Raw genomic sequence first — 57671 nt, 5'->3', positions numbered from 1 at the left:
GCCTCCACTACCGCCAAATGGTCCATCATCTTCTACATCATACAAGATTGTACCCATTGAATCTGAAAGACCCCAACGAGTTACATAATTACGTGCTATATCAGTAGCTACCTGAATATCGTTAGATGCACCCGTAGTTACATAATCATAACCAAAAATTAGCTCTTCTGCTATTCTACCACCAAATATACTACATAAGCGACCATGAAGTACTAACCTACTTTGACTTACAGTATCACCCTCAGGCATATACATTGTCACACCTAGAGCTCTACCTCTTGGTATAATACTTACTTTGTAAACAGGATCATGTTCAGGCATTAATCGGCCAATGATAGCATGACCAGCTTCATGGTAAGCTGTAAGTTTCTTCTCTTTTTCAGTCATAGCCATAGTTCTTCTTTCAGAGCCCATCAAGATTTTATCTTTAGCTTGCTCAAAATCTGCCATTGTAACTTTTTCTTTAGATGCTCTTGCAGCAAATAATGCTGCTTCATTAACAAGGTTTGCTAACTCTGCACCTGAGAAGCCAGGAGTTCCTCTAGCTATCCAGTCAGCTCTAACATCTTCACCAAGAGCAACTTTTTTCATATGAACTTTTAGTATAGACTCGCGTCCTTTTACAGTTGGCAAGCTAACATTGACTTGTCTATCAAATCTACCAGGTCTTAATAATGCTTTATCTAAAACATCAGGTCTGTTTGTTGCAGCAATTACGATAACACCTTCATTATCAGCAAAACCATCCATCTCTACAAGCATCTGGTTAAGAGTCTGTTCTCTCTCATCATTGCCACCGCCCATACCAGAACCACGATGTCTTCCAACCGCATCGATCTCATCAATAAACACCAAACAAGGTGCTTTTTTCTTAGCTTGATCGAACATATCACGTACACGAGATGCCCCAACACCGACAAACATCTCAACAAAATCAGAACCTGAGATCGAGAAGAACGGTACCTTCGCTTCACCAGCAATAGCTCTCGCTAACAGTGTCTTACCAGTTCCTGGAGGACCAACCATTAATACACCTTTAGGGATCTTACCACCAATTTTTTCATATTTTTTTGGCTCACGTAAGAAATCAACGATCTCAGCAACTTCTTCTTTTGCCTCATCAACACCAGCAACATCTTCTAGAGTTACTTTTATCTCATCTTCCCCAAGTAATTTTGCTTTACTCTTACCAACTGAGAAAGGGCCACCTTTACTTCCACCACCAGCTTTTACCATCATATATATGAAAAAGCCGAATATAAGTAACATAGGCAACCAGTTTAGTAAAAATGCTAAAAATAAATTTGGCTTTTCTGGTGCTTTAGCTTTAATTGTTGCTTTACTATCTTCAAGCTTATTAACTAAGCCACCATCTAGAAGTGGTGCGTAAGTCACGAAGCTCTCACCTGAAGTAGTTTTACCTTTGATAGTTCTACCATCAACATCAACTGAACTTATTTGGTTATCTTTCAATTTTGATACAAAAGATGAATAATTTAAGTTATTAGATGATGAGTTTGTATCATTAATACCATTGAAAAGTAGCAACATTCCACCAATGATCAAAACCCAAAAAATAATATTTTTTATCATATTATTTTTATTATCATTATTTTGTGCCATATAATTATTTTTATCCTATTTTTCTTTGAATTTTTAAAACCTAATTTTTGACTAGTATACTATATTAAAAAAATTGCCCATTAGCTAGTCGTTTTATTAAATAATTGCATAATAGCCCTACCATATATAGTCAATCCGATTGTATTGTGTACTTTTATGCGGTCATCCTGAACTTGGTTCAGGATCTCTTCACTTTGGCTAGGAGATTCCGGATCAAGTCCGGAATGACAGGTTTTATTTTACATAAGTCATTCGGATTAACTATATGTAATTAAAGCTAAAATATCCTTGATATAATTGTAAACCTAAATTGCTTGCTACTCAACAGATTAGCAAATACAAAATGGTTACTCCAACAACTTAGATTAAATAATAAAGCACAACTTTTAGAGTAAAACCTTATAACAGAAGCTAAATTAGATCTTTTAGATACTTACCTGTATATGATTCCTTACATTCAACAATATTCTCAGGAGTTCCTTCAAATATAATCTGACCACCCTTATTACCACCTTCAGGACCTAAATCAATAATCCAGTCTGCCATTTTAATAACATCTAGATTATGCTCAATAATTACTACAGTGTTGCCTTTATCACGTAGATCCATGATTACTTTTAGAAGCTGGTGTATATCATAAAAGTGTAAACCTGTTGTAGGCTCATCAAGTATATATAAAGTTTTACCTGTAGAACGCTTAGAAAGCTCTTTGGCTAGTTTTACACGTTGAGCTTCTCCTCCAGATAATGTTGTAGCACTCTGACCTAATTTAATATATGATAAGCCGACATTTACTAAAGCTTGAAGCTTAGTTTTAATACTTGGAACGGCATCATAAAATTCAAGAGCATCTTCAACGGTCATCTCTAACACTTCGTAGATATTTTTACCTTTGTACTGTACTGATAATGTTTCACGGTTATAGCGCTTACCTTCACAAACATCACATGCAACATACACATCTGCTAAGAAATGCATCTCTACCTTAATAACTCCATCGCCTTGGCATGCTTCACATCTTCCACCTCGAACATTGAAGCTAAATCTACCTGCAGTATACCCTCGAGATCTTGATTCTGCTGTAGCTGCAAATAATTCTCGAATCGGTGTAAATACACCAGTATATGTTGCTGGATTTGAACGTGGGGTTCTGCCAATTGGTGATTGGTCAATATCAATAACCTTATCTAAGTGATTAAAGCCTTTATGTGATTGATATTCCATTGGAACTAAGGTACTTCTATTTAGCAACCTTGCTGCTAATGGGTATAATGTCCTATTTATAAGTGTTGACTTACCTGATCCAGAAACTCCTGTTACGCAAGTAAGAACTCCTATTGGAATTTTCAGATCATCACCTTGAAGATTATTGCCAGAAGCTCCTTTAACTTGTAAATATCTATTTTTACTTGCTTTTAAACGTTTTTGTGGCACTTCTATTTTTTTACGCCCACTTAGGTAATCTGCTGTAAGAGATTTTTTATTACTAACGATAGTTTTATAGCTTCCCGCAGCTACAACCTCACCACCATGAACACCTGCCATTGGACCCATATCAATTATATAGTCAGCCTGACGAATAGCATCTTCATCATGCTCTACTACAATCACAGTATTCCCAAGATTCTTAAGATTATGTAACGCATCGAGTAAACGTTGATTATCTCTTTGATGAAGTCCTATGGATGGCTCATCTAATATATACATTACCCCAACAAGACCTGCACCTATTTGACTGGCAAGACGGATACGCTGAGCTTCACCACCAGAGAGAGTATCTGCCTGTCTAGCAAGATTTAAATACTCTAAACCAACATTTTCTAGAAATTGCACTCTTAGTTTAATTTCTTTAAGTAAATTTTCTGCTATAACTTGCTGCTGGCCAACAAACTCTAAACCATCTAACCAACTTAATAAATCTTCTATCGATAAAGCACAAACATCTGCAATATTCTTATCTGCTATAAAAATATTACGCGCATATTCATTAACTCTAGCGCCATTGCATGATTTACACTTAAGGTTGCTCATTAACTCATAAAGATCTTTTTTTACTATATCTGAGTCAGACTCATAATATCTACGTTCAAAGTGTGGAACAACACCTTCAAAAGTCTTATTTCTAACTTGTCTACCACCTCTTATAGAGTCAACAGTCATCTTAATTGTCTCATTACCTGAACCATACAAAATTATATCTTGTATTTTTTTCGGTAACTTTTCAAAAGGCTCTTCTAAAGAGAAATCATAATGAGTAGCTATAGATTCTAGCTGTGAATAATAATATTGGTTTGCTTTATTCCATTTAACGATAGCACCTCTTTTCAATGATAAACTAGGATCTATAATAATTTTCTTCTCATCAAAAAACTCTTTGACCCCTAAACCATCACAACTGCTACATGCTCCTAGCGGACTATTAAATGAAAATATCCTTGGAGATAATTCTTTTAGAGCAAAATTACATAACGGACAAGCATGCTTTGATGAAAACAAAATATCCTGAACATTTTCATCACTCATATTTACCAGTCTAACAATACCTTCGCCTAGATCTAAAGCTGTTTCTATTGATTCTGCAATTCGCTGTTGATTATCTTTTTTAGGTTTGAATCTATCAACTACAACATCAATGTTATGTTTCTTATAACGATCCAACTCTGGATGATCTTCATCAAGGTTATAAAATTCATCATTAATTCGTACTCTAATATAACCTTGAGCTAATATCTTATCTAATAATGTATGATGGGTACCTTTTTTCTCTGAAACTACTGGTGCTAATATCATTAATCTAGAATTATCATCAAACTCTAAAATTTTATCAACCATTTGGCTTATGGTTTGAGCCTTTAATTCTATCTGGTGCGTTGGACATCTAGGTGTACCAGCTCGAGCAAAAAAAACTCTCAAATAATCATAAATTTCAGTAACCGTTCCAACTGTTGATCGTGGATTATGAGAAGTTGTCTTTTGATCAATTGAAATAGCGGGAGAAAGTCCTTCAATATGCTCAACTTCTGGCTTATCCATCATTGATAAAAATTGTCTTGCATATGACGATAAAGACTCGACATATCTTCTTTGACCTTCTGCATATAAAGTATCAAAAGCCAAGGATGATTTACCAGAACCACTAAGCCCTGTAATAACAGTTAGCTTATCTCTTGGTATTTCAACATCGATATTTTTTAGATTATGGGTTTTTGCACCCTTAATGATAATTTTTTTCATAGAAAATTTTATAAGAAACCACCAATTATACTAAATATAAGTATTTAAGAATAAAAATAAATTTAATTCTAGCTACTTAACTTAATAGTTTTCAAAGACTTTATTTTAATATTTAAATTCGTAAAAAGCACATTAATTATAAGCAACCTAAGATAAAAGTTCTTATATATATTCTACTTCTACTATTTCGTAAGTTACTTTACCTTTTGGTGTATCTAAAACAACTTCATCACCTTCTTCTTTCTTTATTAAAGCACGAGCAAGAGGTGCTGCTACAGATATTTTATGATTATCTATATTTGCTTCATCTTCACCAACAATTTTATAAGTTGTTTCTTCTTCCGTATCCACGTTCATAACTGTAACAGTTGAACCAAAAATAACCATGCCATTAGCAGAAATTTTTGTCACATCAATAACTTGAGCATTAGATAGCTTTGATTCGATATCTTTAATTCTACCCTCTATAATACCCTGTTTCTCTCTTGCAGCATGATACTCAGCATTTTCTTTTAAATCACCATGATCACGTGCTTCAGCAATAGCTTCAATAATATTAGGTCTTTCAACTTTTTTAAGTTGATCTAACTCTGCTCTTAAAGCCTGCTCTCCTACTGGAGTCATAGGTATTCTACCATTAGTCATTATTGTATTCTCCTTTAATCAGTAAACAAAAAGCTATTCACAAGTATACAGTCCGCCACCTTCTTTAGTTTGACTATCTGTATAAACAACTCTACCTACTAAGTTAATAATTAGAGCTGCTTGATACTTGTTTGATTTATCACAATATGTAATATTTCCATTTCCTGTTGCCATAAATCCATTCGGACTTATTTTCACATAACTTGGACTACCTGATAAGTTTAAAAAAAGATGTCCCCTATGTCCTTGAGGCAAATTTGCTATTATCTTATCGTTAGTTGCATTATAAATTTCTGTACCATCTTCACTTTCAAATGCAATTATAGGTTCATCATTCCATGATGTTGAGTTAGCACAACTAAAACTATTCTCATCTAACTTACCACTTGAATCAAAGCTATCCGGTGTTGCAGCACATACAATAACAGTTTTACTATCAGTACGCGCTTTTATAACAGCAAATTCAACCATTTTTTGTAAGTTTGTAAGGCGTGTCTCAGCAAATGTTTTATAGTAAAAAGTAAAGGAGCTAATAGCAGCCATCATAAGTATTGTCATAATAGCAATAACTACCATAACCTCAACTAATGAAAAACCTTTCTTTTTACTAATACTCATTATCTAACTTTTCACCTTTGCTATTAACTGCTTAGTTGACTCATCTAAGTGCTTATACTCATCAGATGAACCATCATCCATAGCTTTTAAAATATTTTTTCCCAACTTCTTACCAAGCTCAACACCCCATTGATCATAGCTATTAATGTCCCATAAAACGCCTTGAACAAATATTTTATGTTCATACAACGCTATCAACTCTCCTAAAGAGTATGGGCATAGCTCTTCCAATAAAATAGTAGTGCTTGGTCTATTACCTGGTATTACTTTATGAGGAGCTAATTTCTTAGCTTCAGACTCACTTAACCCAGAATTTAAGAGCTCATTATAAACCATCTCATACGATTGTCCAGACATTAGTGCTTGAGACTGTGCAAAACAGTTAGCAAGTAAGGCTTGTTGATGATTTTGGTAATTATGATGACTGTTTGCAATAGCGACAAAATCTACTGGAATAAAAACATTACCTTGATGTAGTAATTGATGAAAAGCATGTTGTCCATTTGTACCAACACCACCCCACAGAACTACTCCTGTTTGATAGTCAACAGTTTGTCCAAGTAAATCTACAGATTTACCATTGCTTTCCATATCAGCCTGCTGAAGATAGTCTACAAAGTAACATAATCTTTCATCATAAGGTAATAACGCCTGAGATTGACTATTATAAGCACATGAGTAATAACTACCTAACAATCCCATTATAACTGGAATATTTTTACTAAAATCAACTTCTTTAAAATGCTTATCAACTGAATACGCTCCAGCTAGTAATTCCTCAAAATTATCATAGCCTATAGCAAAAGCTATCGACATTCCTATAGATGACCATAGCGAATAGCGGCCACCAACCCAGTCCCACATTTTATAACAATGTTCTAGGTCTATACCAAATTCTTCAACCTTATCTAATTTACTTGATATAGCAACAAAATGATTAGCCACAGCTTTAGAATCTTCATAGTGATCAAGTAACCATTCTCTAGCTGACATAGAATTTAAAAGAGTTTCCTCAGTAGAGAAGGATTTTGAAGCTACTATAAATAAAGTAGTCTCAGGATCAACAACATGCAGGGCCTGTAATAAAGAATCAGCATCCACATTTGAGACAAAATGCACATTAAGACCTGTACAATGATAAGGCTGTAAGGCTCTAACCACCATCTTGGGCCCTAAATCAGAACCGCCAATACCAATATTTACAACATCTGTAATCTTCTTACCAGAGAAACCTTTCCAACTTCCAGATGTAACTTTTTCAACAAGCTCTTTTACTCGCTGTTTTTCTTGTTTGACTTCTTGGCGAATATCTTGACCATCGACAATCAAAGGAGAGTCTGAAAAATCACGTAATGCAGTATGTAGTACAGCTCTATTTTCGGTAGAGTTAATTTTTTCACCTACAAACATCTGTGAAATTTTTTCTTTGAGTTTTGAGTTTTCAGCAGACTTTAATAAATCTGTCAAAATCGAATCATTAATAAGATTCTTTGAAAAATCAAAATATATACCATCATGAGTCAACGATAGCTTATTAACTCGATCATTATCTTTTTCAAATTCTTTTTTTAAATTAACGTCTTGTTGCTTTAGCTGCTTCTTAGCATCATTACAAAATAGCATTTAATCTATCCTTATATTTTGCATGCGATATAAACAATAAAATATCCCCAGAAGTATATGAGATTTCGACTCTATCTTCTGTAGCATAATTTCTTGCGCCTGTAGTTGTATCTATACTTAAGCTTTCTCCGCTTAAAGGATACCTTAAACCATTATAATATATATCTTCTGCAGATCCAAAAGGCATCACTGAAAACATCTTGCCTATAACACCTGTTATAGAGAAGTTCTTTGGTATAAAAAAATATCTAGAATATCTATCAACAAACTCTATATTAATTTTTCTCATATAACTTTTAGCTATGGAGATATTACATAAAAAATGATCCATCTCGCCTTCAGAAGCTCCAAATACAAATACTTTTGAAGCTCCTTGAGAACTTATATAGTTAAGGGATTTTTCAAAATCAGTAGAATATTGATCTTTATCAACTAAAAATAATTCACTGTTTATCTTCTCAAATGAATCAAAGTCGCCAATTACTTTTTTAATTTTCGAGTTTAATTGATTAGATTTATTTATTTTTCCATATGCACCATCAGCACAATAAATTGGTAAATTATTAAGATTACTTTTTATATATTGTTCACAAAATTCTAGATCAACTTTACCATTAAGAAAAAGTATAGCTTGAGACATAAAACTCTCACCTTTCAATTAGTAACTAAAACATCTAACTAACTACACATAATAATGTCATATTAAATACCGAATTAAATTCAGGATCACAGAACATAACTACTCTTATGCATATTAGAAATATAGCCATAGTTATTTTATTCTTACAAGAGTTTACACTACTAGGTCGTTGTAATACAGTTTAGATGTAAGTTTTTATATGGTTATGGTTTTTTGAAAACTTTTGATTTTGTAAAAAATACCCCAACTATAACAGTTATAACAATTTAATTATCAATTATGTATATTTTTCATTTATAAAGTAAAAAGATTAAGCTACAAAGTATTAAGATTAGATTTAATTTAAAGTTTATAAAACATAAATTAATTGCTATTCCTAGAAATTTAAAATAAGCGGAAAAGCTTTTATAACAAGAAAAATATCTAATTGTCTTAAATATAATACAAAGCTAATATATAATCTAAGTAATATATTTTATTAGAAACTATGATTAATGTCTGAACAAGATAATATACCTGAAACTCCTAAAGAAGAAACTAAGTCACTAGTATCAAAAAAGAAAAAAATTATTAGGATTCTAATTGGGGTAGCAGTCGTAGGTGTTTGCGCTATAGGGGTTAATAGCTATATGGACTATAGTCATCAAGCATTTTTACAACAGCACTCAAAAGCTATTGCTGATATTAACAATAAAAACGTAAAGGGCTATGAAGCAGCTTTTGAAATACTAAAAGATCTGGCAGATGACGATGAGGCGACTGCCTCGGATTATTATTATCTTGGATATTTATATCAATATGGTTTTGGAACACAGAAAAATTATTCATATGCTTATAAATATTATAAAAAAGCTAATACTGCTCAAGCTTTTTATCAAATAGCTATATTATACAAATATGGCCAAGGCGTAAATAAAGATAATAAAAAAGCTCTAGAGTATTTCAAAAAAGCATATAAAGCAGGTAATAAAAAAGCTATTGCTGGTTTAGCAGTTTTTCTCGAAGCTAATCCTAATCTAATATCAACAACTGATCCAGAGCTTATATACCAAATATATTTAGAGTATAAATCTAATAAAATAACTGAAAAGAAACCTGGTGATAAAGATAAATACCTTTCAATTGCGGCATCTAGAGGTTATGAACCTGCGATTATAGAACAAGCAAGAATCTTTGAGAAAAACAAGAATTATCACAGAGCATTAATGCTTTGGCAAACTCTGCTTTATAGCTCTAACCCAAAAGTAGCAGACCTTGCTGAAAAAGAAATTGCTAAATCTGAAACTTTGGTAAGAAAACAACGCCAAAAAGAATTAGAGGAACAAACAGCTAAACAAGAGAAAATGCAAAAAAAACCTCTAGATCAAGATAAAAATAAAGATGAGAATAAGGATAAAAAGTTACAAGAAAAAATTAAAATTAATAGAAAAATTGGCCTAACTATACCTAAGCGGGAGCTTAAGAACTTAGATGGGTTAGTATATATTAATCTTTTTAATACTGATAGAGAGAAGCTACAAAACTTTTATAGAAATATATCTGGTATAGAAATTGAGAAAGACTGGATAATAAACTCAAAAGATAGCAACTCTAGTTATATTAACAACCTAATCGATCTTTCAAATTTTAAGCATAATAAATCATCATTGAGATTTGACTTTGGTGACAACAATAATACCAACAAATATGAAGGTCTAATATATTATTTCTATAATAATGAAAATGAATTTATTCAAAATATAGTTAATAATATAATTCAAAATAAACCTAAGCAATCATCTCTAACTCCAAAAACAAATGATGACAGGCTATCCGCAGATGAGTCTTCAGACAAAGATATTAAAGAAAACTCAAAAGCAAAACAAGAAGATATTCTGAATCAGATGAAAAAAGCAGAGGCTTTAAAACAACAGCAACAAAATCAGCAGCAGTCACGTACAGATCAGAATAAACAACAGAAGAAAGAGGCACAACAGCTAACATATAAAGAAAAAATTCAAAGAATGCAGGTTTTTGCTCAAAAGGGAGACTACAAAGAGTTATATAAACTTGAACATGCCGCTAGCAATGGTGATGTTTATGCAATCTACTATACTGGAATTTATTACTATAATCTTAAAGATTATAAAAAAGCCATGGGATATTTTGAAGAAGCTGCTAGTAAGAATTATGGTCCTGCATATTATGAGTTAGGCAACATGTACTACGATGAGCAAGAAAATGGCATATCTTATGACAAGCAAAAAGCAAAGATGTATTATAAAAAAGCTGCTAATTTAGGTGTTAAAAATGCTGAGCATATTTTAATGCTTATGGATTAATTTTTATTTACTCGTAAACTCCATGTTTCCAATGCTTACGACATACTGAAACATATTTAGTATCTGTCTCTTTTAAGGAGTCATCATCAACAACTATAGGATCACCCTCTTTTATAGCTTGGCCATTTTGCACCATCATATTAAAACTGGCTTTCTTACCACAGTGACAAATTGTTTTAACCTCTTCTAGTGTATCAGCTATAGCTAATAATAAAGCTGCTGTCTCAAAAGGTTGGCCTAGATAATTAGTCCGTAAACCATAACAAATTACCGGAATATTTAGATCATCAACAACTTCTGCTAGCTGCCAGACTTGATCAGGCTTAAAGAAATGTATCTCATCGATTAACACACAATCTACAGACTCTTGCTGATTATACTTTTGTACAAAGTTATAGATATTATCTTGATCTGTTAGAGAGTAAGCATCTTGATCAATACCTATACGTGATTTGACTTTATTTAACCCTGCTCTTTTATCCACTGCAGAAGTTAAAATTAGTGATTTTCTGCCACGATCTTCATAGTTATAAGCAACCTTTAAAAGATCTAAGGTCTTACCTGCATCCATTGATGAATATCTAAAATATAATTTTGCCACAATTATTCCCTTATTTACTGCCAGCTACCATACATTGGATTTGGCATAATAAAATATTTAGAACCAAACTTCTTAAATGCTTTGGAATCAGCTTTTTGCATACTTTGTTGCTTCATATTAGGAAAATCTTGAATATTATCACCAAAATAAGCTATAACTTTATGAGCTGGTAATTTATTAGTAAATATTAAATTTTTATTATACTCTCCTGTTTGCACAGCCTTAAATCTTGGATTTTTATTAAACTGCTCTTTACCATCATTTTTATTTGAAAAAAGAACTTGGTCAAAATAAATATGTTGCTGTTTTAAGTTTTTAACAGTAGCATCAAATTCTTTTTTATCATTACCACCTCTATTAGTAACAAAACTTACATAACCACCTAATTTATGTATTAAATGAGTAAATTTTGCAGCCCCAGGAGTAGCTACAGCATTTCCTTTTTTAAGCATATCTTCATTAAATCGATAGTTCTTATAGTTACCATATTCATTTGCAGAGTTATCTAATACAGTTTCATCGATATCTAGTATAACGCCCCATGAGTCTTTCTTAAGTTTATCTTTTTTAACTTCATGCTTTATTTTTTGACTCGCAACATTATAAGCTTGATGATATAGAGCTTTTTTCTCAGCTGAAACATGATACCACTTAACACCATCAACATTAGGATTACAACCAACTGCAAATACAGAACTTGAAGCTCCTGCAACTAAAAATAATGCTAAATTTACTTTTTTCAATATCATAATTTCTCCTAAATCTAAACTTTTCTAATAATATTAATACCATGACGGATTGGTAAAACTAATGTCTCTAAATCATTTCTTTGATTTACATACTTATTAAACTCATCAAGAGCTTTAGCGCGCTTATCCTGAGGATCTAAAACTTCTGCTCGCCATAAAATATCATCTACTATGATTATACCGTTATCGGATATTTTATTTATCAAAATATCAAAGTAGCTTTGTGTTTGTTTTTTATCAGCATCAATAAATGCTATATCTATATTATCAGGTAGATTTGGCAATATATCTATTGCGTTTCCCTCAAGATATTTTATATTTGGATATTTTGAAATAAATTCTTTTGCAACTCTTTCACCTGATTGATTAGACCTATCAATAGTATACACCTCAATATTCGCTGAAATCTCAGCCATAGCTATAGCTGACATTCCTGTAAATGTACCAACATCGACACAGACTTTAGCTTTATTTGCAAATACAAAGAACTGAAGTAATTTAGTAACTATTTTTTCAGATAGCATTTGAGCGCCATGAACTTGTTCTTTTGTTTGTAAACTTAATTGATTAAGGTCTGTAGACAGATCACTAGTATGATCAAGACAATATTGCCAAATATCATCCTGAGTAAATTGATTTTGCTTCATCATGAAGATACTTTTTATAAAAAACTTTTAGTATTTTGCATTAATGCAAATAATTAGTCTAGCCTCAAAAAGTGCTTTTATTTTATTTTTATGATAGAATTTGTGCGCATTTTACTATAATAACTCTCTCGTATCAAAACGAGAAATATAACTAAAAAATTAAAGGTTTTAATAAATGAAAGAACAAAAAAAGGTTTTTATAAAAACTTTAGGCTGTCAAATGAATGAGTATGACTCGGCTAGAATGCATGAGGTTCTAGATGAAAACTTTCATACCGTAAAGACAGATGATTATAAAGATGCTGATATCATTCTAATCAATACATGTTCTATTAGAGAAAAGGCTCAAGAGAAAGTATTTCATGAGCTAGGAAGATGGAAAAATCTTAAAAAAACTAAAGAAGACCTAGTTATAGGTGTTGGTGGTTGTGTTGCATCTCAAGAAGGTGAAAATATCATTAAAAGAGCCCCATTTGTTGATTTAGTTTTTGGTCCACAGACTATTCATAGACTTCCAGAAATGATCAAACAGAAAAAACAAACTCAACAATCTCAAGTTGATATATCATTCCCAGAGGTTGAGAAATTTGACTATTTGCCTGAACCAAAGGCTGAAGGTGCTAAAGCATTTGTTTCTATCATGGAAGGATGTGATAAATATTGTTCATACTGCGTAGTTCCTTATACTAGAGGACCTGAAGTAAACAGACCTTTTGAAGATGTGTTAGCTGAGTGTGCTATATTAGCAGAGCAAGGTGTTAAAGAAATCACTCTATTAGGACAAAACGTAAATCATTACTTAGGTCCAATGGAAAACGGTCAAATAGCTGATCTTGCATTATTGATACATTTTATTGCTGAGATAGATGGTGTTGAGAGAATTAGATTTACAACATCTCACCCTGTTGAGTTTTCACAAAACCTAATTGATGCTTATGGTAGTGTTCCAGAATTGGCAAACCACCTACATCTACCAGTACAGCATGGTTCTGATAGAATTCTTACAAATATGAAGAGAAACCATACTATCCTAGAATTCAAACAGAAGATCAGAAAGTTAAGAGCTATTCGTCCAGATATTACAATTTCATCTGACTTTATCGTTGGTTTCCCTGGTGAGACAGAAGAAGACTTTCAAAAGCTTCTTGATCTAGTAAAAGATGTCAACTTTGACCAATCATTTAGCTTTATCTATAGTAAGCGTCCAGGTACTCCAGCTTCTGATCTACCTGATGATACTCCTATGGAAGTAAAAAAAGATAGACTAAAAAGATTGCAAGACTTACTAAATAGCAATTCTCAGATAATCTCTAGACAAATGGTTGGTACAAAACAACGTATTCTTGTTGAAGGTACATCTAAGAAAGATGATGATGTTTTAGCTGGTAGAACTGAAAATAATAGAATTGTTAACTTTAAAGGCGATAAATCTTTGATTGGTCAGTTTACTACGGTTACAATAACAGAAAGCCTACCAAATTCTCTAAGAGGAGAGCTTGTTTAATCTATGAATAGAACTCAATTTGTTTTAGAACCATATAATTATGATTCCATGATGCAACTTTGTGGTAATCTTGATGAGAATATTCGTGCTATCGAAAATTATTTTAACGTTGAAATAAAACATCGTGCTGATGAGTTTGAAATATCAAGTGATTCAAGTGCTAATAATACTCAGGCAAAGAGATTTATCAAATCTTGCTACGCTGAGATCTTAGCAGGAAATACAGAATTAGATTTAGAGCAAATTACAACTATTCTAAATGCAACAGCAAAAGAAAAAACCCCTCAAGCAAAATCTAAAAAGAAGATTGAAGAAGCCGAAGTACAGCTTAGAAGCAAAAAGCTTAAAGCTCGTACACACAATCAAGCAATATACCTTGATAATATCAAAAATAATTTTGTAACTTTTGGTGTTGGACCAGCTGGTACTGGTAAAACATATATGGCTATAGCTTGTGCGGTATCGGCTTATGAGAAAGGTGAAGTTCGAAGAATTGTACTTGTGCGCCCTGCTGTTGAAGCTGGTGAAAAACTTGGATTTTTACCTGGCGATCTTACACAAAAGATTGATCCATATTTACGCCCTATGTATGATGCTCTTTTTGACTTCATGGGTGTTGAAAAAGTTACAAAACTAATCGAGAAGCAAGCTATAGAGATTGCTCCATTAGCATATATGCGTGGTAGAACAATTAATGACTCTTTTATCGTACTTGATGAAAGTCAAAACACTACAAAAGAGCAAATGAAGATGTTTCTAACAAGGATTGGTTTTAATACTACAGCTGTTATAACTGGTGATATTACTCAAGTTGATTTACCTAAAAATGTAACTTCTGGTTTAAGACATGCTTTATCGATTCTTGATAATATTGATGGTGTTGCTATTAGCTATCTAAAATCAGTAGATATTGTGCGCCATCAAATAGTTCAAAAAATTGTTAATGCTTATGATAAGTATGAGAATAAGGATTAAATAAAATACTTTTTTAAATAACATTACATTGCAATAATTCCCAATAATATAGGTAATAATGAATCTATACTAACCATCTGTTCCACCAGCCCAAGCTGCTGACCTATAAGGGGAAAATATTAGTCTGGTTCCTGTTAAACGTAGTTTACATTCTACGAACTTCTCACAAAAGGCAACTAATATAAATCACTAAGAAATAAGATACGAGTATAAATAATGTTAAATCAAATATTTGATTAGGTAATCCTGATATTTTTACTCCAATAAATGATAAGTCACTACTTACATTGAGCTTAAAAAACTTGAATATATAACTAAAATCATATAAAGATAGTACATCATTCCGTCAGGCTTGACCACGGAATCTAGCAAATAGCTATTTGATCAAGTACTACTTTTAAACATAATGGACTATAGTTGCTATAAAGCTAAAAGTTTAGTTCTAATTTTATTATCTTTTTCATTATATGGCATTCAAAAAGAACTCCGAGAATAGTTTCTACTTCTTTTAAATTATCTTCTTTAGTACCTGTCATATCTATATCCTATTAATATTTCATATAGATTCTAACACTTTGTTAATATAGTTGAGATTAGATTATTTTAAATGACTATATTTATTACTTAAAAGTAAAACATTAATATTTTTGATGTTATTTGAATTAAATAAATTAAAAATTGCTTAAGAAAGATAGTTGTTCTTATATACCATAAAGACTTTTCATCTCATAAATTCTTTCTTGCTGCTTCTCGGCTTTCTCTTGTTGTTCTATTTTGACTACTTCACCTAAATGATTATACATTTTGTTTTTATTTACCTTCTCTAAGATAAAACAAACTAATGCAGGTGAAAGACTTAAAAACATTAAAAATATTCCTTTACTATCAAACTTATATGCATACTCATAATAAGTATATTGACCAAAGTACGAATATATCTTAGCTGTAAATGAATTATAATCTTGCTCATAAACAGCATTATGTCCAATTAAAACTATCAATGAATTTAATAGAAATAATGAGAACACAATCAAAAATAACATTCGTAACATCTTACAAACCACAAAGTATAGTTTATATTTCTTAGCTGCTTTTCTATAGTTGTTTATATTTTCTAACATTGTTAAACCATAATTTTTACTATCTGGTAATTTCATTATAAATTAATTTTTCTTAATTTAAATATAATCTTTAAATAATTCCAATTAAAATAAGATATCAAGTATTCTTTATTTTTCAAAAATTTAACTTAAAGATATACATAATTATTAGTAAATTAGTACTTATTAGCTTAACTATTAAAGCACCTCAAAACCTATAATCCGACTATTACTTTCTATCTATATTAATATGTCAATCTATAGGATATTATTATTGTTTATGATATTCTAAGCATCAAAGTATTTTTGTTTATCTAAAAAATAATATAAAGTACAAAAATTATAAGTATAACGAGACTATTAAGAATGGATAATTTAAGTTTAAATATCATCAATGATGATGAACACCCCATAGTGGGTAAAAATTTATTAATCAAATGCTTCGAACTTGTTGCAGACAAACATAATATTACCCAAGCTGAAGTAAATGTAAATATTGTCTCAAATGATGAAATCCAACACATAAACAAGCAATTCCGCAACAAAGACAAGCCAACAAACATTATATCTTTTGAATTTGATAAACCAGAAGGTTTGCCAGATGATATAGTAGATGATTTCTTAGGTGATATTGTCATTGCTCCCAAAGTGCTAGAACAAGAGGCAAAAGAGCAAAACAAAACTTTAGAGAATCATTGGCAACATATATTTATACATGGCTTACTGCATCTGTTAGGGTATGATCACCTAGATGAGCAAGAAGCCGAAGAAATGGAAAACTTAGAAGTAGAGTTGCTAGCTAAACTAGGAATCAATAATCCATATTTCATACAAGAGAATTAATTAATGTCAGATAACAACCCTTTCATAAAAAAAATTACATCAAGTATTTTTAATATTAAGAGTGAAGATGCTCTTATAGATGCTATCAATAGAGCTGCCGATAATGAAGTAATTGATAAAACATCTCAAAACATGCTTATTGGAGCAATGGAAATATCATCTTTAGATGTTGGTGATATTATGATCTCTCATACTAAAATAGTTGCTGTAGATATGGCTATGTCTGTTAAAGAGATTCTAACAAAAACCATAAACTCTAGTCATACACGTTTACCTGTATATTGTGAAGATAAATCTGAAGTCCTAGGAATACTACATTCAAAAGATTTATTAAAACTAATATTTGAAAAAGAGATTGAGTCAAATACAGATGATGAGTTAAAAGCTAAAGATATTAAAAATATCCTTCGCCCTGCTATTTTTATACCAGAAACAAAAAAGCTAAACTCTATGTTAAAAGATTTTAAAAATAGTCAAAATCATATAGCAATCGTAGTTGATGAGTATGGAGCTATCTCAGGCTTAATAACAATAGAAGATGTTTTAGAAGAAATCGTTGGTGATATCGAAGATGAGTTTGATACAACAAGTGAGAATATTGTAAAAATAGCTAATAATAAATTTATAATTGATGCTACAACTTCGATAGAAGATTTCAATGAGTATTTTCATACCTCAATAGATGATGATAATGACTATGACACTATAGCTGGGATGATTATTCAAACTCTAGAATGCTTACCTCAAAAAGGCGATAGTATTATTTCTGATGATTTGAAATTCACAATTCAAGAAGCTGATAATCGTAAAATTATTAAAGTTTTAATAGAAAAATTAAAGAATGATGAAGAACAGTTTATTTAAAGCAATAATCACAATTTTAAGTGGGGCTCTGCTAACTTTAGCTTTTGCCCCCTTTCGTATAGATATATTAGCAATACTATCTCTAGTAATTTTTTTCCATATATTAAATAAATCTAAGAGAATTCGTAGTGCTTTTTTCACTTCAGTTTTATTTGGGCTAGGATTCTTCGGGACTAGTATATCTTGGGTTTACATCAGTATTCATCTATTTACTCAATCAGTAGCTGCAGGTTCAGCTGCAGCTATTGCTCTAGTTATTTTATTGAGCTTTTTACATATTATTCCTTTTGGAACTTTTAGCTATATACTCACTAGAAAAGCAAATAATCTAGCTAAAATCTTAATATATCCAGCACTGTGGACTCTTTTTGAAATAGTTAAAGCAAATTTGTTATGGGGAGGATTTCCTTGGGTCTCACTAGGTTACTCTCAAACAGAATCTCCTTTAATATGGTTTGCTAATATTGGTGGAGTATATCTAGTTAGCTATATTGTTGCTTTTATTGCTTGTTTGATAGCTTTCTATATATGTAACAAAAGTAGTGATATTAAAAAGATTATTTCTTGTGTAGGTATTATCTGTGCTTTATATATCTGTGGGTTTATTATTGAGCATAATCAACCTCCTGTAAAAACACATCAGTCTCAGAAAGTTAATTTAGTCCAAGGTGACTTCATTCAAGGATTTAAGTGGGATCAAGATAACTTCGTAAAAATGGAAAAATATTATGAGAATGTTGCAAAAGAACATAAAAATGCTTTAATAATATTCTCAGAAAATGCTATCCCAAGCTACAGACAATATTTAAGCCCTTATTTTACTAAACTTGCCAAAATAGCAAATAAAAATAATAGTGCTTTACTAATTGGCTCATTGAGTATAGAAAAATCGAAAAACTCTTCTAAAATATATAATAGCTCTATTATAATTGGTAAAGGTAATGGAGTTTATAATAAACACCATCTTGTTCCTTTTGGTGAGTATTTCCCAATTAAGTTTTTCGGCTATGTTGATAGTGCTGGTCTTAGCAATTTTAATGCTGGGCAAGAAATTCAACCGATAATGAATGCTTTTGGATATCCTTTAGCTAATTTTATATGCTATGAAGTAGGTTATCCTGAACAAGTGAGAGATCAACTGCAAGGAGCAAAACTAATATCTGTAATTAGTGATGATTCATGGTTTGGCGATTCTATAGCCCGTGAACAGCAACTACAAATATCTCAAGTAAGAGCTATTGAAAACTCTAAATTTGTTTTAACGACAACGAGTAATGGTATAACATCAGTTATAAACTCAAAAGGAAAAATAGAAAAAGAACTACCTAAAGATACTCGTGATACACTTGAGCAAACTATATACCTTAATGATTATCAAACAATTTGGATGATTACTGGAATGACGGGGCTTTGGTTAATAATTATAATGAGTTTAATAGTCGGGTTGATTATAAAAGAAAAATACAAACAAGTATAAATTCAAGGATAGTAGAACATGAGTTTACAGAAAGCTAATACTGATAAAAACACCTATCTAACAATTTTTGGCACTCTTAATATGTTGTTCATAGTAGCAATTATAATGGCAGATCTCTTAACATATAAGCTAGTGGATTTCATCGGCTTCACAGCAACGCTTGGTATTATAATCTATCCACTAAGCTACACTGTGAGTGATATTATTACAGAGTGCTTTGGCAAATCAATCGCTATTCGCGTAATGATTGTTGGCTTAATAATAGAGGTTTTGCTTGATTATTTTCTAACAATTGCAAGCCATATACCAAATGTATTAAACCCTGATTATGCAGATGCTTTTTTGAAAAGTATGGGAGGTATGGGGACTATTGCTACAGGATCATTAGTTGCTGCATTATTTGGCTATTTTACAAATATTCTTATAATGAGTGGTTTAAAGAAGCGAAACATTATTAAGTCTTTTTTTAAAAGATCAGTTATTTCTTCAATATGCGGAGAAACCATATTCATATGTGTTGGATATACTATTTGGTTTTATGGAACAGGCTTATCTATGAAAACAATATTTGGACTAATGATGGTATCACTTGTTTCTAAAGTTATTTTTTCTCTAATGTATAGCTTTTTAGGCAAATATATAGTTACTCATATAAACAATCTAATTAAAAAATAAGATTCATTATTTTTTATTCACCGCAGCATTTGTCAGATATACGCCCAAAAAGACTACCCCCCCAAATATTAATGCTAATGTTGAAATAGTTTCCCCATACAATATAAACCCTATAATAATAACTAAAAATGGTAACATATTTTGAAACACTGCTGTTCTATATACCCCAAGCTCTTCAAGTGAGTTCAAGAACCATACATAAGCGATAACTGTACCAAAGATAGCTATATATAGCATACATGCCCAAAATTTAAAATCCGTATGCGCAATCTCAGAAAAATCTGATTTAAATAATGATACTCCAAAGAACATTATCATACCAATAATAGCACCATAAGTATTTATAGTGATCATATGAACCTCTTCTTGGACACAAAATTTACCGAAAATTGCATACGCCGCAAAACAGATTACCGCTAAAACACTTAGCACTTCACCAAAATTAATATGAATACCATTCAAACATTCTGAAGCACCATTAGAAAATAAAACAACCCCAATAGTTCCCAGTAAAGCAACTAAAATACCGACTTTTGCTTGTTGACTAACTTTAATCTTAAAGATAAAGCTTGATAGGATTGTCACAAGACAGGGAGTGAAGGCATAAATAATTGCTACGATATTTCCTGAAATTAATTTCTCAGCCCATAGGAAAGTTACATTATATAAGAACACTCCAAATAGACCCACAGCTAAAACATATAACCATTGTTTGATATTTAATTTTGGAAAAATAGTTTTTGTATAATGATAATGAATAGCTATCAGTATTGCTGAGGCAAAAAAGTAACGAACAAATCCTACCATATAGATATCGGTATACTTTAGCGGGATAGGAGCTATCTGATAAACACTAGCCCAGAATGTTACAGCCAAAAAGATCTTTAAATACGCTACTAGCGGAGAATTATGTTTGACACTCACTACGGTTATTATCTCTTATTATCTATTGTTTTTAAGATAATCTACTATACTTGGATCCAAAAGTGTAGATGTGTCGCCTAAATTATCAAAATCATTTGCAGCTATTTTTCTTAATATTCTTCTCATAATCTTACCAGAACGAGTTTTTGGAAGCTCTGGTGTAAATTGAATAATCTCAGGTGTAGCAACAGGTCCAATTTCTTGACGAACATATTTAACCAAAGATTTCCTTATTTCATCAAGTACTTCAGGATTGTTATCTTTTCCTTCTTTAAGGATACAATAAACATATATAGCTTCACCTTTAATATCATGAGGCATGCCAACAACAGTACTTTCTGCAACCGATGGATGTGTATTTAAAGCTGCTTCGATTTCTGCCGTCGCCATCCTATGACCGGAGACATTGATTACATCATCCATACGCCCTTCTATCCAAATATAACCATCCTTATCTCTTCTAGCAGCATCCCCTGAAAAATAATGTCCTTTAAAACTAGAAAAATAAGTCTGTAAATATCTATCATGATCACCAAAAATAGTTCTTGCCATTCCTGGAGTAGCTCTTTTTATACATAAAGCACCTTTACCTTCTCCATGAATTTCATTACCATCTGTATCAAATAAAGCAACCTCAACACCAAAAAAAGGTTTTGAAGCAGATCCGGGTTTTAATTTGTGTGCTCCCGGCAAGGGTGTAATCATATGCCCACCAGTCTCAGTTTGCCACCAAGTATCCATCAAAGGAGCTTGATTATTACCCGCCTTTTCTACAAACCAGTGCCAAGCTTCTGGATTTATTGGCTCACCTACTGATCCTAATATGCGTAGAGACTTCCTAGTTGTACTTTCAAGATAATCATCTCCAACCTTCAATAAAGATCTAACTAATGTTGGTGCTGTATATAAAATACTAACATTATGTTGATCTACTTCTTGCCATAATCTTGAAGCATCTGGATATGTCGGTACACCTTCAAATATAACTGAAGTAGCTCCATTAGCAAGAGGTCCATAAACTACATATGTATGACCAGTTATCCAACCAATATCTGCAGTACACCAATATACATCATGATCTTTATGATCAAATACTAACTTATGAGTCATACTAGCATAAACTAAATACCCTCCTGAAGTATGCACCAAACCTTTAGGGGCTCCTGTTGAACCTGAAGTATATAACATAAATAAAGGAGTTTCTGCATTAAAAGATTTTGGCTGATGCTCATTTGAAACCTTTTTTAATTCCTCTGAATAACAAATATCAACATTTTTATTCCATGATATATTATCTGTTTCTGTATTACGCACTACTAAGACTTTTCTAACAAAATCAATATCAGACATGATTTTGTCAACACTAGCTTTCATAGGAATTCTTTTACCAGATCTAACAGCTTCATCAACTGTAATTATAAAATCACTTTTAGCATTTATAATACGCTGTTTTAGAGATTCAGCAGAAAATCCACCAAAAACAACAGAATGTGTTGCACCAATACGTGCACATGCTAACATTGCATATATTGATTCTGGCACTAATGGCATATATATAGTTACAACATCACCTTGCTTCACGCCATTATTTTCAAGAATATTAGCCATCTCACAGACTCTATGATAAAGCTCTCTGTATGTTATTTTCTTTGATTTTCTTGGGTTATCAGCTTGCCATATAAATGCAACTTGATTAGCTCTTTCTGGTAAGTGCCTATCTACACAATTATAGCAAACATTCAACTCACCATCTTCAAACCATTTGATATCAACAGGTTCAAAACTACTATTACATGCTTTCGTAAAAGGCTTATGCCAATGGATACGATTTGCCTGTTTAGACCAGAATTCTTCTGGATTATTTAATGACTCTTTATAAAGCTTTTCATATAATTCGTTATTAACATGAGAGCTGTCTATAAATTCTTGAGATACTTGAAACTTTGAATATGACATTACTAACTATTAAATAAACTTAATCTTAAGTTCATATTAGCATATTTAAGAAAAATTGTAAGTTATAGATACGATGGACTATTAATAAATTTAATGTCTATTTTGAAGATAATTTTTGAATTTTTGACCTAACTCTTGGTGCTGTAACGCTATTTCATAATTAGCAATTAAAAATCCTAATTTACTACCACAATCATAACGTGTCCCTTTAAATTCATAAGATAGTATTTTTTCTTCCTGTTCTATAAGCTTAGCTATAGCATCTGTTAGCTGAATTTCACCACCTGCCCCTTCAGATGTTGTTTCTAAGCATCTAAAAATTTTATTAGGTAGCAAATATCTACCAACTACAGCATTTGTAGACGGTGCTTTTTCTGGGGATGGCTTTTCCACAATTGCTTTTATAATATCTTCTTGATCTTTTGCAACTATGCCATATGAGCCTGTTTCAGATTTTTTAACCTGCTGAGTAGCTATACATCCTCTAATATCAGTACCCTCAACAGACTTAACCATCTGTTTCAAAACTCCACTACCACAATCATAATTATAAATAAGATCATCAGGCAATATAACAGCAAAATCTTCAATACCAACAAGAGGTTTAGCACATAATACTGCATGACCTAAACCTAAAGCTTCTGGCTGACGTACAAAGAAAAAACTTACATCTTTAGGAATAATATTTTTAACCATATTTAATAGTTCATATTTTTGTTTCTTCTCAAGGGAATATTCTAATTCAAAATTTCTATCAAAATGATCTTCTAACGACTTTTTATTAGAGCTAGTAACAAATATTATTTCTTTACAACCAGCTTCTATAGCTTCTTCTACAGCATATTGAATTAATGGCTTATCGACAACTGTCAACATTTCTTTTGGACATGATTTAGTCGCAGGTAAAAACCTAGTACCCCACCCTGCAACAGGAAAAACTGCTTTTTTAATTTTCATTTAAAACGCCTTATAAACTTTAGTTATCACCAAGCGGACAATATAAATTGATACCTATATTATAATTATTACATGCTAAATTCTTCAACTCATCTGAATATTTTTTCAAGTCATTTGATCTTTTGACATAAAGATCAACTATTATTTCGCCATCAAAATAATATATAGAACTTCTTTTTGCTAATATAATTGTCGTATCTAGATTGTTTTTAACAAAAAAATCAGATATAACTTCTAAAATCTCTTTCCTTGATGGTTCGAAATTTTCTAATTTTATTACACTATCTTCATGATTTGTAACGTCAACATGTACAGTAATATCTTTAATATTTTCAATATTATGATAAATATTACTTTTAACGATCTCTGCTATATAGTGACCCTCTGAAGCTGTACTAAATTTATCAACTAAAACATGGACATCTAAAACAATTTTACCTGCCATTTTTCTCGTTCTTAAATAGTGAAAATCCTCGACACCTTCAGTATTTGTAATTATTGTTTTAATATTCTTGCGAGTCTCGTCATCAACACCTTCATCAATTAGCTCTGCAACCGAAGAATAGCCCCATTTAACTCCCATTTTTACTATCATGTAGCAAACAACAAGAGCAGCTATAGCATCCATCCAAGCAAATCCTAAAAAAGCTCCTACTAAGCCAATTAAAACAACTACAGAAGACCACATATCAGATCGACTATGCCATGCATTTGCTCTTAGCATATCTGAATCAATTTTATTTGCTGCTCTCATGGTATACTGATAAATAAACTCATTACCTATTATTGAAAATATAGCTGCAAAAACTGTAAATTTGTCAGGAGTTACATAATCACCACTAATTAAATCCGTCAATGAATGATAAACAATCATAAAACCAATAGCTATAAGCAAACTAGAAAGTACAAGAGTTGCTAAGGTTTCTAATCTTTCGTGGCCATATGGATGATTATGATCTTCGCCTTTATTTGCGTATTTTGCTGCAAATAAAACCATACAGTCACTTAATAAATCTGAAAAAGAGTGAATCCCATCTGCAAATAGAGCTGGAGAGCGACCAATTATTCCTACTATTGTTTTAGATATTGCAAGCAAGGTATTTATAAACATACCTACAATCGTTACTTTTTTTGTGATTTCATATCTGTTATCTGACATTTCAAACCTCTTCTACTAAGGAATTTTTCTAGATAATAATGCTTCACGACTATAAAGTCTAGAATAATTAAAAATTTATTAATTTTTAGTCATTACTAACTTAAACAGCAATATGTGAACTACAACTGAAAAAACTACAGTTGAGACCCACCATTTTATAGGATCTTCTAATCCATGTACTGTGACATAGTAAGCAGCAAAAATAGATATGACAAACTGAAAACTAGCCATTACTAAACCAGGATTCCAACTTCTACGTTTAAAACCTTCTGCAATATGTGTTAAACAATTCATAATACTAAAGATAATAATTAATAGACCAAAGCCTAAATTTATAAAACTTAACAGACCAAAAATAGTAAAAGCTAACCACACCATTAATATATTTATCCAAAATATTTTAATGTCCGTAAGCTTTTCTTGCCCCCCTGGTAAATTCATGACTATTTGATTCATGAACTTTTTGAAACCTCCAGGAATATAATGTTCTTCTGTTTGATGAAATAAATATAAAGGAATATTTATTAATCCCCAAAAGTGAGGATCATAAATTGAAAAATTAGTAAACAATAATATTAGAAAAAATAATCCTGCCCATGGAGCAATTTTTGCCCAATTTTGATTTTTAGCTAAAAAATTTATCATAATTAAAAACTAGAAAATATTGATTAATATTGATGATATACCATTTTTTATCAATAAAGTAAAAAACTTCAAATATCTTTAACTTTTGACCAAAATAATCTTGCAAAGCTTACAAATAATTGTATAATATACTCCATCAGTTCGGAGAAATGGCTGAGTGGTCGAAAGCGGCGGTCTTGAAAACCGTTGACTGTAACAGGTCCGGGGGTTCGAATCCCTCTTTCTCCGCCATGAACATAGAGCCCGCCTACTTTGTAGCGGGCTTTTTTGTTTCTACCCACCTATAAACCCACCTAAAAGATTTCGCTTAACAACCTTTTGATTAACTATCGAATAAGCAAACCGTCATTAAATCTTTTAAATAATCAAAATGGAAAATTTCTTCGATATATTTTTTATACCTACTTGAATTAATTTCTCTTTCATCATCGCTGCTTTCTTTTTCCTGAATATAATTGTGCTTCTCATTAATACTATATCCAGTCATATACTCATATAACATTAAGTCTAAAAATCTTAACTTTGGTATCCAATAATTTTTAATTTTTTGTTTTGCTGATTCTATATTCGTAGTATTAAATACTGAATATGACTTATTACTCTTCTCTAGTTTGATATTTAACTCTAAATTCTTAACAAGTTCAGCTCGTAGACAATAAGGTAATTTTTGAACTCTTCTAAAAAAAATATCAATATTACTACCTTTATGTTTTTCAAACCATATCGTCTTTTCACTTTCCAAAAGATAATTTGAATTTATAGGATCTAATAACATCTGTTCTAAGAATATATTTATTTTCTCTATCCTTTCATTATCATAACCAATAGATACTTGTAACATCTTTTGATCAAAAGTCAGCTGAAGTCTTGTCCAGTCAATATACATAACCCATCTATTGTAGATCATGAAAGCAATTTGCTTGACCGTTAGATTAGAAAAATCATAAACATTATACTGAAGAGAGTTTAGTACCCTTCTATTAAAACTTGCAGGTAGTGGTTTATCTATTTTTTTAAATAGATAAATATTATTCTCTTTAGCACTTTTTAAAGTTTCCCAAGATTTAAAAACACTGTTTATAGTAATTGCTGATAAATATTTATTAGACTCATATGATCTTATTATTTCTACTGGTGACTCAATATCTCCTATATCTAGCTCTGGAGTATCTACTAAACAAATGTTAAACCTATCATAATTTTCTAAATAGTCTCTTATAAATGAAACTATCATATTTTTATAAATAATATCTAGCACCAGAAAAAACGTCTCTGAAATAATCTTTCTTACCTGTTTTAGTGACATATTATCAATATATTCTTTAACAACATATACTTTATAAAAAGTCTCTAAATGTAAATCAATAGATGATATATATAGTTTTGAAAAAATATACCTAGCATCTGATACGGGATCTATTACTTGAGTATCTCCTTTAAGCTTTTCGTATATATTAATATAATATTTATCTAGATCTTTTTGATCATATGTTATTTTATATAAATCATAATAAGACATACTTTTACCTGATATAAAAACTTTTTTATCCAATAATAGCTCCATATATCTTTTTTATTTAAAATAACAAGATTCTCTCTGAAACGCTAGTTGATTTAGATGACCGCTGGGTTATCTAAATCTTTTACAATAGCGTTTCTAAATATTAATCATGCGAAGCATTACGCATTGCCCACCGTCGGCCTGATAAGGTTGACCAACGGGTTTTACCAGTGAAACGGGAGGGACTTAGACTAGCAAACTTGTTACTGTGCCCTTAGCCTGCGACAGGGTGCTTTGCTCGGCTTTAGTCCATCGTGTGAAACTCGTTGGTCAAGCGTAGCGCAGACGGTGGGCTGAGCATTCCCCAAATTTTGGGGAAGCGGCGAAGAGTTAATCAAATATCGGCTCTGTCCAACGCCCAGCGATGCTTGCAAAAGCATAAAGGGCGGACGATATTGAGAAACTCTAGCCTATGGGGTTTATTTGATAGCTTGATAAATCTGCTTGATTATTTACTTACTTTGACAAAAGTAATAAATAAACTTAAAACTCAATCAAGAATATTATTTTTGTCGTGATGTTTTAGTTCAGATTTTGAGAGTTATCTAGCTTATAATCTCTTTCTGATATTCTATCATTCAGCCAATCTTCAACTTCAGAAAGTACCCATCCCACTGAGTTTTCGCCTAACTTAACCTGTTTAGGAAATAGGTCTCTACTCATATAATCATATATTGTAGATCTAGATAAACTAGTAATTTCTAATACTGTTTTTAATCTTATTATTTTCATATTCATTTCCCCTATTGATATAGATCAACAAGGAATATGATTTCATAAAGATTGCTATATATCTACCATAGCTATTTTAGACTTTATTTCGGCTTACTCTAACGCCCTGCTAATATAGTTAAGGGTGGGCGATATTAAAAACTCTAACCTATCTAGGTTTGCTTATCTAATTACTTCATCAAAAGTTAGATACTTTATGTGATATGCTAACCATAATAAATATTCATCATTAAGTCGAATGTTTATTTTAAAGATATGTCTATCAATTTTAATTTCATTTTCTGTATTAAGCAGATTAGCAAATTTAATATCATTAGGTATATTCAAACCAAATAACTTGCATATTATGACTACATCAAGAATGTACAATAGACTATACTCATCAGTCCATGTCTCGATAATAGCGTTACTATTCTTGCTTAAGAACTCTTTATAAGCCTTTTTCTCATAATTAGTGCTAAAACTCTCACGAACATCCTTATATACAGACTTCTTTTGCATTAAATTGTAATACTTACCTGTTGAAATCTCACCAACACCATACCGCTCTTCCCAGAACAGTCTTGTTGCTGGATTAATAATATCAATATTATCACTTAAAATTCTTATGATATCTTTTAGGTCTTTTATTCTTTTAGAACCAAAAGGATTTTTTAAATATAGTTCTCGTGCAAAATTAAAGTCAAATGTGGCTTCTATAGGATTACTTGAGTATAATTCTTTAGCAAATTTAAAAATATTTGCGACAACATCAATTATGTTTTGCTGTATTAAAAACTCTTCACTTTCTGACATATAGTCATAATTTTTTGACTCATTATTGCTAATAAAGATATATCTATCATGTATAGACTTGATCGTATTAAGTAAATTATATCTATGAAATAGTGATTTCAAGAGAGTTTCATTAGTAATGCTCTTAAATTTATTTTCATACATTTGAATATTAGGAAACAAATTTTCAGTATCAAACTCGTTTCTAATAATATCTTTATTTGAGTAGCCCTTATATATATCTCCAGATAAAAAATTCACATAAATATTTTCTATAATATGAAAAAAATTTTCGTCTTTTTTAATTAAAAAGGGCTTCTTAGGGAACATAATTCCTATATGGAATTGCTTATACAAATAATAGATATTTATTCCTTCATTACTATGCTGGTCTTGAAGTTGTTCAATATAATTATAAACAGACACCGCAATATTTTTAGCATTAGAAAAATCTATTTTACTACTATTATTGAAATAGATATTTTTATAATTATTTTTGTTATCATCGAAATAATCTAAAAATTTTTCAACCCAGCCTAAGTTATAATATTTCTCAATATCTATTTTAAAATCACCAAAGATATCTGCACAAACATAATCATACATAAATTTATAAAAGGAATAACAAAATATAAATTTAGATAATTCATCTCTATAATAAGTTCTGTCACAACTGACTTTTTTGTATATTTTTTCATAAATAGAATATATATATTCACTGTCTATATCAGGAAAATCTTCTAAGTATATTGAGATACTTGAGTTACTTTCTCCATCAAGATCGATAACTTCTAATATTTCACTATTAGCATCAGTATTATTCAATTAATGAGCCCTACCTATTCTTCTTAAAATTCTCAGCTTGCTCAAAAATCTCTTTGAAAACCTCATCTTTTGTAATTGGTGGGTAGCCATGTTTTGCCAAGAGCATTATCAAATCTACTTTTAGTTCGGCTTTGATATCATCTCTGATATTCCAGTCAGTATATTTTGATTTATCATCGACTACTTTTTTGACCTCTTTAGCTAGAGCTATAAGTTTATCCTCTGGATAGTCAAACTCATACCGGATAGCTATATCTTTTAAGATGTCATAAAAAGCTTTTTCTTCAAAGTCGATACCTAGATCACCAAAAGACTCTTTTTCTTTTTTAAGAGCGTGATATAAATCGACAATCTCATCTGTAAAATCATTTAAAACATCACTAACTAACACATCTTGCTCTTTGCGTTCATTATATTTTTCTACAAGTGAGTTAAGCTTTTTAGAGAAGTCTAATGCTTTGACTTTATTTACCTTTTTAAAGTCTTCTAGAGCTTTTGCTAATAACTGTTGTAATAGCTTAATCTTAGTATTTGGCAGTTTTACTTTATCTATCTTGTTTAGATAATCCTCATCAAAAATATCAATCTTTGACTCATCATCACTACCAAGTTTAAATATCTCCTCAACACCTTCACTTTTGATAGCCTCTTCTATCATATTAGCTACCCTTTTGTTCATCTGTGCAGTATCTGGAGCTTCGCCTTTGGTTAGTTTGACAACTATAGAACGCACAGCTAGATAGAAATGTATAAGATCTTTCTCATGGTCTGAAAAAGCATCAGCACCACAGCATATATCATAAGCTGCTTTTAGTCTCTTAACGATATACATAAATCTATTTTCTAGCTCTTTTGTTAGTTGGATATATTCACTAGCAAAATTTAGACAATTTAGTTGCTCAACTGGTGAACCTGAAAAATATTTACTATTATCAAATTTATGAAAAAGTTTTGCTAATAGATCTAGCTGATCTTTGACAACAACTATAGATGCTTCTATATCCTCAAAGTTTTGGCTATCAATACTAGAGAATTGTTTAAGAGCCTTGTTCATCGCCGTTTTCATACCGATATAGTCAACTACTAAGCCCTTGTTTTTACCTGCGTATTTTCTATTTACACGAGAAATAGTTTGAATAAGGTTATGCTGTTGGATTGGCTTATCAATATAGATAGTATCTAAAAATGGCACATCAAAACCTGTTAGCCACATATCAACTACTATAGCTATTTTGAAGTTAGATTTTTCATTTTTGAATTGAGTATCTAAAGTTTTACGATACTCTTTTGTACCTAATAGATTATATAACTCTTCACAATCATCTTGGTTGCGAGTCATAATCATTTTGATTTTCTCTAATGGAAGTATCTCTTTCTTTTCTTTATCTGTAAGCTCTGCGGTATCTTCACAAGCTTGTTTAATATTCCACTCTGGACGCAAAGCAATGATTTCTTTAAATAAAGCATAAGCAATCTGTCTACTACTAGAGACAAACATAGCCTTGCCTTTGATAGTAGCACCCTCAGAAACTCTCTGCTCATAATGCTCTACAAAATCCTTTGCTATCGCTCTAATCCTATCAATATCACCAAGTATGACACTCATGTTTGTCATAGCCTTTTTGCTTTCTTCTACTTGGTGTTCATTTGCTCCGGCTTCGGCACATTCTTGATAATATTTCTCAATCTCTTGAAGTCTTGAGCTATCTAATAATACTTTTGCAGCTCTGCCTTCGTAAACTATACGAACAGTAATCTCATCTCTAACTGACTCTGTCATAGTATAGCTATCAACGACATTACCAAAGACATCTAAAGTTGCATCTATCGGCGTACCTGTGAAACCGACAAAGGTAGCATTAGGTAATGAATCATGCAGATACTTAGCAAAACCATAAGATTTTTTGATACCGTCTTTTGTGAATTTGATTTTTTGGTCTAGGTTTATCTGGCTTCTATGTGCTTCATCAGATATACAGATAATATTAGTTCTCTCACTGAGGATATCCAAATCTTCGGTAAACTTATGAATAGTAGTAAGAAACACACCACCACTTTCGCGAGCTTTTAATTTAGCTCTTAGGTCTGCCCTACTCTCAACACTGACAACTGTATTATCACCAATAAATTTTTTAGCATTTGCAAACTGTTTACCAAGTTGGTCATCCAAGTCTGTCCTATCTGTGATAATCACAATAGTTGGACTTGAGAAATGAATACTTTTCATCAACATACGAGTTAAGAAAAGCATTGTAAAACTTTTACCGCAACCAGTTGCACCAAAGTATGTACCACCTTTACCATCGCCATGAGGTTTTTGATGTTGAATAATATTTTCATAGAGCTTTTTGGTAGCATAATACTGCGGATAGCGACAAACTATTTTCTCTTCTTTGTGCGATTTATCAGGTATATAGATAAAATTATGGATAATGTCTACTAATCTCTCACGATTAAGCATCCCTTGAATCATTGAGTGCATTGAGGCGATACCATCTACATCGACTTCATCGCCTGTGATTCTTCGCCAAGAGTAGAAAAATTCATACGGAGCAAAAAGAGAACCAGCCTTATTATTGATACCATCACTAATGACACAAAAAGCATTATATTTAAAAAGCTCTGGTATATCTCTTCTATAGCGGACTGTTAGCTGATCGAAAGCATCTTTGATAGTTGCTTCTTCACGGATAGCACTTTTAAACTCAAAAACTACTAGAGGCAAACCATTTATATAAACTATGCCATCTGGTATGCGTTTCTCATATCCTGTTATCTCTAGCTGATTGACTATCTTGAAGTTATTAGCGTCAATATTTTGATAATCTATAAAATGAATACGAATATCTTTAGCTTTTGGATCTTCTCGTTTGAAATCAAAACCACTAGTTACTAGCTCCATGATAGCCTTGTTAGTATCATATAGATCACTAGCTGGATAAGCCTCTAGTTTACGGATAATAGTTGTAATCTCGCTAGTTGTGATATTATCACTAGCATATCTAGTAGCTAAGTACTCACGCAAATCATCTACCAGAAGTACATCTTTATCATCACGGATAATTTCTTTACCAAACTGATAACTAATGCCCTCTTGACCAAGTAACTCAATAAATGCAAGCTCTAGTTTTTCTTCTGTGAATTTGTTCATTTTTTATTTCCAAATTAAAAGCCTTTCTTAATATGCAAGGTATAACACTACTTAAAAGCTATCTTAGATATACTATCTAATTTAATATAAGGCTTATTTTTTAAGGATAATTTTATATCTCCAAAGCATAGAACGTATAAACCTACAATTTCATTAATATCTTTATATTTCTTAAATCTTAAAAGAAAACTAGACTTGTCATTTATCAATATACTAAAATCCTTATTTTCACCACTAAAATTAATCCAAAAACTATCTTCTTGTATTCTTATAGACACCACTACTCCATAAACCCCTCTAAATTTACCTATATCTTCAGATGATATCTCGTAATGCCTTTTAAATAAATTACTTGCATAATATGGATGCTTATAACCAACATCTATTTTTTGAGATGATATTGCAAAATTAACATCATGGATTAACATATTTAATAATGACTTTAATCTTCTATTTCGAGATGATCTTTTTGTTCCGTTTTTACAAGAATGATTTTTTCCTAAATTATTTGAGACTTCGTTTTCATTTTCAGTTTCTGTGATATGTGAACTTGATTCACTTCCGAATTTAAAATCTACTTTTATCCTATCACCTGAATTAATTATTTCTTTCTCACTCTCTTCAAGATGCCCCAACAATTTTTCTGAACTACTAGCACCTAGTTTACATCCTACACCGTGAGGTCTTGAACCAAAACAAGCACCTTGACCACTTATTGAAGGTCTTCTAAAAAAAGCTGTATGTCCACATTCCAAACAAATTAGATTTTTACTTTTTTCTTCGAAACCGTCAACTTTTGCAAAATCTTTAGCATTATAAATTTTATTATCTAGTACACATTTCGCTAAATCCATAATTTAACCCTCATAACTAATATTCCCCTCTACGATAAACTCAGCTCTTTCAAAAAGCTCATCATAAGTGATTATCTCAATATTACGATTATTTCTTCTAAACAATTCAAATGTTTTTTTCTTTATTTGCTTATCTCTAGGGTTATCACTTTCTAGCTCTTGCCATGAACCATATAATAAAATCACCTTAGAATCATAGGCTTTTTGTATAATTTCATTTCCATTTTTTGTGTAATTTTGTGATTGCTCCAGTTTTATCTGCCCAGATGCTTTTTGTTCTAAAATTTGACTGACAGCATTAAAAAACTCTGAAGTTAAACACCAAGAGTTTGATCTATTTTTTGAAACTGAAAATATCTTTGATTGTGGTTTTTTAAGTTCCACAAAGGTTGTAAATGAATTATCTCCCATTAAAAAATCTGATATGACAGTATTTGACCCGTCAAGGTTACTACTTGATACACTTGCCTCATCTTGTAAACAACTATTAAATCTATAATCTAAGCCATATCCAAAGATCCAAAGATTATTTTTAAAAAACTCTTGCCATTTTTTCTCACTCAAGTTATTTTTTAAATTTTCTCTAAATTGCTCAAGTCCTTTCTTTCTATAACCTATATTTACAATATCTTTACTAACTAAACTTTCATCTGATAATATTTGTTTTAATATCTCTTCACCATCATTTTTATGCAATAACTCTTTTATTTGTGTAGCTATTTCTTCATTATTACTTCCATTAGATAAAGATATTTTTCTTTCATTTATAGAATCTATATTTATCTCATCTAAAAATCTTAGAAAAGCTCTTAATTGACCAAAACTAAAGTTACTAAAGGTAATATCTTTTACCTCTTTACTATGATAATTATATTGATATATTTTTAGTGATTTTAAATCATTTTTATTATCATTATGTACAACCTGAAATAATACTCTTGGTGAAAACTGTATTGCTTGCTCATCCTCATAATAAACTACATTTAAGTACTTATTACCATTACTGTCTTCACTTTTATATAAAGTTTCTACCCTAGAATTATTTATTATTTCTTTAATATCTGCTTTACGATTAAATTGCTCAAGAATTTTAGATATATCTAGATCCATACTACTTCAATTCCATACATGTATTTTTTATAAGTTCTTTTGCTAAATCCAGTCTATATTTTTTTATAATTTCATCAAAAGCCTCTTGAATAAAGTTAGCTACCCAATATTGAGAATTTTCAGGAGGAGTCTCTCCAAAATCTAAGTAATCAATGTAATCATCTGAAGCCATTAAAGATTCATTAATTGAAAACATCCAAACAAAGTGCTTAATAAAAATTTCTCTAATACACTCTTGTAATGAATCTAATGACTTTATTCTATTATCTAAATTTAGTTGATAATCATTGAGCATCATAAATTGGAAGTAATTATAGTGGGCATAATCATTTAAAGTACCCCTTACATTTTTATAGTTACCCTTAAACAAAAGATCGTTTATATCATTTAAATCTTTATGTTTTATAACATACTCATTCATCTCTCGGTATTGTGGTAGCTTTTCTTTACCTCTGAGCCAATTATTCACTTTCTCTACAATAAAATTTTCTAAACTAAAATTATCCTTAATATATAGAGATGTATAGCAATGTATTACTATTGAATCATAGTATTTTCTAGTTAAAGAATAGGCATCATTTATTGTGCCAAACTCAAGTAGTTTCTTAACAGATTCTAGAGTTGATCGTATCGAAGATACTAGATAAGTTTCGTAATTGAATGCTTGAGTACCTTTGTTAATAAATTTGAAGACATTAAAAGCTAATAAATCATAAAATTTAATATACTTATTGAGGTCAGAAAATATCTCATGCTTTTTATACTCATCTGTAAGCATTGAATGATTTGATTCCATCACCCCTCCACAGTTGCCATTTTTGAAAGTAATATTTCTTTAAGTCTATTAAGCTCTAAAATCTCTTTCTTTTTCAAATCCACTCTTGATAATATTTTGTCTATAAAACAAGAGAATTTTGTAACAATGTTTACAGCTGGCTTTAAAATTTCAAAAGATGATATATCAGGAACAGTTAATTGTCCTTGAGCAGAGGATTCACTATGAAACCTAAGAGAACTTATAGATAAATATAGATAACATAAAAAACTTTCTGAATATGGAGTAATCACAATCAAACGAACAATAGGAACAAAAGAAGCTAGCCTCAAAACAGTATAGCCTATGATTGCCCCTCTTGCTGATACTGTAATTGATTTTTTTGTTACTTTAGGAGCGTTCGTAAAACCATAAAGTCCTTCATCTACAGTACTATTTCCAAATATTGGAATACTATATTTACTAGACATATATTTTTTGACTATTTTAGGTTTATCTCCACCTGCTTTTATTTCAGCGAAATCACTTAGTTTAGATACGCCCCACCCCTTCGGAATCTCCTTCTCAAGCTCCTCGCACCAAACCATCTCACCACCGCCAGACTTGTACGGTCGGATATCAGATTCTGAATCAAGTTCAGAATGACTAAAATTGTGTGGAAAATTGAAATCCACAAACCACTCTTTATATATGGCTTGAGCTGTTTCTTCTAGTTTTTGGTTTAGTTGTTCATTTAGTTTGATTCGATTTGTAATTGCATAATACTCTGCTACTATCTCACGCTGTTTTTCTATTGATGGGATTGGTAGTTCTAACTCACAAAAATCATCCCAGTTAAATCCACCTCTAACACTACTATCTGTAGTAAACCAAGCATTTCTATCAAACTCACTTCTTCTAAACCACATCATTAGATATTCTGGAAGCAAAATTTGCTTGTCCACTACCTCAAAAATAACATAAGCAGGAGATACTATAACTTTCTGCTCTAATTCCAGCATACTTATTGGTAATACACCATCTCTACCAACGTGCATTGGGTTATATGCAAATTGATTTTTCTCTACTACTTTATATTTTGATAAATCAGTTCCTGTAACATTTGCTACAGACGGCATAAATTCTTTATTAATATTTATACCTCTAAGATTTTCAACAGTTAAAAAATTATCAGCATTTCTTTTCTTAACTTGCTGGATATAGTTACCAAGTTTTTTATAATTTGATCTCATAACCCAACTCTTTAAATACTGTTAGAAGTTCTTTTTTTGATTGCTCTTCTTGCTTTAGTAGCTCGCCAAATTCAGCTTGTAGATTTTTCATTTTCTCATCAAAATCTATATTCTCATCTCTATTTACAAATTCTATATATTTACTTGGTACTAATGAGTAGTCTTTGGCAATGACTTCATCTATAGTTACACTATTACAATACTCTGGAATATCTTTATATGACTCTTTATCAGATTGCCAAATATGATAAGTGTCTGATATTTCTTGGATATTTTTTTCATCAAACTGAATAAATTTCTTCTCAAATGGCACACCCTTTTGGCGTAAATCCATAAATAAAATCTCATTAGTTCTATCTCTATGGCTCTTTTGCTTACCATTCTGCTCAAATTCCCTCTGTTTTTTATTAGCATTAAGTATCCAGATAGTCACACTAATATCTGTAGTGTAAAACATTCTCATTGGTAGTATTAAAATAGCTTCAACTAGATCATTTTCTATTAGCTTTTTACGGATTTTGTATTCTTCGCCACCACCACTTAGAGCACCATTAGCTAGGATAAAACCAGCTACACCATTTTGCGATAGCTTAGAAACTATATTGAGTATCCAACCATAGTTTGCATTTGACTTTGGTGGTACATCATAACCCGCCCAACGCGGATCATCTAATAGCTCATTTGCTCCACGCCAATCTTTTTGGTTAAATGGTGGATTCGCCATTATAAAATCAGCTTTTAGATCAGGATGTTGATCTTTGAAAAATGTATCTGCTGGCACATCTCCAAGATTTGCCGAGATTCCACGGATTGCTAGATTCATCTTAGCTAGTTTGTATGTAGTACCTGTATATTCTTGTCCATAGATTGAGATGTCTTTTTTGTTACCCTTATGAGCTTCTATAAACTTGATAGATTGGACAAACATACCACCCGAACCACAAGCTGGATCGTATATTTTACCTTTGTATGGTTCTATCATATTCGCAATTAGATTTACGATTGATTTTGGCGTGTAGAACTCACCTTTACCCTTACCCTCTGCTATCGCAAATTTACTCAAGAAATATTCATACACTCGCCCTACTATGTCATTACCTTTGTCGGCTATAGTGTTGATATTATTTATAGTATCTATCAAGCTAGAGAGTTTACTCACATCTAGCCCAAGCCTTGAGAAATAGTTATCTGGTAATGCACCTTTTAAACTAGGGTTATTTTTTTCAATAGTTGATAGAGCTGTATCTATCTTGAGAGCTATATCGTCTTGTTTGGCATTTTGCTTGATATATGACCACCTAGATTCTTCTGGTAGATAGAAGACATTTTCCATAGTATAAAACTCTACCATGTCGATAAATGCTTCTTTGCCTTCGGCTATTAGTTGCTCTCGGCGTTCTTCAAAAGTATCGCTAACAAATTTTAAAAATATTAGCCCTAAAACTATATGTTTATATTCGCTAGACTCAACTGAGCCCCTTAGTTTATTTGCACTATCCCAAAGAGTCTCTTCCATAGACTTGGTATTTGCTTTCTTTTTTACTTGAGCCATTTAGGTTAAAAATATTTATATATCTATACAAAAGATTATATTTAATTGGTTTTGTGATTTCTAGAAGTATTGTTTTATATAGCTGTCTTTAGTGTATTACATGGTTTACTTAAAGTAGTACTTGATCAAATAGTTTATTTATAAGCTATTTGTTGGATTCCACGGTCGAAGCCTGACGGAATGACGTGATACTTTTATATTGGATTATCTATAGAAAAATAAAATAAATAACAAACTGAAATGTTATAATTTATAACAATTAAATTACTTATATAAAATACGAGATGAAGTATAAACCGCCATACACTATTACATCTAAAATTGTTTCATTAGTATCTGAAATAAGCCAAATGGTTGGTGAGATAAATGCTTCATCAAAAATTCAAAGAGATCTTAGGCTACGCAAAGTAAATAAAGTTAAAACTATACGCGGAACTTTAGCAATAGAAGGTAATACTCTAGATGAGTCTATTATTACAGCAATACTTGAAGGTAAAAAAGTTTTAGCTCCTCAAAAAGAAATCCTAGAAATCAGAAATGCTATCAAGGTTTATGATACTTTTAACACACTAAACTATAAGAGTGAAGAAGACTTTATTAAAACTCATTTGCTTTTAATGACTGGTTTGGTTGATGAGATCGGTTGCTATCGCTCTGGATCTGTTGGTGTTATGTCTGGTAGTGATGTAATTCATATCGCACCTCCAAGTAAGAAACTTCCTCATTTAATGTCTGATCTATTTAATTGGATATCTAATACAGATGAACATCCTTTGATAAGTAGTTGTATTTTTCATTATGAGTTTGAGTTTATACATCCTTTTGCAGATGGTAATGGTCGTATGGGTAGATTATGGCAATCGCTAATTTTAAGCCAATGGAATGAAGTCTTTAGTTATTTACCAGTTGAAAGCATCATATATGACAATCAACAAGCATATTATAAAGCTATCAAAGATAGTACAGATAATACTAATTGCTCTGTATTTATAGAGTTTATGCTTGAGATGCTTCTAATCTCAATCAAAGACATCACCCCCCAAGTCACACAGCATGTCACCCCCCAAGTCAAAGAACTTCTCAAGGTTTTAGGAACTTTGGAACTATCAAGACAAGAAATACAAGATAAATTAGGCTTAAAAGATAGAAAATCATTCTCTGACAGGTATCTTAATCCAGCCTTAGAGCAAGGTTTTATAGAGATGACTATTCCTGATAAACCTAAAAGTAGATTGCAAAAGTATCGAAAAAAATAGGATAGATTTTTAGCAGAAAACAGCTATTTGATTATCAACTGCAAAAGTTGTGATATCTCCTGATAGCTCAATATCACGGGCTAGAGATTCAAAGTCGATGTAGTATCTTAGATATTCTGGAACTGATGAAATATCAGTAGTTTCTTCTGCATAGTCTTCAACTGAGTCATATAAACCTATGAAACAATCGTTTATCATTTCGATAGCTTCATCAATATTGTTTGTATACTTATAAGCTTCTATAAAAAGCTCCCCATGTTCTACAATGTTTTGAGCTACTTGAGAGATAGTCTCTAAGCTTTCATACTCTGACAAACCTAGATTATCAAAATCTTCATAGTCATGTATTGCCCACTCTTCAGCGTCTGGCATAGGGGAACCTGCTAAAATCTCTTGAATTTCTTCTTCTAAAGCAGAAACATCTTGGTTTGCATTAATCCATTTACCGTATAGGATACCATTGTTATAGCTTGCTAAACATGCGATATAAATTTGAGGCTCGTAGTTTGTTATCATTTTTTGCTCCTTTTGCTTTCACTGTTACAACAATTTGAAGAATAGCCAATTACAAAACATAGAAAATCATGGTGGAACTCACAGGCAAAACCTTGATTTCATATGGTATTGGCAAACTGGTTTGGTGTATTACAGTGACGAAAGGTATTAGTCAAAAAATATAAATGAAGAGCTTATTTTAGTCATCGCATTAGCTAAAGATATGCAATGATTATCTAGGTATTTATGGATTAGCAAAGTTAGATGTTTTTAGAAGTTAGTAAGACTGGTTTTAGTAGTGACTATGCTAGAGTTGTTGGGCTGGCATGAGTAGGCTTTGTGGGTTTGTTTGTGTATTGAAAGTGACTATTTATAGTAGTTATTGTAGATATGGTAGTTTTTAGAGGATTATTTTACTAGTTGCAATATGCATATATTGCATAAGTATGAAGTAAGAAACCTTTTTTGAGCTTATGCAATTTTTACACAAGTTTAGATGTTTACATCTTATATGGTCTCAAAGTGAAACCACTTCCAAACATCTTCAGTTAGATTGAATTGTCGTTTCTGTCCATTAGTTGATACAGTTACTGACTTTATTGACTTGATAGCTTTTTCAACCATTTGAGCCTTAGCTTGATCTGGCATGACATATCTAACTTTAGATATTTGATTAGCTTTTATCATTTTAAGATACTGGACTATTATCTGCTGATAGCGATATTTACTTTTTATAGTTCGTTCAGCTTCTATAGCTATCTTTTGATTATCTTGTGTAATGATAATAGCATCTGGTCGTTTGACATTTTTACCACCAAACCATTCATCAGTTAGCCATCTACCACTAATATATTTGTGATTTTGTTTAATAGCTTGTAAATGTATCCGCTGACAAAGAAACTTATGCAATAGCTGACTATGCTTAAGTTTACTTAATTCAAAGCCTCTTCTATCAAGATGATTAGTTTCAGCCATACCATGTGAAGTAATACCTATTATCTTATAACTTTTATTTGGCTCTTCTACACTTGGTAGATTTATCTCTCTAGCAAAACCTAGTTTTTCTAGTCTTTTGATAAATCCACTAATACCTTGTGATGAAGTAATGCCAGTCACTTCTTTTAAGATTTGTCTATTGGTATAGACTTCATCAGCTAAGAAATCTAAAGCAAGCTTAACTCTTTTATTACCTTGTTCTATAAGATCTTTTCTACCTCTAGTCTCAATCATAAAGCCCCCATGATATCATTATCATCTTCTGAATCTGTTTCAGAGTCATTTGCATTATAAGGTTCAGCTTGTATTAGGGTTGGATATTCTACATTTGGAGGATACTTTAAAATCTCTGTCTGAACTAGTCGTGGTAAGCCATGACCAACAAGAACTCCTACTTTAGGAGGGAGATTTGCCAACATTGTTGCGCTAAAAACATTAGTTTTTTGTGAAGTTTGAACGGTCTCCATGACTTGGTCAATTTCTTTAAGAGCCTCATTTCTTTTAATATGATTACGTTCAACTTTAATTATCTTTTCACCAGTCATTTTACTAGCTTTTTCAGATATGCTTTCATGTGGTTGTTCATAAATTAATTTTATAGAATTGATTTTAACAGTATCAATTACTGAATTACCATCAACATCTGACTGCAATCCTGCCAAACTCTCAAACGAAGTCATATTCATCACCATAGTACATCTCTTCTTACGTATCTTCTCAATAGCTGCTTTAACTGTTTTATTAACAAAATCAGCAAATTCATCTACAAATAGAAATACATGGTTAGAGTTGTCTATATTTCTAGAGCTTATTATCTGCAAAATTCTGATGAGTAAGGCTTTACATAAATAGGTTATCTCATCATCTGCTGACATATCAGGACATGAGATATAGATGACATCACCATTTTTAATAGCCTCTGCTATAGACATACTTTCATTTACCTTAAACATAGGAATATTAGCGAAATCAAAAAATTCTTGTATAAACTGAGGCATATGACCATCATCATTTTTGAATCTATCTTCTCCATACTTACTTAAAACTTTTGTATGTAAGTCAAACATGCATCTAACACCTTCAACCTCGCTTTCATATACTGTTCTAGCTCTCCTTGAAAACTGTGAAAAATAGTTAGCTCCCCCTTCTGTTATTTTTAGAGTAGGAAATAGCGTATTTGTGAGCTCTTTGAACTGATGGGGTGTAGCTCCCTGAAGTAGGTCTAGCTGGGGTTTGTTATATTGCTTAAAGTCAATCCAATGGAAGTCCTTACCCATATTTTCAGCGGTATGTTTGAGATTTTTCATAACGTGTTCATCGTCATTGCAATCTAATACTATAATTGGGTTGTTTTTTATACACGCCTGCGCAAGAAAATACTGAGTAAAAACTCCCTTACCAGAACCGCTAGAACCAACTATACAAACATGCTTAAGTTCTCTATTTTTTATTTTTGAATCCTCTATATATATGGGCTTATTGTTCTCAATATCCTTAGCTATGAATATTCGATCTTTTTTAAAAAAAGTAGCGGGATCAAATGTCTTCATCTTGCTAAGTCTTTGTTTTAATTCTAGTAGCTCATCTTTTGAGCTAGTTAATCCTTCACTTCTTTTATTGTTAGAAGCTATGCTAGAAATATAATCACTAAATGCTGGCTCAATCTTACTAGGATATACTGTTCTAGATAAGACGATATGAACTACTGCAACTATAGCTAATGTTATATAAAAATATACTAAATTAGCCCAAATATAATCTTCTAACAAAGAGTACGCTTTCATGTATGGATACTGATTTGTTAAAGTTGCAACTCTATCAAAGATATTTCCATAAAAGCTCATAAAACTCATTACTTTGGATACATAAACTGCTATTGCCCAACTAACTCCTATTAAAAAGCATGAAAAGACAAAAATAAACAATGTCTTGATGCTTAATCTTAAAGCTTGAACCCCAAAGGTTTGTTGCTGAGATTTGAGCATTGTATAGCCAATGTAATATGCAACGCTTAAAAATGGGAAAAATAGTACAGCTCGCCAAAGCCAACCATAGTCTGTATGAAATCCAAAACCTCCTGATATTCTCTCCAAAATTGCAAATAGGCCTTGTAGATTTGGGCTTCTTGCCGAAATTAAAATTACTATAGCTGAAATTACTGGTAGTAAAATCAGCATAAATGGTAATAGTTGTATATTGATACTATTTTTGTTTGTATATGTTTTTTGATTTTTCATAAAAAATTCCTTATTAAATAATGTTCACACTTATGTTTTCTAAAAAGACAAAATGAACGCTATATGAACACCTCTGTTCACAAAATTTCCATATTTTTGTTTACACTTTAAATTACTAAAAGCTAAATATTGCTTAAGTCTTTAGTTTAAATATTATATTGTTCATATCATGTACATTCTTATGTTCTATAAATGTTCATTGTTCACAGTCTCTAGGCAAAAATATCGTGAACACTACTTTTTATTTTGTTTGTACGCTTTGATAACCTTACTAACTAATCCAAGACTGCAATCCATCTCTTGTGCTATATCTCTCTGGGTCATATCAGATTTATACATTTCAATTATTCGCTCATTCCTAGATTGCTTAGCAGTCGAAATATTCCAATGTCCATTCACTAAGTGAACCTCTATATCCTCAATTTTTTCGCCATTACGATTTTTCTCTACCTTGACTATAAATCTAGCACCCTGCTCATACTCATAGTCAGAAGGATGTTTGAGACATAAAACAGTATCCAACACATCTTGTTTAGCTGATGAACCTCTATTAGTTCCATTTTTGCCAGCATGATCTACTAAAAGAATAGTTTTACCGTTAGCTCTGAGACTCAACAACCAATCTTGCGTAATACGCCATGCTTCTGTTGTATTTTCCCTACCACTACGACATAGGGTAGCTAAATTATCTAAAACTATAAAATCAGCCCAATCAACAAGATCTTCGAGAGATTCTTGTCCTTCTAGGGTTGATAGATCTGGCATTATCTGGTCAGCTAATAAAGTATCATGACTTACAATTTTAAATTGGCTATTTGAAAGTCCATTAGATAGATTCATTAATCTATCTCTTATGCTTACTAAAGGCATTTCCCCATCTATAAATAATGTATTTACAGATCTATTAGCTTCCCAACTTAGAAAACTTGTACCTGTAGATATTGCCCAAGCAATTCCTGTAGATAGATGCGTTTTTCCTACACCTCGTTCTGCATAGACCATTATTAGATCTTTTTCTTTTATAATAGGCTCAAGCAAAAATTCTTTAGATCTTAAATCCTTAGCAATCACTTGATCCCATGACAATGCTTGAACTTTTTTAGACACAACTTGGTTCTGGATCTCTTTATATGCTGAACTGACAATATTACAAAACTCAAAGAAACCAATGCTTTGATCTATATCCTCAACTATATCTATATTTTCATCTGTTAGATTTTTTTTGATTGAGCTTTTAATAAAAAAGTTCAACATATCTAAATGTGACTGTTTCATTTTTTTATATTTACTATCAGAAATTACTCCCTCGTTAAATCTATTTGTAAGCTCATTAATTTTTTCTAATGTCCACTTAACAGATTCCTCGTCGTTAATCAAAATAGAACTTATATTGTTTATATCAAATTGCTGATCTGAGTTTTTATTTAACATGATCACACTCCTTAAGAGCTCCAAGCTGATTTTGCTTCTTATTTCTTTGCTCAACAAAACTACTCATAAATTCATTAACCTCAGATCTAAGCCATAAGCTATTTCCAAAAACTTTTATAGGTTTAGGAAAATCCCCTCTCGCGATATATGCGTAAAGAGTCGTTTTTTTCTTTTTTATTATTTTCAGAACTTCATCTATTTTTAAATATTCTTCTTCCATAGCTTTAATCTCATAATTCTTTTTATGCTCTCGAAAGCGATTGAACACTGCCGGCTACTTTTGTATACAAGAGATATTATTTGATAATATGGAAAGTATAGAAAGGACACTATTTATAAAAAATTTGTCCTTGACAAGTATGATATAATAACAGGTTTTTGAATATTGTATTGTTGAATTTAGTTCATATATTCAGCCCACTCTTCCATTAACAAAGCTCTTTTTTCTAGCAAATTACCTCTTCTGTAAGCTGCTTCAACTTTATCTTCGATCTCATGAGCTAAAGCCATCCTTCCTACATGTAAAGGGTAATTACTTTTCTCGGTTACCCAGTTTAAGAATGTAGATCTAAAACCATGCTGTGTAATAACTTTATTATAAGCAGGATCAATATAACCTTTAGAATCTGTATTTATCTTTTTTAAACTTTTATGAAGACTCAAAATAACATTCTTCAAAGCTTTATCTGATATTTGATTGCCCTGAGTGTTTGGAAATACTAACTTATTATTTGCCAACTTCTTAACTTTATTAAGCACTTCTATAGATCTTTTTGATAGCGGTATTGTATGTGGTTTAGCTTTACTTGCTGAACCTTTCATTATTTCAGCTGGTATAATCCAAACATTTTTTTTTAAATCAAATTGATCCCAAGATGCTTTTGCTATTTGCCCAAATCTACTAGCTGTTAAAATTGCAAACTCTAGAGCTAAGGATGGTATTGAATTTTCAGTTTTAAGATCTTTAATAAAGCTTTTTAACTGATTATATGGTAAAGCAGGATGATGATTGGTTTTTTGTGTGAGTTTTCCAGATGGTAATAAAACCTCAACCTGTTTCTTAGATGGTGTTGGATTAAGTTCATGATAGAGACTGGATGCAATAGCAAAATCAAAGATATTAGAAATATACGATCTCAACTTAGTTGATGTATCATGTATTTCTGTCCAGATTGGCTTCAAAGTTTCTGTAATATGTGTATGTGTAATTTCACTTATTGGCATTTTCCCAAGAGTTGGAAATATATTTCTTTCAAAAGCTCTTGTCCATCTTGGAAAATCTTTTGGATTTTTCCATTCCTGTGATTTTTTCTCAAGCCACAACCTAGTTACATATTCAAAAGTAATTTGTTTTTGTTGCTCATCATTTTTAATTTGTTCAATCTTAACTTTTCTATCCGTAGCTGGATCAATTCCATCTAATAAAAGATTTTTATATTTTTTAGCCTTATCTCTAGCAAGTTTTAATGGCACTAAAGGAAATGAGCCAAGCCCCATTTCCTTTCGTTTTTGTTTAACACCATTTACACCTGTTCCAAGAGCTGTATACCTAAATATCCATGATTTTGAACCATTTTTTGTAATTTGCAGATATAATCCATCAGCTCCTCCAACGCAAAATTTTTGCTTCGAACCATTACTAAGCTTAAGAGATTCAACCTCTTTGACAGTAAGCACTGTTTTTCTCCGCATACTATTTCTACCCACCTATATACCCACCTATGATTAGTGAATAATAACGAATTAATATGAACTTTTCAATACTAGATAAGATTTTTATAAATAGCTATAAGCCTTGATATTATTGACTTAGAGAACTATTTTGAACTAAGATGGTAAAAATTGAACTTAATAGATGACGCCCTCTTTCTCCGCCATATATTGAAAGCCTTTAGAAATAAAGGCTTTTTTTATGTCTAAATATTTATTATTGTCTTTTCTGATATAGTAAAATAAAAATAATATAAGAATTTTATAGCATGAATATATGAAAGAAAGATACTTTGACTTTCCTACTCTATGTTTCTTCATATAAGAGGGGCAATAAGGCCCATAAACTAGCTAAAATAAGTTTATAAAAAACATCAAATAAACTCTTCTATTTTAGTCAAAATATCCCAATGACTAGCCTCTATATTTATTACCTCGAGATTATCAACTACTAAGCTAAGATTATTATCTGGATAATCATGTTGATATTTATCACCACACTCTAAAGCTTTATACAATATACATCTTGAATATTTAAGTCTTCCTGAAATATCTCGCAACATAAGTTGATTTTCAGATTCCGCAGCTTTTTTTACTTTTAAAAGATACTCGTCATCATAATTCTTATTTATTATAAAGCCTGGTATCTCTATATTTTGCTGATTATCCCATTGTTTTTTTAGCTCATTATTGAAAATCCATGTATCAAATAAATAGATTTCAATATCTTTATATCCATTTTGCTCATATAAATACGCTATTTCTAATGCTATTTTACCACCTAAAGACCATCCAGCTATTCTTATAGTATTGTTAAAGTTGGTAATCTTAGAATCTATTATAGACTTATATTTAATAGCTAAAGAGCTAAGGTTAGTTATCTGATCGTTGTTAATGATATTATAGTTATCAATACCATAACAATTATAATTTGATTTAATTTTCTCAACTAAATCTATATATACTTCACAACCGGCGTAAGCTGGATGTATAAAGAATATATTTTCATTATTTTGTCCTATATCTTGATTTAAGAGCTGTTTTAATAACCCATTTTCTGATGATATTTTTTTAGATAATAAACTGACTGTTTTATTGAGAAAAATATCTGCAACACTTATTTGACTATTTAACTCTTTAGATAGCCTATGTGATAGTTTAATAGCTAATATGCTATTACCGCCTAACCTAAAAAAGTCCTCTTTAATTCCTACCTTATCTAAATCAAGAATATCTTGCCAGATATAACACACTTGCTTTTCTAATTCTGTAGTAGGAGCTACATAGCTATCTTCATTAATAAATTTAGGATCAGGTAATGCCCTTCTGTCTAACTTACCATTAACTGTTAACGGCATACTTTGAAGTTCAATTAATACACTTGGCACCATATACTCAGGTAACACCTTAGATAATTGACTAATTAAATCTTCTTGCTTAAGCACACCTAATTTTTCTGGGACATAGTAACCGATTAAGTATTGATTATTTAGTTTTTCACTAGTTTGAACCAAGACAGAAGCTTTCTTAATCCCCTTAAGTTTAGATAACTGAGACTCAACTTCTCCCAACTCAACTCTAAATCCGCGAATCTTAACTTGAAAATCATTTCGATCTATATATTCAATATTACCATCTGGTAGCCATCTTACAAGGTCTCCAGTTTTATATAACCTTGTGTAGCCATTAGCTATATCATACTCATTAGCAAATGGATTAGTAATAAATCTTTCATCTGTCAATTTATGATTATTTAAATATCCTCGAGCTAATCCAATGCCTGCTATATACAATTCTCCATATATCCCTTTAGCAACAGGATGTAAATTTTTATCTAATACAAAAGCTTTTGTATTATAAATTGGTTTTCCTATTGATACTTTTGAATCGATACTACATTCTGTTGCTAAACAATCGATACATGTTTCTGTTGGACCATAATGATTAAAGATCCTATACCCTATACTAGATAATCTTTGCTTAATAGTTTCATCAAGCCTATCTCCACCTACAATAACATAATCAAGAGATTCAATTAGAGGTTTATCATATAAAATCTCATAAGCCATCTGAGGAACATAGTTTAGTATATTTATATTTTGATCTCTAATTACTCTATAAAGCTTTTGAGTGTCTAATAGCTCCTGATTCGTTGGTATATATAAAGAACCTCCTGAAATTAATGGTGCAAAAATATCTTCTAAACTAGGGTCAAAAGTATAATTTGTTAATAAAATTGTTTTAGATGAGCTATTAGTTTTATATTTTTTACAGAACCAGTTTATCAGATTTGTAAGTGCTTTATGTTCAACGACAACACCTTTAGGTTTTCCAGTAGATCCTGATGTATAAAAAATATGCGATATGCTATTATCCATTCTATTCCTACTGTACAAGCCTCTATAAACTAAATTATGCTTTAAAAAATCAATAGCATCGATCATTATAAAGCTATTGGAATTATTTATCTTTTTAATAATGTCATAATTTGAGTTTGATATTATTATATCTGATTTACTATCAGATATTTTACTAGAAACCCTTTCTATTGGCTCATCTTTACTAATAGGTACATAGGTAAATCCAGCTTTCATCACAGCAAATATTGTAACTATAAGTTCTATTGATCTATCTAAAATAACTACCGCTATTTTATTATCTCTAGCAGTACCACTACTGTCCGCTATATATCTTTCTAAAATAAACTCCGCAAGTAAGTCAGATCTTTCATTTAACTCTCTGTAGGTTAATTCTCTATCTTCTGACCTAACCGCAATATTATTCGGCATTCCTATTACACATTCTTTAAAAAGATCTATTACAGTTTTATCTTTAGGGTAGTCAGTATCTGTATTATTCCAATCATAAATTAACTGACTATATTCAGACTTTGATAAATAGTTAATACTATCAATTGACTCAGTCAAATCACTTACCATACTTTGTAAGATATTGATATAATGCTCTGACATCCTTTTTATGGTAGAGTGTTCAAATAAGTCTGTACTATATTGAACATTACAATATAACTTATTATCATCTTGAAAAAGATTAAAATCTAGATCAAAAATTGATGTAGATATATCAAAATTATATGGAATTGTATCTATATCTGAAAAGTTAAAATCTGATGATTTAAACTCATTCTGAAGCGTAAACAATACTTGAAATATTGCAGATCTAGAAGGATCTCTTTGTATGTCTAAAATCTCAACCAAATGCTCAAAAGGTAAATCTTGATGTTGATATGCTCCCAAACATCTATCTTTAACTAAATTAATAAGCTCTTCAACTCTACAATCCTCAGAAGAAACCCTTATAGCAAGAGTATTTACAAAATAACCTATTATATCTTCTACCTGGGAATTATTACGATTCGCTATCGGTGTGCCTATAACAAAATCTTGCTGACCACTATAACGTCTAAGTAATATATAATAACCTGACAAAAGCAACATAAACATCGTACATCCAAGCTTCTTAGATAAAAGATGTAGTTCATTATATAGATCAGAACTTATATCAAACCTATGTTGTGCCCCATTAAAACTCTGAATTGCTGGTCTTAACTTATCTGTAGGTAAATTTAAATCTTCATACCCTAAAAGTGATTCTTTCCAATAATTAATCTGATCTTGGATAGCTTCACTATTAAAATATTGCTGCTGCCATACTGAAAAATCAGCATATTGAATTTCTAAAGGCTCTAATACTGGCTTAATACCTTTTCTTAAACTATTGTAGATTAAGCTTAACTCTCTAAAAAATATTCCAACAGACCAACCATCACTTATTATATGATGTTGGTTAACTAAAAGAATGTATTCTTCACAAGCATCAAGTATCTCAAATAAATATACTCTCATAAGAGGATATTCACCTAATATAAAACTCTTCGATGCTTTTTTAGTTACAGCTAAGCTTAGTCTTGACTCTTCAACAGACTCTATTTCTAACTTTAATGGTTCAATACTATTAACACTAAGAACCTCTTGATATGCATTACCATCTGAGTCTTGCTTAAATATAGTTCTTAATGACTCATGGCGTAATATCAAATGGTTTAAACTCTTTTCAAGAGTAGCCTTATCTAACTTACCTTTAAGGTGGATTGCTATAGGTATATTATAATTACTACTATCTCCTTTTTGATAACAATCTATAAACCATAAGCGTTGTTGTGAAGATGACAAAGGTAACCTTCCTTCTCTATCTACTACACTTATATGATGATCTTTCTTATTTACTATTGAAAAATTATCATCTATATATCTGCAAAAATCTAAAAGCTTTTGATTATCAAATATACTTTTGACTGGACAGTTAAATTCAAAAACTCGCCTAATTCGGGATATTACCTGTGTTGCATTTAAAGAATGACCTCCTAGTTTAAAAAAGTTATCTTCTATGCTTACTTTATTAATACCTAACACTTCAGACCATATCTGTGAGACAACTATTTCTGTCTCTGTCCTTGGCTCTCTATAACTTAATGTTTGACTCTGATTATCTGGTATAGGTAATCGTTTCTTATCAACCTTACCATTAGATGTTAATGGAATCTCCGCTAACTTAATAAAATGATTAGGTATCATATAATCTGGTAAACGAGTTTGTAAATACTCTCGTAAGTCATTAATATTTAAACAACTAACTGACTTTTGATGTACTAATGATGGATCATTGTAATATAAAGTATTATGGTCATGAGTTAATTCACTCTTAAGCTCTTCAAATGCTATTCTTTTGACAACTTCAATATCTATATCTCTATAGAAAATAATATTTTTAGATACTTTTTCATTTTTATCTACAGATAAAAACTCATAAACCTTACAGTTATTGTTTTTACAAAAGTTTAGTAATGTAAAATCATAAATATTATCAGCAAAAATATTTTCTATACCTACTTCTAAGTCTGAATTATTAGCATCTTTAAGCTTATTATAAAGCTTAGATAAGTAAGTAACTGTGTCATTTAACTGATAATTTTTCACTATTAAAAGTTTTTTAGAATTACCCGATAAGTATTTTTCTACCTCAAGAATATCTTCAGAATACTTAGTTATATTGCTATCGAATGGTTTTACTACATTTATAGAATTTTTCTTTATATGTATTGCTACATCATATCTAAACAAGTTCATTTCATTTGGCGATTTTCCTTGCTTTGGAAGTAACTCTATATAGTCAATAAAGTCATACTTCTTCTCAAGTGCAATAAAATACTCTGGAGATATCAATAACTCTTTTTCTTTATTTAACTCATCTTTAACTAGATTTATCAAAGTACTAGCTCTTGCTTTTGAACTAGATTCTCTAATATTATAGAGACAAACAGAAAGATGAAACTCTCCAACTAAACGATAGTCTCTTATATCACCAAGAAATATAACTCCTTCGTTGATATAGCTTGATGCTTTAAGTATAACTTGCTCCAAATAATCTGCACTTGGAAAATATTGGATAACTGAGTTGATGACTACCATATTAATCTTAGTATCTGCAATATCATCACTAAACTTTTCTATTTCATCAGCTTTTAGAATTTTTAACTGTATATTTCTTTTAGGAAGTCTTAGTGTTTCTTTTTTAAGTCTATCAATTTCTGTTTGTGAAAAATCTACTCCAAAATAAGTTCCTGAAATCTCTCTAGAAAGAGGATAAAGAAGCAAACCAGATCCTGTACCTATCTCAAGAATATTAATAGGATTAAAAGAGTTAATACGCGATATTGTATTATCAACCCACTCTTTCATCTCTTCATAAGCTATCAGCTCATTAGTATAAGAGCTTGTCCAACCACTAATATCAAAATCAAAAGAAAATCTCCCACTCTCATCTGTAGAAGTTTCATCATAAATCTGTTGCCATTGGTCAACAAATTTAGTTTCTTTTTCTTGATTATTATTTTCTTTTTCCTTATCAACAATGTTTTTTTCAATATTTTCAACAATATAAGCAATAAGCTCTTTTGAAGCACTATTTAAATTATTTGCTGTAACTACTACATTATTAACTAAAGGATACTCTGCTATTGTAAACTCAATCTCACCGAGTTCTATCCTATACCCTCTAATCTTAACCTGATCATCAGCTCTTCCTAAATACTCAATATCACCAGTTTTTAACCATCTAACAATATCACCAGTCTTATAAATTTTTGTCGTTTCTTGATATGGATTAATTATAAACTTCTCTGTTGTTAGTGAATTATCTTTTAAATACCCTTTTGCAACTCCTACTCCACCAATATAAAGCTCTCCTGCAACTCCTACTGGAACTGGTTTCATTTGCTTATCAAGAATATATACTTTAGAATTCTGAACAGGTTTTCCTATAGGAATATTTTTTATTAAGTCCAAATCAGAGATTTTATTCATTTCAAATACTGAGGTAACAACTGTTGCTTCAGTAGGCCCATATGTATTAAATACTCTAACATTTTGTTGAACTATATTATTCCATCTTCTTAAAGAAGCTAAACTAGCTTTCTCACCACCTATTATTACAGTTTTTAAATTAGCAGGAAGTAGCTTTGCTTCTAACGAACTTACAAGCTCATTCCAGTAAGCAGTAGGTAAATTGATTACATTAATATTATACTGCTTAACAAAATCTATAAAATCCTCAATAGAGTACGATAGATATTTATCTCTGAGAATAAGAGTAGCACCAGTTATCAAAGTTGAAAAAATTTCCTCGATAGAAATATCAAAAGTTATAGCAGAAAACTGAAGAATACGATCCTTAGAGGTAATATCATAATTATCCCTTGATGAGCACGCATGATTTAATAAAGATTTATGCTTAATCATAACACCTTTAGGAACACCAGTAGAACCTGATGTATACATAATATATGCTAAACTTTGAGGCTTTATATCAATATTATCTATAAGTTTCTTTTGATATTTATTCTTAGAAACTTCTAAGCTATTAATATCAATTGTATCAATACTCTCACAAAGCTTCGTTTCTTGACTATATTCAATAAAGGCTTTATCTGTAATAATTATTGAAGGCTCTAGCTTATCAAATTTTTGCTTAACCCTTTCTAAAGGTTCATCTTTACTAATAGGTACATAGGTAAATCCAGCTTTCATCACAGCAAATATTGTAACTATAAGTTCTATTGATCTATCTAAAATAACTACCGCTGTTTTATTATCTCTAGCAATACCGCTACTGTCCGCTATATATCTTTCTAAAATAAACTCAGCAAGTAGATTAGATCTTTCTTTTAACTCTCGGTAAGTTAACTCTCTACCCTCAGATATAATTGCTATATTATCTGGCATATTTATTGCACATTCTTCAAAAAGATCTATTACAGTTTTATCTTTAGGATAGTCAGTATCTGTTTTATTCCAATCATAGATTAACTGATTATATTCAGCCTTTGATAAATAGTTAATACTATCAATTGACTCAGTTAAATCTCCTACCATACTTTGTAAGATCTTTATATAATGTTCTGACATCCTCTGTATTGTAGAGTGTTCAAATAAATCTGTACTATATTCAAAAGCAAGACTACAGTTTGAATTATTTTTATTTTCTAAGAAATATAAAGTAATATCTAACTTTGAAGACGAATTATCATATGTAAACATACTAGGGCTAATTTCATCAAAATTAACATTTTCTGTTACATCTGAATTATCCATAACAATAGCAGCTTGAAAGATTGCAGATCTAGAAGGATCTCTTTGTATGTCTAAAATCTCAACCAAATGCTCAAAAGGTAAATCTTGATGTTGATATGCTCCCAAACATCTATCTTTAACTAAATTAATAAGCTCTTCAACTCTACAATCCTCAGAAGAAACCCTTATAGCAAGAGTATTTACAAAATAGCCTATTGTATCTTCTACCTGGGAATTATTACGATTAGCTATAGGTGTGCCTATAACAAAATCTTGCTGACCACTATAACGTCTAAGTAGTATATAATACCCCGACAAAAGCAACATAAACATCGTACATCCAAGCTTCTTAGATAAAAGATGTAGTTCACCATAAAGATCAGAATCTACATCAAATCTATATTGTGCCCCATTAAAACTCTGAATTGCTGGTCTTGACTTATCTGTAGGTAAATTTAAATCTTCATACCCTAAAAGTGATTCTTTCCAATAATTAATCTGATCTTGGATAGCTTCACTATTAAAATATTGCTGCTGCCATACTGCAAAATCAGCATATTGAATTTCTAAAAGCTCTAATACAGGCTTAATTGCTTTTCTCAAACTATTATAAATTAGGCTTAATTCCCTAAAAAATATTCCTACTGACCATCCATCACTTATTATATGATGTTGGTTAACTAAAAGAATGTATTCTTCACAAGCATCAAGTATCTCAAATAAATATACTCTCATAAGAGGATATTCACCTAATATAAAACTCTTCGATGCTTTTTTAGTTACAGCTAAACTTAGCTTAGACTCTTCAACAGACTCTATTTCTAACTTTAATGGTTCAATACTATTAACACTAAGAACCTCCTGATATCCATTTCCTTCTGAGTCTTGCTTAAATATAGTTCTTAATGACTCATGGCGTGATATCAAAAGATTTAAACTATCTTCAAGAATAGCTATATCTAATTTACCTTTAAGGTGGATTGCTATAGGTATATTATAATTACTACTATCTCCTTTTTGATAACAATCTATAAACCATAAGCGTTGTTGTGAAGATGACAAAGGTAACCTTCCTTCTCTATCTACTACACTTATATGATGATCTTTCTTATTTACTATTGAAAAGTTATCATCTATATATCTACAAAAATCTAAAAGCTTTTGATTATCAAAGATACTTTTGACTGGACAGTTAAATTCAAAAATTCGCCTAATCCTTGATATTACTTGTGTTGCATTTAAAGAATGGCCTCCTAGTTTAAAGAAATTATCCTCTATACTTACTTTATTTATACCTAACACTTCTGACCATATTTGTGAAACAACTCTTTCTGTTTCTGTCCTTGGCTCTTTATAGTTAAACTCTTGAATTTGTTTCTCAGGTATAGGTAGGCGTTTCTTATCAACTTTACCATTAGATGTTAACGGGATCCCCGCTAACTTAATAAAATGATGAGGTATCATGTAATCTGGTAAACGAGTTTGTAAATACTCTCGAATAAAATTAGAATCTAAACCTGAGTTTTTGCAAGTATAATAAATAATAATTTGTTCTAAATTCTTATTAAAAACTACTACATTTTGCTTAATTCCTTCAATCTGATTAATTTTACTTTCTATTTCACTAAGCTCAATTCTAAAACCTCTAATCTTAATCTGGTCATCTGCCCTTCCTAAATATATAAGGTTTCCATCAGGAAGCCATTTTACTAAATCACCTGTTTTATATAGCCTTTTACTCTCCCCTATACTTTCAACATCTAGATAAATAAATTTTTCTGCAGTAATTTCTGCAGAGTTATAACCTAAAGCGAGACTATCACCACTGATATATAGTTCTCCAGCAATACCCTCACTAACAAGCTTTAAATGTTTATCTAAAATATAAAATTGGCTATTACTTATCGGTTTCCCTATTGGTATATGACTCTGTTCATAAGAGGGTTTTTCATCTAAAGTAAAAGTTGATACCACATGAGTTTCTGTTGGACCATAGTGGTTATGAATTATAAATCCGTTATCATGAAGAATTTTTTGCTTAGCATCTTTTGTTAATATAAGTTGCTCGCCTGCTGATATTATATGCTTGATACAATTCGGTAAATTAATATTATTAATATTTTCTGAAAAAATAATATTTATAACCGCGGGAGGTATAAAAACTATTTGAGTATTTCGCTCCTTGATAAAGTCTAGAAGCATATCCATATCTGACTTAAATTCTTCTGGAGTTATATGTAGTGTTGCACCATTAAGTAATGCTGTAAAAATCTCTTGTACAGATACATCAAAAGCATAATTAGCAAATTGCAAAATGTTACTAGAAGTATTAACTTCAATAGATTTATTTTGATGATTGATCAAATTAAGAATAGTTCTATGTGAAACTATAACTCCTTTTGCTTTTCCTGTGGTGCCTGATGTATAAATCATATATGCCGGACTATCTATAGATAACTCACTTTGAAAATCTGTGCCACTTGTAGAGTTATTATTAAGTATTGATTGATCTTCAATATCTACAATCTCAATATCAGACTGTAAGCTTTTTAGTTTATCTACAAACTCACCCTCTGTTAAAATAATTTTTACATTGCTGTCTTTTAACTTTTCAATAATTCTCTTATCAGGGTCCTTAATATCAAATGGTATATAAGCTTTACCTACCTTTAAAATAGCCAGTAATGATATAAGCATATTGATATTTCTTTCAAAATATATACCTATAAACATCTCTTTAGCTATGCTTCCAAAACTTGAAATAAGCATCTGTGCCATAATGTCAGATTTTCTATCTAAGTCGATATAAGAAATAGATTGATCTTTTGAGATAGCAGCCTTAACATTTTGTGTTAGCTGAGCTTGCTCCTTAAAGAGGATATGAAGAGGCTTGTTTGGATACGTTGATTCAGTATTGTTATATTGATATAACAGTTTATTTCTCTCTTCTTGAGTAATCAAGCTTATACTGCTCAAGTCATTTTCAACATTTTCTATTATTGACTGCAAACAAACAGCAAACCTATTATTCAATTGCTGTATATCGAAACTTTCAAAACATTCTGCATCATATAATGTTTGAAGGTTTAACAACCCTTCTTTTTTATAACAAATTATTGATAATGGATAATTGACCTTTTCATTTGCATAGAAGTTTTTTATAGTAGTATTTTTAATAAAAGATTCTTTTTCTAATGGATAGTTTTCAAAAACAAAAATAGTATTAAAAAGATCTATATCATCTAAGCCCGTAGTTTGTTGAAGCTCTGATAAACTAACAGTGCTATGTTCAGCGATATCTTCAATCTCATTATGTATAGTTTTTAAAGCATCTTTTATAGAACTATTAAGATTCCAATTTAGTATCACAGGCATAGTATTTATAAATAGACCAACAGCCTTATCTATATTAACCATACCTATATTTCTTCCAGAGAAAACAGTCCCATGGGTTGTTATTTCTGAATCTGCATATAAACTCAACAGATATCCATATGCAAATTGCATTATACTATTTATTGTTATACCCAACTTGCTTGCTAAGCTCTCAA

The 57671-nt window shown here is 31.0% G+C and carries 39 protein-coding genes and 1 tRNA gene (2 of these 40 cut by a window edge); 9 read left to right on the top strand and 31 right to left on the bottom strand.

All coding sequences use genetic code 11. The features are described from left to right. The 6 genes from ftsH to F7310_RS04665 all read right to left on the bottom strand — a co-directional run. Window positions 1-1623, bottom strand: partial view of an ATP-dependent zinc metalloprotease FtsH gene (ftsH, locus tag F7310_RS04690; RefSeq protein WP_072712154.1) — the 5' portion only. The gene continues 318 nt to the left of window position 1, outside the view; only the first 1623 of its 1941 coding nucleotides appear in the window; its start codon is at window positions 1621-1623; its stop codon lies beyond the left edge, outside the window. Between the two features lie 411 nt (window positions 1624-2034). Beyond that, window positions 2035-4857 carry an excinuclease ABC subunit UvrA gene (uvrA, locus tag F7310_RS04685; protein ID WP_072712152.1) on the bottom strand — a complete coding sequence of 941 codons (2823 nt, stop codon included), beginning with the start codon at window positions 4855-4857 and terminating at the stop codon, window positions 2035-2037. A 162-nt stretch (window positions 4858-5019) separates the two neighbouring features. Beyond that, window positions 5020-5502: a transcription elongation factor GreA gene (greA, locus tag F7310_RS04680; protein WP_072712150.1), complete on the bottom strand. Its 483-nt coding sequence runs from the start codon at window positions 5500-5502 to the stop codon at window positions 5020-5022. 33 nt (window positions 5503-5535) lie between these two features. Next, entirely contained in the window at window positions 5536-6120 is a 585-nt protein-coding gene (locus F7310_RS04675; protein ID WP_072712149.1) for a pilus assembly FimT family protein, read from the bottom strand. Between the two features lie 3 nt (window positions 6121-6123). Next, window positions 6124-7743 carry a glucose-6-phosphate isomerase gene (gene pgi, locus F7310_RS04670; RefSeq protein ID WP_072712147.1) on the bottom strand — a complete coding sequence of 540 codons (1620 nt, stop codon included), beginning with the start codon at window positions 7741-7743 and terminating at the stop codon, window positions 6124-6126. Next, a complete protein-coding gene (locus F7310_RS04665) occupies window positions 7730-8383 on the bottom strand; it encodes a thiamine diphosphokinase (RefSeq protein ID WP_072712146.1) in 654 nt (217 codons plus the stop codon). The genes pgi and F7310_RS04665 overlap by 14 nt, the downstream gene beginning before the upstream one ends. Before the next feature lie 494 nt (window positions 8384-8877). On the opposite strand from F7310_RS04665, the gene F7310_RS04660 reads away from it, so the two are divergent. After that, a complete protein-coding gene (locus F7310_RS04660; RefSeq protein WP_072712144.1) occupies window positions 8878-10704 on the top strand; it encodes a tetratricopeptide repeat protein in 1827 nt (608 codons plus the stop codon). A 7-nt stretch (window positions 10705-10711) separates the two neighbouring features. On the opposite strand, the gene F7310_RS04655 is transcribed toward F7310_RS04660, so the two are convergent. Genes F7310_RS04655 through F7310_RS04645 form a run of 3 tightly spaced genes read right to left on the bottom strand, consistent with a single transcriptional unit; the run spans window position 10712 to window position 12701 of the window. Continuing rightward, complete coding sequence (locus tag F7310_RS04655; protein WP_072712142.1) at window positions 10712-11305, bottom strand: thymidine kinase; 594 nt, start codon at window positions 11303-11305, stop codon at window positions 10712-10714. A gap of 14 nt (window positions 11306-11319) precedes the next feature. Next, window positions 11320-12054 (bottom strand): HAD family acid phosphatase, encoded by a 735-nt coding sequence (locus tag F7310_RS04650; RefSeq protein ID WP_145951730.1) that lies wholly within the window; start codon window positions 12052-12054, stop codon window positions 11320-11322. Window positions 12055-12068: 14 nt separating this feature from the next. Further along, window positions 12069-12701, bottom strand: coding sequence for an O-methyltransferase (locus tag F7310_RS04645; protein WP_072712141.1), 633 nt, complete (start codon window positions 12699-12701; stop codon window positions 12069-12071). A gap of 175 nt (window positions 12702-12876) precedes the next feature. Here F7310_RS04645 and miaB point away from each other — a divergent pair, with 175 nt between their 5' ends. Then, window positions 12877-14205, top strand: a complete 1329-nt coding sequence (gene miaB, locus F7310_RS04640) for a tRNA (N6-isopentenyl adenosine(37)-C2)-methylthiotransferase MiaB (RefSeq protein WP_072712139.1) — start codon at window positions 12877-12879, stop codon at window positions 14203-14205. Window positions 14206-14208: 3 nt separating this feature from the next. Next, window positions 14209-15180 carry a PhoH family protein gene (locus F7310_RS04635; RefSeq protein ID WP_072712137.1) on the top strand — a complete coding sequence of 324 codons (972 nt, stop codon included), beginning with the start codon at window positions 14209-14211 and terminating at the stop codon, window positions 15178-15180. 701 nt (window positions 15181-15881) lie between these two features. On the opposite strand, the gene F7310_RS04630 is transcribed toward F7310_RS04635, so the two are convergent. Further along, window positions 15882-16337 (bottom strand): hypothetical protein, encoded by a 456-nt coding sequence (locus F7310_RS04630; protein WP_072712136.1) that lies wholly within the window; start codon window positions 16335-16337, stop codon window positions 15882-15884. 309 nt (window positions 16338-16646) lie between these two features. Here F7310_RS04630 and ybeY point away from each other — a divergent pair, with 309 nt between their 5' ends. From ybeY to F7310_RS04610, 4 genes are read left to right on the top strand one after another with little or no spacing between them, the layout of a single operon-like run. After that, a complete protein-coding gene (gene ybeY / locus F7310_RS04625; protein ID WP_072712134.1) occupies window positions 16647-17123 on the top strand; it encodes an rRNA maturation RNase YbeY in 477 nt (158 codons plus the stop codon). Between the two features lie 3 nt (window positions 17124-17126). Continuing rightward, a complete protein-coding gene (locus tag F7310_RS04620; protein WP_072712133.1) occupies window positions 17127-17987 on the top strand; it encodes an HlyC/CorC family transporter in 861 nt (286 codons plus the stop codon). Further along, window positions 17968-19464 carry an apolipoprotein N-acyltransferase gene (gene lnt / locus F7310_RS04615; protein WP_072712131.1) on the top strand — a complete coding sequence of 499 codons (1497 nt, stop codon included), beginning with the start codon at window positions 17968-17970 and terminating at the stop codon, window positions 19462-19464. The genes F7310_RS04620 and lnt overlap by 20 nt, the downstream gene beginning before the upstream one ends. An 18-nt stretch (window positions 19465-19482) precedes the next feature. After that, entirely contained in the window at window positions 19483-20139 is a 657-nt protein-coding gene (locus F7310_RS04610) for a queuosine precursor transporter (protein WP_072712129.1), read from the top strand. Between the two features lie 6 nt (window positions 20140-20145). On the opposite strand, the gene F7310_RS04605 is transcribed toward F7310_RS04610, so the two are convergent. The 5 genes from F7310_RS04605 to F7310_RS04585 all read right to left on the bottom strand — a co-directional run bounded on the left by F7310_RS04605 (window position 20146) and on the right by F7310_RS04585 (window position 25783). Then, window positions 20146-21063, bottom strand: coding sequence for a DMT family transporter (locus F7310_RS04605; protein ID WP_072712128.1), 918 nt, complete (start codon window positions 21061-21063; stop codon window positions 20146-20148). An 18-nt stretch (window positions 21064-21081) separates the two neighbouring features. Continuing rightward, a complete protein-coding gene (gene acs, locus F7310_RS04600; RefSeq protein ID WP_072712126.1) occupies window positions 21082-23019 on the bottom strand; it encodes an acetate--CoA ligase in 1938 nt (645 codons plus the stop codon). A gap of 90 nt (window positions 23020-23109) precedes the next feature. After that, window positions 23110-23976, bottom strand: coding sequence for a UTP--glucose-1-phosphate uridylyltransferase GalU (galU, locus tag F7310_RS04595; protein WP_072712125.1), 867 nt, complete (start codon window positions 23974-23976; stop codon window positions 23110-23112). A gap of 19 nt (window positions 23977-23995) precedes the next feature. Beyond that, on the bottom strand, window positions 23996-25135 hold the full coding sequence (locus F7310_RS04590; RefSeq protein WP_072712123.1) for a cation diffusion facilitator family transporter: 1140 nt from the start codon (window positions 25133-25135) through the stop codon (window positions 23996-23998). 78 nt (window positions 25136-25213) lie between these two features. Then, window positions 25214-25783, bottom strand: coding sequence for an HXXEE domain-containing protein (locus F7310_RS04585; RefSeq protein WP_145951728.1), 570 nt, complete (start codon window positions 25781-25783; stop codon window positions 25214-25216). 140 nt (window positions 25784-25923) lie between these two features. Here F7310_RS04585 and F7310_RS04580 point away from each other — a divergent pair. After that, window positions 25924-26011: transfer RNA gene (locus tag F7310_RS04580), tRNA-Ser, on the top strand. A gap of 91 nt (window positions 26012-26102) precedes the next feature. On the opposite strand, the gene F7310_RS04575 is transcribed toward F7310_RS04580, so the two are convergent. The 9 genes from F7310_RS04575 to F7310_RS04535 all read right to left on the bottom strand — a co-directional run bounded on the left by F7310_RS04575 (window position 26103) and on the right by F7310_RS04535 (window position 38346). Continuing rightward, window positions 26103-27332, bottom strand: coding sequence for a hypothetical protein (locus F7310_RS04575; protein WP_145951727.1), 1230 nt, complete (start codon window positions 27330-27332; stop codon window positions 26103-26105). A 531-nt stretch (window positions 27333-27863) separates the two neighbouring features. Beyond that, window positions 27864-28073, bottom strand: coding sequence for a helix-turn-helix transcriptional regulator (locus tag F7310_RS04570; protein WP_072712119.1), 210 nt, complete (start codon window positions 28071-28073; stop codon window positions 27864-27866). Window positions 28074-28235: 162 nt separating this feature from the next. Then, complete coding sequence (locus F7310_RS04565) at window positions 28236-29672, bottom strand: hypothetical protein (protein ID WP_072712118.1); 1437 nt, start codon at window positions 29670-29672, stop codon at window positions 28236-28238. A gap of 10 nt (window positions 29673-29682) precedes the next feature. Then, window positions 29683-32823 carry a type I restriction endonuclease subunit R gene (locus F7310_RS04560; protein ID WP_072712116.1) on the bottom strand — a complete coding sequence of 1047 codons (3141 nt, stop codon included), beginning with the start codon at window positions 32821-32823 and terminating at the stop codon, window positions 29683-29685. Window positions 32824-32870: 47 nt separating this feature from the next. Beyond that, the gene (locus tag F7310_RS04555) at window positions 32871-33677 is read right to left on the bottom strand and encodes a hypothetical protein (protein WP_072712114.1); all 807 of its coding nucleotides are present in this window, start codon (window positions 33675-33677) and stop codon (window positions 32871-32873) included. Window positions 33678-33680: 3 nt separating this feature from the next. Continuing rightward, the gene (locus F7310_RS04550; protein WP_072712113.1) at window positions 33681-34787 is read right to left on the bottom strand and encodes a Shedu immune nuclease family protein; all 1107 of its coding nucleotides are present in this window, start codon (window positions 34785-34787) and stop codon (window positions 33681-33683) included. A gap of 1 nt (window position 34788) precedes the next feature. Continuing rightward, the gene (locus tag F7310_RS04545; protein ID WP_202968672.1) at window positions 34789-35583 is read right to left on the bottom strand and encodes a hypothetical protein; all 795 of its coding nucleotides are present in this window, start codon (window positions 35581-35583) and stop codon (window positions 34789-34791) included. After that, window positions 35583-36794 (bottom strand): restriction endonuclease subunit S, encoded by a 1212-nt coding sequence (locus tag F7310_RS04540; protein ID WP_072712111.1) that lies wholly within the window; start codon window positions 36792-36794, stop codon window positions 35583-35585. The genes F7310_RS04545 and F7310_RS04540 overlap by 1 nt, the downstream gene beginning before the upstream one ends. After that, window positions 36778-38346: a type I restriction-modification system subunit M gene (locus tag F7310_RS04535; protein ID WP_072712109.1), complete on the bottom strand. Its 1569-nt coding sequence runs from the start codon at window positions 38344-38346 to the stop codon at window positions 36778-36780. Before F7310_RS04535 ends, F7310_RS04540 begins: the two co-directional genes overlap by 17 nt. A gap of 284 nt (window positions 38347-38630) precedes the next feature. Between F7310_RS04535 and F7310_RS04530 the strand changes: the two genes are divergently transcribed. After that, window positions 38631-39602, top strand: a complete 972-nt coding sequence (locus F7310_RS04530; protein WP_072712108.1) for a Fic family protein — start codon at window positions 38631-38633, stop codon at window positions 39600-39602. 9 nt (window positions 39603-39611) lie between these two features. Here the strand turns inward: F7310_RS04530 and F7310_RS04525 are convergent, their stop codons facing one another. The 7 genes from F7310_RS04525 to F7310_RS04495 all read right to left on the bottom strand — a co-directional run. Next, complete coding sequence (locus F7310_RS04525) at window positions 39612-40118, bottom strand: antirestriction protein ArdA (RefSeq protein ID WP_072712106.1); 507 nt, start codon at window positions 40116-40118, stop codon at window positions 39612-39614. A gap of 486 nt (window positions 40119-40604) precedes the next feature. Beyond that, window positions 40605-41327, bottom strand: a complete 723-nt coding sequence (locus tag F7310_RS04520) for a TriL protein (RefSeq protein WP_072712105.1) — start codon at window positions 41325-41327, stop codon at window positions 40605-40607. After that, a complete protein-coding gene (locus F7310_RS04515) occupies window positions 41324-43330 on the bottom strand; it encodes a type IV secretion system DNA-binding domain-containing protein (protein ID WP_072712103.1) in 2007 nt (668 codons plus the stop codon). The genes F7310_RS04520 and F7310_RS04515 overlap by 4 nt, the downstream gene beginning before the upstream one ends. A gap of 234 nt (window positions 43331-43564) precedes the next feature. Further along, window positions 43565-44761: an AAA family ATPase gene (locus F7310_RS04510; RefSeq protein ID WP_084645189.1), complete on the bottom strand. Its 1197-nt coding sequence runs from the start codon at window positions 44759-44761 to the stop codon at window positions 43565-43567. Continuing rightward, window positions 44751-45029, bottom strand: coding sequence for a helix-turn-helix transcriptional regulator (locus F7310_RS04505; protein ID WP_072712102.1), 279 nt, complete (start codon window positions 45027-45029; stop codon window positions 44751-44753). Before F7310_RS04505 ends, F7310_RS04510 begins: the two co-directional genes overlap by 11 nt. A 131-nt stretch (window positions 45030-45160) precedes the next feature. Beyond that, window positions 45161-46453 carry a tyrosine-type recombinase/integrase gene (locus tag F7310_RS04500; RefSeq protein ID WP_072713533.1) on the bottom strand — a complete coding sequence of 431 codons (1293 nt, stop codon included), beginning with the start codon at window positions 46451-46453 and terminating at the stop codon, window positions 45161-45163. 392 nt (window positions 46454-46845) lie between these two features. Beyond that, window positions 46846-57671, bottom strand: partial view of a non-ribosomal peptide synthetase gene (locus F7310_RS04495; protein ID WP_072712100.1) — the 3' portion only. 5506 nt of this gene lie beyond the right edge of the window; 10826 of the gene's 16332 nt are visible here — the last part of the coding sequence; its start codon lies beyond the right edge, outside the window; the stop codon is at window positions 46846-46848.

This window comes from Francisella uliginis (genome assembly GCF_001895265.1).
Classification (GTDB): Bacteria; Pseudomonadota; Gammaproteobacteria; order Francisellales; family Francisellaceae; genus Francisella; species Francisella uliginis.
The sequence above is the reverse complement of the archived record's forward strand: the minus strand, read 5'-3'. Positions and strand labels throughout refer to the sequence as shown.

Bases quoted from the DNA above. Each gene is read 5' to 3' on its own strand.
- F7310_RS04530 (WP_072712108.1), top strand. From the start codon at position 38,631: ATGAAGTATAAACCGCCATACACTATTACATCTAAAATTGTTTCATTA.
- F7310_RS04650 (WP_145951730.1), bottom strand. From the start codon at position 12,054: ATGATATTGAAAAAAGTAAATTTAGCATTATTTTTAGTTGCAGGAGCT.
- F7310_RS04540 (WP_072712111.1), bottom strand. From the start codon at position 36,794: ATGAGATCAAATTATAAAAAACTTGGTAACTATATCCAGCAAGTTAAG.
- F7310_RS04620 (WP_072712133.1), top strand. From the start codon at position 17,127: ATGTCAGATAACAACCCTTTCATAAAAAAAATTACATCAAGTATTTTT.
- galU (WP_072712125.1), bottom strand. From the start codon at position 23,976: ATGAAAATTAAAAAAGCAGTTTTTCCTGTTGCAGGGTGGGGTACTAGG.
- miaB (WP_072712139.1), top strand. From the start codon at position 12,877: ATGAAAGAACAAAAAAAGGTTTTTATAAAAACTTTAGGCTGTCAAATG.
- F7310_RS04510 (WP_084645189.1), bottom strand. From the start codon at position 44,761: ATGTTAAATAAAAACTCAGATCAGCAATTTGATATAAACAATATAAGT.
- uvrA (WP_072712152.1), bottom strand. From the start codon at position 4,857: ATGAAAAAAATTATCATTAAGGGTGCAAAAACCCATAATCTAAAAAAT.
- F7310_RS04545 (WP_202968672.1), bottom strand. From the start codon at position 35,583: ATGGAATCAAATCATTCAATGCTTACAGATGAGTATAAAAAGCATGAG.
- F7310_RS04515 (WP_072712103.1), bottom strand. From the start codon at position 43,330: ATGAAAAATCAAAAAACATATACAAACAAAAATAGTATCAATATACAA.
- F7310_RS04560 (WP_072712116.1), bottom strand. From the start codon at position 32,823: ATGAACAAATTCACAGAAGAAAAACTAGAGCTTGCATTTATTGAGTTA.
- F7310_RS04610 (WP_072712129.1), top strand. From the start codon at position 19,483: ATGAGTTTACAGAAAGCTAATACTGATAAAAACACCTATCTAACAATT.
- F7310_RS04525 (WP_072712106.1), bottom strand. From the start codon at position 40,118: ATGATAACAAACTACGAGCCTCAAATTTATATCGCATGTTTAGCAAGC.
- lnt (WP_072712131.1), top strand. From the start codon at position 17,968: ATGAAGAACAGTTTATTTAAAGCAATAATCACAATTTTAAGTGGGGCT.
- F7310_RS04590 (WP_072712123.1), bottom strand. From the start codon at position 25,135: ATGTCAGATAACAGATATGAAATCACAAAAAAAGTAACGATTGTAGGT.
- ybeY (WP_072712134.1), top strand. From the start codon at position 16,647: ATGGATAATTTAAGTTTAAATATCATCAATGATGATGAACACCCCATA.
- F7310_RS04555 (WP_072712114.1), bottom strand. From the start codon at position 33,677: ATGGATTTAGCGAAATGTGTACTAGATAATAAAATTTATAATGCTAAA.
- F7310_RS04630 (WP_072712136.1), bottom strand. From the start codon at position 16,337: ATGAAATTACCAGATAGTAAAAATTATGGTTTAACAATGTTAGAAAAT.
- F7310_RS04570 (WP_072712119.1), bottom strand. From the start codon at position 28,073: ATGAAAATAATAAGATTAAAAACAGTATTAGAAATTACTAGTTTATCT.
- F7310_RS04520 (WP_072712105.1), bottom strand. From the start codon at position 41,327: ATGATTGAGACTAGAGGTAGAAAAGATCTTATAGAACAAGGTAATAAA.
- F7310_RS04675 (WP_072712149.1), bottom strand. From the start codon at position 6,120: ATGAGTATTAGTAAAAAGAAAGGTTTTTCATTAGTTGAGGTTATGGTA.
- F7310_RS04635 (WP_072712137.1), top strand. From the start codon at position 14,209: ATGAATAGAACTCAATTTGTTTTAGAACCATATAATTATGATTCCATG.
- F7310_RS04665 (WP_072712146.1), bottom strand. From the start codon at position 8,383: ATGTCTCAAGCTATACTTTTTCTTAATGGTAAAGTTGATCTAGAATTT.
- acs (WP_072712126.1), bottom strand. From the start codon at position 23,019: ATGTCATATTCAAAGTTTCAAGTATCTCAAGAATTTATAGACAGCTCT.
- greA (WP_072712150.1), bottom strand. From the start codon at position 5,502: ATGACTAATGGTAGAATACCTATGACTCCAGTAGGAGAGCAGGCTTTA.
- F7310_RS04645 (WP_072712141.1), bottom strand. From the start codon at position 12,701: ATGAAGCAAAATCAATTTACTCAGGATGATATTTGGCAATATTGTCTT.
- pgi (WP_072712147.1), bottom strand. From the start codon at position 7,743: ATGCTATTTTGTAATGATGCTAAGAAGCAGCTAAAGCAACAAGACGTT.
- F7310_RS04550 (WP_072712113.1), bottom strand. From the start codon at position 34,787: ATGGATCTAGATATATCTAAAATTCTTGAGCAATTTAATCGTAAAGCA.
- F7310_RS04660 (WP_072712144.1), top strand. From the start codon at position 8,878: ATGTCTGAACAAGATAATATACCTGAAACTCCTAAAGAAGAAACTAAG.
- F7310_RS04500 (WP_072713533.1), bottom strand. From the start codon at position 46,453: ATGCGGAGAAAAACAGTGCTTACTGTCAAAGAGGTTGAATCTCTTAAG.
- F7310_RS04535 (WP_072712109.1), bottom strand. From the start codon at position 38,346: ATGGCTCAAGTAAAAAAGAAAGCAAATACCAAGTCTATGGAAGAGACT.